Genomic DNA, 57,671 nt, shown 5'->3' with positions numbered 1-57,671 from the left:
CGTGCGGATGCGGTGGTCGGCTCCTGGGACCTCGGCATGCGCAGCCAGCCGGTGTACACGTGGCTGTCCGGCTTCCGGCTCGCGCGGTTCTTCACCGCGGTGCATTGAGCCTTCACTCACGTCACCTCTCCCGCGAGCGGGAGAGGGAGAGCAGCAGCGATGAACCGCGACGAATTCCTCGCCCTCGCGCTGCAAAATCCCGCCAACGCCGCAATCGTCGCCGAGCTCGATCGCCTCGCGCTGCCCGATGCATGGCTGGTCTCGGGATGCCTGGTGCAGACGGTGTGGAATGTCCTCACGGGCCGCGCGATCGATCACGGCATCGCCGATTACGACGCATTCTATTTCGATCCTGATACCTCGTGGGACGCCGAGGACGCCGTGATCCGTGCGCTGCATGCGCGGCTCGGGCATCTCGGCGTCAAGGTCGAGATCCGCAACCAGGCGCGGGTGCATCTGTGGTATCCAGCCAAGCACGGCCTGCCCTATCCGCCGCTTCGAGGTTCGCGCGAAGGCATCGATCGCTTCCTCACGCAGAACACGCAGGTCGGCGTCAGGCGCGTCGCCGACGGCTACGAGGTCTACGCGCCGCACGGCTTTGACGATGTTGCAAAGCTGATCGCGCGGCCCAATCCGGGTCCGAATTTTTCCGCGGCGAATTACAACGCGAAGGCCGCGCGATGGAAGGCGCTGTGGCCGGAGCTCACGGTGATTGCTGCAGAGTGAGATCCCGTAGGGTGGGCAAAGCGAAGCGTGCCCACCATCTCACCTAATGAAAGAGATCGTGGGCGCGGCGCTTCGCGCCTTTGCCCACCCTACGGCACTACGAGATTATCTCGTGTCCCGGACAAGACGCATCGTGAACCGATGCGGCGCAGAGCCGGAACCCATCTTGCTTCGGATTGCGAGGCCGCATGGGCCCCGGTTCAGCGGCGCATCACTTCGTGCCGCGCCGCGCCCGGGGCACGATAACGCGCTACCGCACCACGCCTGAGGTGAACCCCGCCTTGCGGCGCGGCGGCTTGATTTCCTTTTTCAGGAAGCAGCGCGCCTCACGCCCGGTGTAGCCGGGGCGGGCATAGGTGAAGGCGCGGCATTTATTGTCGGCGGTGCACGCGGCCTTGCAGGCCTCCACGCCGTCGCCTTCCTTCAGATCGAAATTGCGTAAGTCGCCGCCGGGGCGGTCGATCGACGTCTCCACGCCCTCGACCCGCGGCTCGATCACGCCGGCACCGCGCACACCGGAGATGCAGCAACTGCCCGGCACCCGCGCCGGCACGGTGTTCTTCAGCCAGCACACCGCCGAACCGCCTTCGACGTCCGGGTAGCTGAAGCTCCACGAGCGGCAGCGGCGGTCGCGCTCGCACAGCAGCGCGCAATCCTCGGGATCGCCTGAGGCGACAGGCGCGCTGAAATAGTCGCCGCCGGGCCGGTCGAATGCAGTCTGGGCGCGCGCCGGCACGCTCGCGAAAGCGAGCGAAAGCAGCGTGACACAAGCCACGACGCAAGCCATGACCTTTGCCATGAAGGCCCGGGACTGGCGGCCCTTCCCCATCGGAACAGCTTTCGAGTTATTGACGACGCTCGGTTTTTTCGGCCGGTCATTTGATCGCCGCAAACCTGTATGGGCGATGAACGGCTGCAACCTGATCGTTGGCCTATGGTCTAGAAAGCGTATTCCGCGTAGGCCGGTTCCACCGAGCCCTTCCAGGGACCGTTGAACTTGTCCAACATTTCTTCGGCCGGCGTCCGGCCGGAATCGATGATGCGGTCGAGCGGCTCCAGATGCCGCGTTTCGTCGCGGCCGAGCTGGTCGATCCGGGCGCGCCGGCGCAGGCCCGCATGTGCCAGAACGAGGCATTCCTTGGCGATCTCGAACAGATAGCGGTTCTTGATCCGCGCCTTGAAGCCGAAGCGCGGCACGTCGTCGCGCAGGGCCTGACGCTCGGGCGCGGTCCAGTGCTTGACGATCTCCCAGGCCGCATCGAGCGCGACGTCGTCATAGAGCAGCCCGACCCAGAACGCCGGCAGCGCCGGCAACCGGCCCCACGGGCCGCCGTCGGAGCCGCGCATCTCAAGATAGCGCTTGAGCCGCACTTCCGGGAAGATCGTGGAGAGATGGTTGGCCCAGTCCGACAGCGTCGGACGCTCGCCCGGAAGGTTGTTGTTGCGGCCCTCGAAGAAGGCGCGGAACGAGGAGCCGGACACGTCGATATAGTCCTCGTCGCGCTTGACGAAATACATGGGCACGTCGAGCGCGTAGTCGACGTAGCGCTCGAAGCCCATGCCGTCCTCGAACGCCCACGGCATCATGCCCGACCGCGCATTGTCGGTGTCGCGCCAGATCTCGGAGCGGAAGGACAAAAAGCCGTTCGGCTTGCCTTCCGTGAACGGCGAATTGGCGAACAGCGCGGTTGCGACCGGCTGCAGCGCCAGCGACACGCGCAGCTTCTTGACCATGTCGGCTTCGGAGGAAAAGTCGAGATTGGTCTGCACCGTGCAGGTCCGGTACATCATGTCGAGGCCGTACTGGCCGACCTTCGGCATGTAGTTGGTCATGATCTTGTAGCGGCCCTTGGGCATCATCGGGATGTCGGCGCGCGACCAGGACGGGGTCATGCCGAGGCCGAGGAAACCGATGCCGAGCGGCGTTGCGATCTCGCGCACCTGCGCCAGATGCGCCATCAGCTCGCTCTGGGTCTGATGCACATTCTCGACCGGCGCGCCGGACAGTTCGAACTGTCCGCCGGGCTCGAGCGAGATCGCCCCGCCCCCGGTGACGTCGTAGAGGCCGATGATGTTGCCCTTCTCCATGATCGGCTCCCAGCCGAGCAGGAGCTTCATGCCTTCGAGCAGCGCGCCGATGCCCCGCGCGCCTTCGTAAGGCACCGGACGGTGGCCTTCGAGGGTGAACGGCGTCTTCTCGTGCTCGGTGCCCATGCGCCACTCGGACGCCGGCTTGCAGCCGGCCTCGAACCACGCCACGAGCTCGTCGCGCGACTGCAGCGGCGTCATATCGATCTGGTCTCGCGCCATATCAAACTCTAATCAAAGGCGCTTCGATCGAATGCGCGCGGGTGACGGGGTTGGTCCGCGAACCCACCGGGCGCACGGACGAGCGGGTGTGCCGCGCGATCATCGCGACGGCGAGGTTTCGTTGACGTTGGCGACGGGCGGCAGCTTCATCTCGCCGCACGAGCAGCCCAGGCGGTCGAGCAGACCGCACAGCTTGACGGCATCGGCATCGGACAGTTTCGAGCCGACATATTTCTCGATCGCGGCGGAATAGGCGCCCCACATCCGCTTCTGCAACTCGCGGCCCGCTTCCGTGATCTCCACGAACTGGCCGCGCTTGTCGATCTTGCATTCGCGCCGCGAGGCGAGGCCCTCGTCGACCAGGCGGTCGATCAGGCGCGAGGTGGAATATTGCGGGATCAGCATTTGCCGTTCGAGTTCCACCGGCCGCAATTCGCCCGAGGGAGCACGCGACAATTCCAGCAGCGCGTCGTACCATGCCAGCGGCGGGAAGCCCGCCTTCTTCAGGTCCTGCTCGACGCAATCGAGCACGCGGCTCTGCACCCGCATCAGGCGGATCCAGGCGGAGGTCGCCTCGGTCGATGGTTTGCGCTTCATGGTCCCGCTCAAGCTCGTCGCCCGTCTCTTACCCCATTTGATGCAGCTGCATCAATCTTGACTATTCCATGCAGACGCATGTAGTCGTTCTTTCGCCCCAACCAAGCGTCAAGAGGAGGAAATTCCATGAAACTCTATTACTCGCCCGGCGCCTGCTCCCTGTCCCCCCACATTGCGCTCCTGGAAGCCGGCCTGCCCTACGAGCTGGTCAAGGTCGATATCCGGGCCAAGAAGCTCGAAAATGGTGAGGATTATCTGAAGCTGAACCCCAAGGGCCAGGTCCCTGCGCTGGGCCTCGACAGCGGTGAGATCGTGACCGAAGGGCCGGTGATTGTCCAGATGATCGCCGATCAGGCATCCAGCAAGGCGCTGGCGCCGGCTCACGGCAGTTCCGAGCGCTACAAGCTGCTGGAGTGGCTCAACTTCCTCACCTCCGAGGTGCACAAGAGCTTTGGCCCGATGTTCGCGCCGGCGCTGAACGACGAGGCCAAGGCCTTCTTCAAGGACCGCGTCATGGGCAAGCTGAAATATATCGACAGCCAGCTCGCCGGCCGCGACTACCTGATGGGCAAGCAGTTCACGGTGGCCGACGGCTATCTGTTCACGATGCTGACCTGGGGCGACCGGATGAAGTTCGATCTCTCGGGGATGCCGAACCTGACGGCCTACAAGGCCCGCGTCGCGGCCCGGCCGCAGGTGCAGGAAGCGCTGCAGAAGGAAGGCCTGGTCCAGGCAAAGTGATCCTTCGTCATTCCGGGGCGCCGCGACGCGGCGAACCCGGAATCTCGCAATTGTTGCATGACCGAGCGAAGCCGATCGAGATTCCGGATCAGTCCGCGTCGCGGACTGTCCGGAATGACGGGCTAGATCAAGCCGCCGCCTTCTTCGGCGCGAAGCGGCCGTAGAAGGTCTCGCCCTTTGCCGCCATCTCCTCGAGCAGCTTGGGCGGGGTGAAGCGCGAGCCGTACTTGGCCTCGAGCTTGTGGCAGAGCTCGACGAACTTCTTCGTGCCCATGAAGTCGATATAGGACAGCGTGCCGCCGGTGAACGGCGCGAAGCCGAAGCCGAGGATCGAGCCGACATCCGCTTCGCGCGGATCGGTGATGACGTGGTCCTCGACCGTGCGCGCGGCTTCCACCGCCTGCACCACCAGGAAGCGCTGCTTCAGCTCCTCGACATCGAGCGTGTCGGGGTCGAGCTGCTTCGGCTGCAAGGCCGAGAGGCCCGGCCACAGGCTCTTCGCGCCCTTGCCCTTCTCGGGATAGTCGTAGAAGCCCTTGCTGTTCTTGCGGCCGAGACGGCCCTGCTTCTCGACCATCTCCACCATCAGCTTCTTCTGATCGGGGTTGATGGCGTTGGGGCCGAGATCGGCCTCGGTCGCCTTCATGATCTTGAGGCCGAGGTCGAGCGCGACTTCGTCCGAGAGCGAGAGCGGGCCGACCGGCATGCCGGCCATCTTGGCGCAGTTCTCGATCATCGCCGGCGGCACGCCTTCGAGGAACATCTCGTTGCCTTCGGCGACGTAGCGGCCGACGCAGCGGTTGGCGAAGAAGCCTCTGGAGTCGTTGACCACGATCGGCGTCTTGCCGATCTGCCGGACGTAGTCGAGCGCGGTCGCAAGCGCGACGTCGCCGGTGTTCTTGCCCTTGATGATCTCGACGAGCATCATCTTCTCGACCGGCGAGAAGAAGTGAATGCCGACGAACTTGCCCTGGTCCTTGAAGCTCTCGGCCAGCGAGGTGATCGGCAGCGTCGAGGTGTTCGAGGCGAAGATCACGTCCGGCTTCATGTGCTCCTGCGCCTTGGCGAAGGTATCGGCCTTGACCTTGCGGTCCTCGAACACGGCCTCGATGACGAGGTCGACGTCCTTCAGCGCCGCATAGTCGGCCGTCGGCGTGATGCGCGCGAGCAGCTTCTCGGCATCATCAGGCTTGGCACGGCCCTTCTTGATCTGCTCCTCGATCACCTTCTGCGCGTGCGCCTTGCCCTTGTCGGCGCTTTCCTGGTCGCGGTCGATCAGGACGACGTCGAGGCCGGCACGGGCCGAGACGTAGCCGACGCTGGCGCCCATGAAGCCGGCGCCGATCACGGCGATCTTCTTCACCTTGGTTGCGGGCACGTCCTTCGGACGGCGCGCACCCTTGTTGAGCTCCTGCATCGACAGGAACAGGCTGCGGATCATCGCCGCCGCCTCCTTCGAGCGCAGCACCGAGGTGAAGTAGCGCGACTCCACGCGCAGCGCCGCGTCGATCGGCAGCTGCAGGCCTTCATAGACACAGCTCATGATCGCCCGCGCGGCCGGGTAGTTGTCGTAGGTCTCGCGGCGATAGATCGCGTTGCCGGCCGGGAACATCATCATGCCGGCCTTGGAGAACACCGGACCACCGGGCAGCTTGAAGCCCTTCTCGTCCCAGGGCGCGACCGCCTTGCCGCCGCCCTTGATCCAGTCCTTCGCGGCCTTGACGAGATCGGCTGCGGGAACGATGGCGTGAATCAAATTCAGCGCCTTGGCCTTCTCGATCGTCACCGGATCGCCCTTGAGCAGGATCGTCATCGCATCCTGCGGCGGCACCAGGCGCGGCACCCGCTGCGTGCCGCCGGCGCCGGGAAACAGGCCGACCTTGACCTCGGGCAGGCCGAGGCGGGTCTTGGGATTCTCCGCGGCGACGCGATAGTGGCAGCACAGCGTGATCTCGAAGCCGCCGCCGAGCGCGAGCCCGTTGATCGCGGCCGCCCACGGCTTGCCGGAGGTTTCGATCGAGCGCAGCACCAGCGAGAAGCGGCGGCTCTGGTCGAACAGCATCTGGTTCGCGGCGGTCTCGCCCTGCTCCCCAAAGACCTTGGCATAGGCCTGGTTCATGCCTTCGAGCATGGAGAGATCCGCGCCGGCGCAGAACGCGTCCTTGGCGGAGGTGATGACGACGCCCTTCACCGCGGCATCCGCCGTGGTCGCCTTGACGATGGCATCGAGCTCGCTGGTCGAGGTCTCGTCGAGCACGTTCATCGAACGGCCCGGGATGTCCCAGGTGACGAGCGCGATGCCGTCTGCGTCGGTCTCAACCTTGAAGTTCTTGTACGACATATGGTTGCTCCTCGGTGCCGCAGCCGATCTCAGGCGCGGCGGTTGACTTGAGATCTCGTAGGGTGGGTTGGCGAAGCGTAACCCACCACGGTCTTTCACTGCGGAGACAGAAGAGGTGGGTTACGCCTTCGGCTAACCCACCCTACGAAGTTACACCCGCTCGATGATGGTCGCGGTGCCCATGCCGCCGCCGATGCACAGCGTGACGAGAGCGGTCGACTTGTTGGTGCGCTCGAGCTCGTCGAGCACGGTGCCGAGGATCATCGCGCCGGTCGCGCCGAGCGGATGGCCGAGCGCGATGGCGCCGCCATTGACGTTGATCTTGGCGTTGTCGATGTCGAAGGCCTGGATGTAGCGCAGCACGACGGAAGCAAAGGCCTCGTTGAGCTCGAACAGGTCGATGTCCGACTTCTTCATGCCCGAGCGCGCGAATAGCTTCTCGGTGACGTCGACCGGACCGGTCAGCATCATCGCCGGCTCGGAGCCGATGTTGGCGAACGCACGGATCTTTGCACGCGGCTTCAGGCCGTATTTGCTGCCGGCCTCCTTGCTGCCGAGCAGCACGGCGCCGGCGCCGTCGACGATGCCGGAGGAGTTGCCGGCGTGGTGCACGTAATTGACGCGCTCGATCTCGGGATGCGACTGCAGCGCGACGCCATCGAAACCGCCCATCTGCGCCATCATCGTGAACGAGGGCTGCAGCTGCGCCAGCGACTGCATCGTCGTCGACGGACGCATATGCTCGTCCTTGGCCAGGATGGTGAGGCCGTTGATGTCCTTCACCGGGACGATCGACTTGTCGAAGCGGCCTTCATCCCAGGACTTCGCCGCACGCTGCTGGCTCTGCACGGCGTAGGCATCGACGTCGTCGCGGGAGAAGCCGTATTTGGTCGCGATCAGATCGGCCGAGACACCCTGCGGCATGAAATAGGCGGGCACTGCCATCGAGGGATCCATCGGCCAGGCGCCGCCGGAGGCGCCGATGCCGACGCGGCTCATGGATTCGGCGCCGCCGCCGATCACCAGCTCATGCTGCCCGCTCATGACCTGCGCGGCCGCAAAGTTCACGGCATCGAGACCGGAGGCGCAGAAGCGGCTGATCTGCACGCCGGGGACGGCTTCGCCGAGACCGGCTTTCAGCGCGGCAAAGCGCGCGATGTCGGAGCCGGCCTCGCCGACGGGATCGACCACGCCGAGGATGACGTCGTCGACGGAATCTTCCGGCAGATTGTTGCGGTCCTTCAGCGCCTTCAGCGGCACGGTGGCGAGCGCCAGCGCCGTGACTTCGTGCAGCGAACCGTCGGCCTTGCCGCGGCCGCGCGGGGTGCGGACGTGATCGTAGATATAGGCATCTGCCATGGGAGCCTCCTGATTGCAGTTATGTTGGTGGCGACCGCGGCGCGGTCGCGATCTCCAGTGACGCGGGAAGCCTCAGAACGCTTCCGCGGGCAATTCCATGATGGTGGCGCAGCCGGCCTGGATGCGCGCGAGATTGGCGGCGGTCTCCGGCAGCATCCGCTCCATGAAGAAGCGGCCGGTGACGAGCTTGGTCGAGAGATAGGGCGTCGCCCCGCTCTCGGCAATCTTGGCGTTGGTCACCTTCGCCATCTTCGCCCACATGTAGCCGAGCGCGACGAAGCCGAACAGATGCAGGTAATCGGTTGCGGCAGCGCCGGCATTGTCCGGCTTCGCCATCGCGTTCTGCATCAGCCAGGTCGTCGCCTGCTGGAGATGGCCGAGCGAGGTCGAGAGCGGGGCGATGAAGGGTTTCAGCGCGTCGTCGCCGCCGTTCTCCTTGGCGAAGGCCATGACCTCGCCGAAGAACGCCATGATGGCGCGGCCGCCGTCGCGCGGCAGCTTGCGGCCGACGAGGTCGAGCGCCTGAATGCCGTTGGCGCCTTCATAGATCATGGCGATGCGCGCATCGCGCACGAACTGCTCCATGCCGTGCTCGGCGATGTAGCCGTGGCCGCCATACATCTGCTGAGCCTGCACCGCGTTGGCGAAGCCGTAGTCGGTGAGGAAGCCCTTCAGCACCGGCGTCATCAGGCCCATGTGGTCGTCGGCGGCCTGGCGGTCCTTCGGGTCTTCGGAGCGATGGGCGACGTCGCTCTTCAGCGCGGTCCACATCACGAAGGCGCGCGCGGCCTCGTTGAAGGCGCGGATCGAGAGCAGCGTGCGGCGCACGTCGGGGTGCACGATGATCGGGTCGGCCTGCTTGTCCGGCGCCTTGGCGCCGGTCAGCGCGCGGCCCTGGATGCGCTCGCGGGCATAAGCGACCGCGTTCTGGTAGGCGACCTCGGACTGCGCAAGGCCCTGCACGGCGACGCCGAGGCGGGCCTCGTTCATCATCACGAACATGCCCTGCATGCCCTTGTTCTCTTCGCCGATCAGCCAACCGGTGGCGTTGTCGTAGTTCATCACGCAGGTCGAATTGCCGTGGATGCCCATCTTGTGCTCGATCGAGCCGCAGACGACGCCGTTGCGGCTGCCGACCGAACCGTCTGCATTCACAAGGAACTTGGGCACCACGAACAGCGACACGCCCTTGATGCCGGCGGGTGCGCCCTCGATGCGGGCGAGCACGAGGTGGATGATGTTGGAGGCGAGGTCATGCTCGCCGGCCGAGATGAAGATCTTGGTGCCCGTGATCTTGAAGCTGCCGTCGGCCTGACGCACGGCCTTGGTGCGGAGCATGCCGAGATCGGTGCCGCAATGCGGCTCGGTCAGGTTCATGGTGCCGGTCCATTCGCCCGCGACCATCTTCGGCACGTAGGTCTTCTTCTGCTCGGGCGAGCCGTGAACGATCAGCGCCGCGGTCGCGCCCATGGTGAGACCGCCATACATCGAGAACGCCATGTTGGCGGAGATCTGGAATTCGTTGACCGCCTGCGAGAGCGTCACCGGCAGGCCCTGACCGCCGAACTCGGTCGGCGCCGACAGACCGAGCCAGCCGCCCTCGGCAACCTGCTTGAAGGCATCCTTGAAACCCTTCGGCGTGGTGACGCTGCCGTCATCGGCGCGCTTGCAGCCTTCGAGGTCGCCGACGCGGTTGAGCGGCTGCAGCACCTCTTCGGCGAGCTTGGCGGCCTCACCCAGGATTGCTTCGCGCACGTCGCTGGATGCGTCGGAGAAGCCGGCGAGGTTGTCGTAGCGATCGATCTGGAAGACGTCGTTGAGCAGGAAGTTCACGTCTTCGACGGGGGCTTTGTAGATCGGCATGGGATTCTCCCGGCAATGGGCCTTGGAACGTGGTGATATCGGCGTGTTTCCTGCGGCGCAGCCTGGCCCGCGAGCTTAGCGGGTTCTGCAACCTCAGGGCAGTGTCATGATTGGGCGGCCAGCTGCTCGGCCATCAGGCGGTGCAGCATGTTGATCGCCTTGAGCGGACGCACCATCACCTTGAAATGCGTGATGCGCCCCTCGGCGTCGAAGCTGATGATGTCGACACCGTTGATCTCGATGCCGTCGATCATGGTCTTGAATTCGAGCACGGCGCCGTTGGCGCTGCGCCATTCGCCGACATAGGTGAAAGCAGGACCACCAAGCACCTGCTCGGCGCTGGAGAGGTATTTGAAGGTGATGTCACGCCCGCGTTGCGGCGTGTGGACGACCGGGCTTTCGAACACGGCGTCAGGATGCAGGAGGTCCCAGAGCGCGGTACGGTCGTGGGACTTCATGTAGGCGTACCAGGAATCGAGGCCGGTCATTCTCAGCTGCCTCCCTTAAGGCCTGGACAAAAAGTGCGAAAACAACCCCATGCACAGTAGCGCGGCAATTGATTTCGCTGGGTTTTTCGGGTCGGATCATCGCCCGACCTTGCTTGTCTCATATGCACATTGACGCATATGCGCCAATGCGCATAAAGTCAAGCGGCATGGGTGAGGTCGAAGAAACAACAAGGAGGCCGGTGGTCATGGCCCTGGGCGACGCAATCCTCGCATGCCTGACGGAACGCCCGATGACGGGCTACGAACTCGCCAAGACGTTCGACTCCTCGATCGGCTTCTTCTGGAAGGCCGACCATCAGCAGATCTACCGCGAGCTCTCCAAGCTGCGCGACCGCGGCCACATCCAGGGCCGCGAGGTCGTGCAATCGGGCAAGCCCAACAAGCTGGTTTATACGCTCACTCCGGAGGGTCGAACAGCACTGCGGCACTGGGCCGCGCGACCAAGCACGCCAGCCTCGACCAAGGACGACCTGCTGGTCCGCCTCCATGCCCTCGACAGCATCGACATCGAGCCATTGCGCACCGATCTGATGGCGCGCCTCGAGCACCATCGCGACCGCCACGCCAATTACGAGCGCATCCTGAAGAAGCGTTTTCCCGACGGCACCGCCGAGGGACGGCTCGATCTCGGCAATCTGCTGCTGCTCCGTCTCGGCGCCCGCCACGAGCAGATGGTGGCCGACTTCTGCGAAGAGACGCTCGCCGCGCTGTCGACGATGAGCGGCAAGGCCACGGTGGTGCCGATCGAGGATGGCAAGCGGGAGAAGGGCTAGAGCGGCGTCAGGATAGAGCCCAGTTCTGGCCACCCGCTCTCCTGTCATCGCCCGGCTTGACCGGGCGATCCAGTATTCCAGAGACTGCGCGGCTAGAACCGAGAAGCCGCGGCGTACTGGATCGCCCGCCTTCGCGGGCGATGACAGCGGCTTTGGGGCGCGCAGAGCGAGCCACAAAGCCAATCACCCAGGTTCCGTCCGCCCAACTTTAAGACACCGGCAACCCGTTCCTTAACCCGTTATTTACCGTAACGGACAAAAGTCGGTTTTCGAGGCAGACGACCCGCGCCAAATTCGATTGTCTTTGCAACCGGCACGCGTGGGAAGGCTGGAGGCGCCGGGTGGGGCGCCGGAGTCGGAACCGGACAGAGTCATGAATTCGCGCGTATCGTGGAGTGTGGACGGCATCGATCCATCCGTCAGGGAGCGGGCCGAAGCTGCTGCGCGTCGCGCGGGCATGTCGCTCAACGACTGGCTGAACTCCACGCTCGGCGAAACTGCCCCGCCAAACTTTCGCGGACCTTACGATCAGCGCCAAGATCAGCGTCAGGATCAACGTCCGCAAGCCATGCCGAATTCTTTGCCGAATCCTTTGCCGAGCCAGGAGAGCCGCGAAGTCGCCGACATCCATCAGCGGCTCGACGCGATCACCCAGCAGATCGAACGGATTTCAAAGCCCGCGCCGCGCCAGGATTCTTCGCGACAGGACGTCTCGCGCGAGCAGGGCGTCGCACGCCAGCTCAACGACGCGATCTCGCGGCTCGATGCGCGGCTGTCGCAGATCTCCCGTCCACAGCAGCCCCAGGCGCAGCAGCCTCAGGCGTCGCGTCCGGCGCCCGCGCCCTCACCCGTAGAAACGCGCCAGCGCCAGGCCGATGCGGTCGAGCGCGCGGCAGCTCAAGTCTATCGCAACGCCCCTCCCCTGAGCCCCGCCTCGTTCGACGTCGCCGTCGCCGAGATCACGGCGCGGCAAAGCGAGCTCGACGGCTTTACACCGAGGCAGATGCCGCCGCGCGCAGCGCCCTCGATTGCACCCGCGGCCGCGCCTTACATGCCCCCGATGGCGCCGCCCGCGCCTGCCTATGCTCCGCCGCCACCGCAGCCGGGGCCCGATTTCTCATCGCTCGAGCGCCATCTGCTCAAGATCACGAGCCAGATCGAATCGCTGCAGCGCCCCGACACGACCGAGCAGGCGATCAACGCCTTCCGCAGCGAACTCGCCGAGATCCGCAATGCCATCACCGAGGCGATGCCGCGGCGCGCGATCGAATCGATCGAGAACGAGATCCGCTCGCTGCATCGGCGGATCGACGAGACCCGCTCCAACGGCACCGACGGCCAGGTGCTGTCGGGCATCGAGCACGCGCTGTCCGACATCAAGCAGGTGCTGCGCACGCTGACGCCGGCCGAGCAGCTCACCGGCTATGACGAGGCGATCCGCAATCTCGGCGCCAAGCTCGACCTGATCCTGCGCGCCAATGACGATCCCTCGACGGTGCGCCAGCTCGAAGACGCGATCTCGGCGCTGCGTGCCATCGTCTCCAACGTCGCCTCCAACGAGGCGCTGGCGCGGCTTTCGGACGACGTGCAGCTGCTGTCGTCGAAGGTCGACCAGGTCACCCGCGCCTCCGGCCCCGGCGACAGCTTCGCGGTGCTGGAGCAGCGCATCGCCGCGCTCACGGCTGCGCTGGAAACCCGCGAGCGCCCGCAGCCGTCCGAGAGCACCGAGCATCTCGAAGCCGCGATCCGCGCGCTGTCGGACCGCTTCGACCGCATGCAGGTCGGCAACGATTCGGCCTCGACCTTCGCGCATCTCGAACAGCGCGTCACCTATCTGCTGGAGCGGATCGAAGCCGCCTCCGACCCGCGCAACGGCAATCTGAGCCGCGTCGAGGACGGACTGCACGACATCCTCAGGCATCTGGAACGGCAGCAGGCGACTTATTCCGCCCTCGCCGAGAGCCGCAATTCGGCGCCGGCCGATTCCGGAATGGTCGATCTGGTCAAGCGCGAGCTGTCCGACATCCGCTTCAGCCAGGCCGAGACCAACCGCAGCACCCAGGACTCGCTCGAAGCCGTTCATAGCGCGCTCGGCCATGTCGTCGATCGCCTGTCCATGATCGAAGGCGATCTGCGCGCCGTGCGCACGGCGCCGCCGGCCCCAGCGCCGCAGCCGATGGCCATGCCCATGGCGGCTCCCGTGGCGGCTCCCATGGCTGCCCCGATGGCGCACGCGCCTGTTGCGCGCGAGCCGCTGCCGCAAGCCCAGCAGCAGCCGAAATACGATCCGAAGCCGGAGCTGCCGAACCCTGCCGCCGCGCAGGCTGCGCAAACCGCCTTCGCCGCCGCGCCGCGCGAATTCCACGCCGCTGCCGCGCCCGCCGCGCCGCCGCCGGTGCCCTCGGCGCCACCGGTGCCGCCGCGCGCGATCAGTGAAATTCTGGAGCCACACACCTCACGCGCGGCGCTCGCGCCCGAATTGCCGCCGGATCACCCGCTCGAGCCGGGCACACGGCCGGGCGGGCGCGTCGCCACGCCGTCGGAGCGCATCGCCGCCTCCGAGAGCGCGATCAGCGAAATTCCCGCCGCGCCAAAAGAGCCGGTGTCGTCGTCGAGCTTCATCGCGGCCGCTCGCCGCGCTGCCCAGGCTGCCGCCGCGCAGCCGGAGAAGCCGGCGCGCGGTGCCAAGGGTGGCGCGAAGGCTGGCGCCGATCGCGCCAAGGACAAGGGCAAGGACGGCGGTTCGACCATCACCTCGAAGATCCGCTCGCTGCTGGTCGGCGCGAGCGTGGTCGTGATCGTGCTCGGCACCTTCAAGATGGCGATGAACCTGCTCGAGGGCAGCCCGCCGCCCGCGCCGCAGGCCATGGACAACACGTTGAGCCAGCCCGCGCCGCAGGCGCCGCCGCCGCCGGTGATCGAGAACAAGCCTGCCACGCCCGAGCAGGTCACGCCGTCGATGACCTCGCCGACGCCGATCGGCCGGCAATCCCAGAACAACGCCGCGCCGGCCGCTCCCGCGCCCGGTCCGGCCAGTTCGGCCTCAGTCGAGATTCCGCCGGCGCCCGCCGCAGCGGCGCCGCCACCGGCCGCAAGCAGCGACATCACCGGCGCACTGTCCGGCACGAGCCGCGCCAAGCTCAGCCTCATCCAGGTGCCGCCGAGCGAAAAGCTGCCCGACGGCATCGGCGGCCCGGGCCTGCGCACCGCCGCGATGAAGGGCGATGCGACCGCGGCCTATGAGATCGGCGTGCGCTTTGCCGAAGGCAAGGGCGTCGCCACGAACTACGACGAAGCCGCGAAATGGTACGACCGCGCCTCGCAGGCCGGCGTGATTCCCGCGACCTTCCGCCTCGGCACGCTCTATGAAAAGGGCCTCGGGGTGAAGAAGGACGCCGACATCGCCCGCCGCTACTACACCCAGGCCGCCGAGCGCGGCAACGCCAAGGCGATGCACAATCTCGCGGTGCTCGATGCCGATGGCGGCGGACGCGGCGCCAACTACAAGAGCGCGGCGCAGTGGTTCCGGAAAGCCGCCGATCGCGGCGTCGCCGACAGCCAGTTCAACCTCGGCATCCTCTATGCCCGCGGCATCGGCGTCGAACAGAATCTCGCCGAATCCTACAAATGGTTCAGCCTGGCGGCCGCCCAGGGTGATGCGGATGCCGCCGGCAAGCGCGACGACGTCGCCAAGCGCCTCGACCCGCAATCGCTCGCTGCCGCCAAGCTCGCGATCCAGACCTTCAGCGCCGAGCCGCAGCCCGACGACGCCGTCAACGTTGCAGCCCCGAACGGCGGCTGGGACAGCGCGCCGCAGGCCAGCGCCAAGCCGACGCCGAAGCCGGTCGCAGCCAAGCGCTCGGCCTCCGCGGCGCATTGATCGCTCCCTCCTCTTGTCGTCGCCCGGCTTGACCGGGCGACCCAGTATTCCAGAGACCGGCGTTAAAGAACTCGCTCTGACGACAACGAGGGCGGCGTCGCACCGGTGTTCCGGAGACGCCGGTTTGATGCGGAAAGGCCGCGGCGTACGGGATGCCCCGGTCAAGCCGGGGCACGACAGCGGAGGACGCGGCAAAGTCCTCGGCGCAGCTGAAGTGGCTGTCCGATCCCTCTCTACCCATTCACCACGCCCCAATTCTAGGGTCCCTCCCCGCTCCAAATTCCGCTATTGAGAGACGCGGCAATCGTTCCGACCGTCCGGCGGGCCTTGCGCAATCGATCCGTCTCGCCGGAGCGTGGTCCCTCGATGCAGCTCTACCTCCCCATCGCCGATCTTCCGGTCAACGTCTTCCTGGTGCTCGCCATGGGCGCCGCGGTCGGCTTCGTCTCGGGCATGTTCGGGATCGGCGGCGGCTTCCTGATGACGCCGCTCTTGATCTTCATCGGCATCACGCCGGCGGTCGCGGTGGCCTCGGTGGCGAGCCACATCGCGGCCTCCTCGTTCTCCGGTGCCCTCTCCTACTGGCGCCGGCGTGCGATCGATCCATCGCTGGCGAGCGTGTTGCTATGCGGCGGCGTGACCGGCACCGCGCTCGGCGTGTGGACCTTCACGCAGCTCCGTGCGCTCGGCCAGCTCGATCTGATGATCGCGCTCTCCTACGTGGTGCTGCTGACCACCGTCGGCAGCCTGATGTTCTCCGAAGGCCTGCGCGCCCTGATGCGGACCCGGCGCGGTGCGGTGCCGCCGCGCCGCACCCACAACTGGATCCACGGCCTGCCGCTGAAGATGCGCTTCAAGCGCTCGAAGATCTACCTCTCGGTCATCCCCGTGGTGGTCGTCGGCATCGTGATCGGCTTCATCGGCGCCATCATGGGCATCGGCGGCGGCTTCATCCTGGTACCGATCATGATCTACCTGCTCAGGGTGCCGACCTCGACGGTGATCGGCACCTCCATGGTCCTCACCCTCGTCACGATGCTGTTCGCGACCATGTTGCACGCGGTGACCAATCACCTCGTCGACGCCGTGCTGGCACTGATCCTGATGGTCGGCGGCGTCACCGGCGCGCAGTTCGGGGCACGTGCCGGCCAGAAGATCCGCGGCGAGCAGCTGCGGCTGCTGCTCGGGCTTCTGATCCTCTCGGTCGGAATCCGCTTTGCGATCGAGCTGGTGATCCGGCCGGCGGATCTCTTCACCATCCGCGACCTCGGAGCGAGCGGATGAGGCGCGCGGCACTCGCACTCCTGTTCGTGCTGCTGCTCGGCCCGGCCGCGCAGGCCGAACGGCTGATCGTGTCGGTCTCCAACCACCGCGTCACGGTGACGCCGAACTATTCCGGCGAGGAGCTGGTGCTGTTCGGCTCCGTCGAGAAGGACGCCACCACGCCCGCCGACCGCAATGCCTATGATCTCGTCGTTACCGTGATGGGCCCGCGCGCCGACATGGTGACGCGGCGGAAGGAACGCACCTTCGGCATCTGGATCAACACCGACTATCGCCAGTTCCTGCAGGTCCCGAGCTATCTGGCGCTGTTCGCCAACCGCCCCTTCGAGGCCATCACCTCGCCCGAGATCGCGCGACGGCAGCAGATCGGGCTCAACAACGTGCTGCTGACCCAGCGCGTCAGCGGCGATTTTGCCGACGTGGTGCCGAACGACGCGTTCCGCTCGGGCTTCATCCGCCTGCGCACCCAGCGCGGGCTCTATCGCGAGGACGGCAGCGCCGTCACGTTCCTGACGCCGACGCTGTTCCGCACCGGCATTCCGCTGCCGGCGGAGGTGCCGATCGGCACGTATGAGGTGGAGATCAAGCTGTTCGCGAACGGCGCCTTCATCGGCAAGACCGAGACCGCGTTCGAGATCGTCAAGGTCGGCTTCGAGCAGTTCGTCGCCACCACCGCACGGCAGAACGGACTGATCTACGGCCTCGTCACCGCCGCGATGGCGCTGATGACGGGCTGGATGGCGTCGATCGTGTTCAGGAAGGATTAGTCGTAGTCATTGCGAGCGCCACTCTCTCGTCATCGCCCGGCTTGACCGGGCGATCCAGTATTCCAGAGGCCTTCGTCGGACAGCTCGCTCTCACAACAACCGCTGCGGCGTACTGGATGCCCCGGTCAAGCCGGGGCATGACAACGGAGGCAGTGGAGACTACGGCGCCTCCACCACCGTCGGCACGCCCGGCTCCAGCAGGCGCAACCGCGTTCCGAAGCCGAGCGCGTCGAACGTCTTGCGCAGATCCTCGCCGTTCTGGCGGAAATGCGCCCAGCCTTCGGTATGCAACGGCACGATCGTCGCATCGGGGAAGGCGCGCGCGGTCTCGATGGTGTCGTTGGTGTCCATGGTGAGATGGAACGGCCCGCGCGTCTGCGCGGCGCCGGCGAAGGGCAGCACCACACCGCATTTGAAGCGGCGCGCGACCTCGGCGACGCCGTCGAACCAGGTGGTGTCGCCGCTGACATAGACCGCGCTGGTGTCCTTGCGGCTCGATGCCACCACGAAGCCGATGACGTCGCCGGACAGCGGCTCGATCCCGGCCGGGCCGTGGCGCGCCGGCGTCGCGGTGATGGTCAGCGTGTTGCCGTCGCCGTCTTTCAGCTGCGCGGTGCTCCACGGCGCAAGCCCTTCGACATGGCCGCCGAGGCGCTTCGCGCCCGCCTCCGTCGTCAGCACGCGCTTGACCTTGTGGAGAAGGTCGCGGCCCGAATTGTCGAGATTGTCCGAATGCTGGTCATGGCTGAGCAGCACGGCATCGACCGGGCCGATCGCATCGGCCTTGAGCGCGGGGCCGATGGTCTTCTCCAGCGTCACATGCGGCAGCTGATAGGCGCCGGGCGCATCGAAGGTCGGATCGGTGAGCAGGCGGAAGCCGTCGATCTCGATCAGCGCCGTCGGGCCGCCGATCAGGGTGATGGAAACGGGCATGAAAGTTCTCCTCTTACGCGACGGGCTTTGCGGGGCGCGTCACCAGATAGATGCCGAGCGCAACCGGAATGATGCCGAGCAGGTCACGCGCCTCGACGTGCTCGCCCAGGACGAGATACGCGAACAGCATGCCGAGCGGCGGCATCAGGAAATGATAGGCGCTGGCGGCGGTGGCGCCGCACACTTTCAGGAGATGGAACCAGAGCCAATACGCCAGGATCGAGCCGCCGAGCACGAGGAAGGCGAAGGCGCCGATCAGGCTCGGCGTGACATCGACGGCGTGGATATCGGCGAAGGTGAGCGCGACCGGCGTCAGCACGAGGCCGGCGGCGAGGTTCTGCACGCCGTTGCCGATCCACAGGCTCCCCTTCGGTGCCAGCAGCTTGAACAGAATGGTGCCGGCGACGATCGAGGCGAGCGAGGCCAGCGTGAACACGATGCCGTGCAGGGAATCGGTGCCGACCGAAAGCCGATGCCAGACGATCAAGGTCACGCCGGCGATACCGAGCAAAAGGCCGCCGGCCTTGCGCCAGGTCATGCCTTCCCCGAGCAGCAGCGCCGCGAGCGCCGCCGTGAAGACCGGATTGGCCGACACGATCAGGCCGCCGAGGCCGGCGGAGACCGATTGCAGGCCGGTGTAGCCGAGGCCGAGATAGAGCGCGTTGTTGGCGATGCCGAGCACCGCGAAAACAGCGGCGTCACGCCAGGACAGCGCCCAGGCCTCGCCGCGAATCAGCGTGGCACCGAGGATCAGGATGCCGGCGAGCGAGAAGCGCGCGGCGAGCAGGATCAGCGGCGGACAATGGGTGACGCCGATCTTGCCGGCGACAAAGGCGTAGCTCCAGAGCAGGCAGAACAGGCCGATGGCCAGCGGCAGCGTGTTGAAGCGGCTGCGCGGCACCGGAATCGAGGGGGCGAGGGACATGCGTGATCTCCTAGGCCCTCGATCTAGGGACGCCGGTTGCCATTTGGAAATTAAATGATTAACTGCCGATAAGTGGATTTTCGAATGGAGGCGGCCATGCTCGATCTCGAGCTGCTGCGCAGCTTCGTCTCGGTGGTCGAGTCGGGCGGCTTCACCCGCGCCGGCGCCCGCGTCCACCGCACGCAATCGACCGTCAGCCAGCAGATCAAGCGGCTGGAGGACGACATCGGCCAGGTGCTGCTGCATCGCGACGGCAAGACCGTTCGCCCGACCGAGGCCGGCGAGCGGCTGCTGTCCTACGCCCGCCGTCTGCTCTCGCTGGCCGAGGAGGCGCGCGACGTGCTGCGCCAGCCCGACGGCGAAGGCGCGATCCGGCTCGGCATCCCCGAGGATTTCGCGGCGTACCGGCTGACAAAACTGCTCGGCGCGTTCGCACGCTCGCATCCCGGCCTGCGGCTCGACGTGCGCGCCGACCAGAGCAAGTATCTGGCGCGCGATCTCGAGCGCGGCGAGCTCGACCTTGCGCTCTTCAAGCGCGAGGCCGGCGCCGGCGGCGCGATCGCGGTATGGCCCGAGCGGGTGCACTGGGTGACCAGCAAGAGCCATCCCATCGATGTCGACGTCGCCTCGGTGCCGTTGATCGGCTTTCCGCTCGGCTGCATCTATCGCGCCGGCGCCATCCATGCGCTGGAAAGCGCGGGCCGTGCCTGGCACACCGCCTACACCTCATCGAGTCTTGCCGGCATCCAGGCCGCGGTCGCCGCCGGCATGGGGCTCAGCATCCTGTCGGAGATGGCGATCCAGTCCGATCACCGCGTGCTGACGGCGAAGGAAGGCTTTGCTCCGATCAACAAGACCGAGGTCGCGTTGATGGCGTCGCTCGATGCGAGCCCGGCAACGCTCCGGCTCGCCGATCGTCTCGCCGAATTCTGCGATACGGTGCAGGCCAAGGCGGCGTGAATCGCCGGCGTTTCCGCCCGCTCAACTCGCCGCGGACATCAGCCTGGTGCCGCACGCATTCGCATAGAACTTGCCGCCGCATTGGCGCTTGATGGCGGCGCAGCGGGAAGCGGGCGAGGCATTCTGCGGAACGGTGAAGCCGCAGCTCAGGCCGTCGGCGCTGCGACCGGGCTTGCCGGCGGCAAACGCGGCACTGGAGGCGCTGATGCAGACGACGAGCAGGGCCGCCGCGGCGATTTCGATCAGCAGTTTCATGGAAATGTTCCTCCACACTGATGGCTGAATCTGTCCGCAATCTAGCACCGAATCCCGGTTTCTCCGTGCTCGTCCGGGTTCCCAAAGCGGCCCGTTCCTTGCATAAATTTACGCCAGCGCAGTGCACGGCCGCACCCGTGGCAGTTCCGGTGCCGAGGCAGGACGCGTAGGGTGAGTGGTGTTCTTTCGACAGGAAGTGACGGCTTTGCAAGATCAATCGTTCCAGCCCAGTTCTGCCGCCCCGACGCCGCCGATCGACGAACTCGCGCTGGCTGAGATCAAGGGCGCGATCCTGGCGAAGCTGCGACTTGCCATCGGCAAGGATGCCGGCATGGCGACCCGGCACGACTGGTACCAGGCCGCGGCGCTGGCGCTGCGCGACCGCATCGTGCATCGCTGGCTCACCGCCGAGAAGCACAGCTACGATGCGGGGCGCAAACGCGTCTATTATCTCTCGCTCGAATTCCTGATCGGCCGCCTGTTCAGCGACGCGCTCAACAACATGGGCCTGTTGAAGATCTTCGAGGTCGCGCTCGGCGATCTCGGCGTCTCGCTGCCGGAGCTGCGCAAATGCGAGCCGGACGCCGCCCTCGGCAATGGCGGCCTCGGCCGGCTTGCCGCCTGCTTCATGGAGAGCATGGCGACGCTGTCGATCCCCGCGATCGGCTACGGCATCCGCTACGATTACGGCCTGTTCCGCCAGATCATCAATCAGGGCTGGCAGCAGGAATATCCGGACGAATGGCTGAGCTTCGGCAATCCCTGGGAATTGCAGCGGCCCGAGGTGATCTACGACGTCAATTTCGGCGGCGCCGTCGAGCATGTCGACGACAAGGGGCGCGACCGCGCGATCTGGCATCCGGCCGAGACGGTGCAGGCGATCGCCTATGACACGCCGATCGTCGGCTGGCGCGGCCAGCACGTCAACGCGCTGCGGCTGTGGTCGGCGCGCTCCCCCGATCCGCTCAAGCTCGACGCCTTCAACCGGGGCGACTATGTCAGCGCCAGCGCCGAGCAGTCGCGCGCGGAGGCGATCTGCAAATTCCTCTATCCCAACGACGAAAGCCCGGCGGGCCGCGAGTTGCGGCTGCGCCAGGAATATTTCTTCGTCTCGGCTTCGCTGCAGGATCTGATCAAGCGGCACCTCGCCTCCGACGGCCAGCTGCGCAGCCTGTCGTCCAAGGTCGCGGTGCAGCTCAACGACACGCATCCGAGCCTTGCCGTCACCGAGCTGATGCGGATCCTCGTGGACCTGCACAATTTCCGCTGGGACGAGGCCTGGAAGATCACGGTCGCCACGCTCTCCTACACCAACCACACGCTGCTGCCCGAGGCGCTGGAGACCTGGCCGGTCGAGCTGTTCGAGCGGCTGCTGCCGCGGCACCTCGAGATCATCTACCGCATCAACGTGCAGCACCTGGCGCTCGCCGAGGCGCGCTGCCCCGGCGACATCGACTTCCGTGCCTCGGTCTCGCTGATCGACGAGAAGAGCGGGCGCCGCGTGCGCATGGGCCAGCTCGCCTTCGTCGGCTCGCACCGCATCAACGGCGTGTCGGGGATGCATTCGGACCTGATGCGCGAGACCGTGTTCCACGATCTCAACCATCTCTATCCCGGCCGCATCACCAACAAGACCAACGGCATCACCTTCCGCCGCTGGCTGATGCTGGCGAACCCGAAGCTGACTGATCTGCTCCGCGAGACCTGCGGCGAGGCCGTGCTCGACGATCCGACCCAGCTGTCGCTGATCGAGGCGCGCGCCAGCGACGTCGAATTCCAGAAGAAGTTCCGGACCGTCAAGCTGCACAACAAGACCGCGCTGGCGCGCCTGATCGGCGAGCGGCTCGGCATCAAGGTCGACCCGACCGCACTGTTCGACGTGCAGATCAAGCGCATCCACGAATACAAGCGCCAGCTGCTCAACGTCATCGAGACGGTCGCGCTGTACCAGGCGATCAAGGACGATCCCAACGGCAATTGGGTGCCGCGGGTGAAGATCTTCGCCGGCAAGGCGGCGGCGAGCTACCGTTACGCCAAGCTGATCATCAAGCTGATCAACGACGTCGCCGAGGTCGTCAACAACGATCCCGCGATCGGCGGCAAGCTCAAGGTCGTGTTCCTGCCCGACTACAATGTCAGCCTCGCCGAGGTGATCATTCCTGCGGCCGACCTGTCCGAGCAGATCTCGACGGCGGGCATGGAAGCCTCCGGCACCGGCAACATGAAGCTGGCGCTCAACGGCGCCATCACCATCGGCACGCTCGACGGCGCCAATATCGAGATCCGCGATCATGTCGGGGCGGAGAACATCGCGATCTTCGGCATGGAGGCCGGCGACGTGATGATCCGCCGCAAGCAGGGGCTCGACGCCTCCGACGTGATCCTGAATTCGCCGAAGCTGCAGCGCGCCATCAACGCGATCGGCGGCGGCGAGTTCTCGCCGGGCGATCCCGGCCGCTTCGAATCGATCGCGCACGCGCTGCGCTATCTCGACCATTACATGGTCAGCGCCGATTTCGATTCCTATTATGAGGCGCAGCGCAGCGTCGATGCGCGCTGGCAGGTGACGCCGGCCTGGACGCGTGCCTCGATCCTCAACGTCGCGCGCATGGCGTGGTTCTCATCCGACCGCACCATCCGCGAATACGCCGAGGAGATCTGGAACGTGCCGGTCAACCCGACCACGCCGCTGCTACCGGATTTGCGCGACGTCGCAGGCTGATTTTCCGCGGCGTGGAAGCGGCTACGCCAGAGGTAATTGCACCAACCGGCGCCGGACGTGATATGACGTCCGTCATTGAAAGCCGGATCAAGCAATGCACGCCAAGCTCCCGCACCCCTTCGACGACGCCACCCGCATCACCGCGGGTGATTCGAGCTGGCAGGGGCACACCAGCGACGATTACTGGGCCTTCGTCGGCCCGTTCGGCGGCGCCACCGCCGCGACCATCCTGCGTGCGCTGATCGAGCATCCGCAACGCGCCGGCGATCCGCTGGCGCTGACCGTCAATTACTGCGCGCCGATCGCCAAGGGCCCGTTCGACCTCGACGTGCGTCTGGTGAAGGCCAACCGCTCCAGCCAGCACTGGAGCGTCGAGCTCAGCCAGGGCGGGGGCGAGGTCGCAACGCTCGCCACCGCGGTGTTCGCCGAGCGCCGGCCGTCCTGGGAGCACCGGGTGGCGAAGGTCCCGGACGCCAAGCCGTTCGAGGAGACGCTGCCGTTTCCGAGGATCCAGGCGTCCTGGGCCAACCAGTACGAATTCCGCTTCGTCGAGGGCGAGATGCGGATCGGCCCGCCGCAGGCAGAGCTCGCCAGCACCTACTCCAAGATCTGGATCAGCGACCGCACGCCGCGCAAGCTCGACATGCTGTCGCTGATGTCGATGTCGGACGCCTTCTTCGGCCGCATCTTCCACGCGCGCCGCGAGCTGGTGCCGTTCGGCACGGTGTCGCTGACGACCTATTTCCACACCGACACCGACGAGCTCGCGCGCGAGGACATCACGCGCGTGCTGGCGACGGCGGATTCGAAGATCATGCACAAGAGCTACGCCGACCAGAACGCCGAGCTGTGGTCGCCGAACGGGCGGCTGCTCGCGACCACGACGCAGATCGCGTATTTCAAGGCGTGAGACTTTGCTCCGCTGTCGTCCCTGCGAACGCAGGGACCCATAACCACAGCAAGGAGGTTGGCGAAGATAATTCGTTATATTCTTCGCCGGTACGCGCTCTGCACTCTCTCGACGGATCACGCGGTATGGGTCCCTTGCGTTCGCAGGGACGACACCGGTTGTGGGCTCGCGCGAGTGGCCACAAGCAAAAAGGGCGGCCGCGAGGCCGCCCTTTCGCATTCAAACGTGGCGAGGATCACTCCGCCGCGAGCTTCACGTCCGGCGCGGCGGCGCGCACGTCGGCGTCGACCTGGGCTTCGAACTTGGCGAAGTTCTTCTGGAACATGCCGACCAGCGCGCGGGCGGTCTTGTCGAACTCGTCCTTGTCCTTCCAGGTGTTGACCGGGTTGAGGATTTCGCTCGGCACGCCCGGCAGCGCGGTCGGGACCGCGAAGCCGAAATATTTGTCGGTGCGGAATTCGACGTTGCGAAGCGAGCCGTCGAGCGCGGCGGTCAGCAGCGCGCGCGTCACCTTGATCGGCATGCGCGAGCCGACACCGTACTTGCCGCCGGTCCAGCCGGTGTTGACCAGCCAGCAATCGACATTGTGCTGGGCGATCAGGTCGCGCAGCATGTTGCCGTAGACGCTGGGGTCGAGCGGCAGGAAGGGCGAGCCGAAGCAGGTCGAGAATTCCGGCTGGGGCTCGTTGCCGAGACCGCGCTCGGTGCCGGCGACCTTGGCGGTGTAGCCGGACAGGAAGTGGTACATCGCCTGCGCCGGCGAGAGCTTGGCGATCGGCGGCAGCACGCCGAAGGCGTCGGCGGCGAGCATCACCACGTTCTTCGGCTGCGGCGCGCGGCCGGTGCGCGAGGCGTTCGGGATGAAGTCGAGCGGATAGGCCGAACGCGTGTTCTCGGTCTTGGAGCCGTCGTCGAAATCGACGATGCGGGTGTCCTCGTCGAGCACGCAGTTCTCGAGCACGGCGCCGAAGCGGGTCGAGGCCGCGAAGATCTCGGGCTCGGCTTCCTGCGACAGCTTGATGCACTTGGCGTAGCAGCCGCCTTCGAAATTGAAGACGCCGTTGGGGCCCCAGCCGTGCTCGTCGTCGCCGATCAGCGTGCGGTTCGGATCGGCCGACAGCGTGGTCTTGCCGGTGCCGGAGAGCCCGAAGAAGATCGCGGTGTCGCCCTTGGCGCCGACATTGGCCGAGCAGTGCATCGGCATCACGCCGCGCTCGGGCAGGTAATAGTTGAGCGTGGTGAAGACCGACTTCTTCATCTCGCCGGCATAGTAAGAGCCGCCGATCAGGACGATCTTGCGGGCGAAGTCGATCGCGACGACGTTCTCCGAGCGGCAGCCGTGGCGCTTGGGATCGGCGCGGAAGCTCGGCATGTCGATGATGGTGAGCTCCGGCACGAAGGTCGACAGCTCGATCGCCTCGGGGCGGATCAGCAGCGTGCGGATGAACAGCGAGTGCCAGGCGAGCTCGGTGAACACGCGCGTCTTGATCCGGTAGGCGGGATCGGCACCGCCGTAGAGATCCTGCGCGAACAGCTTCTTGCCTTCGGCGTGCTTGAGGAAGTCCTGATACAGCGTCTCGAACTGCTCTGCGGTGATCGACTGGTTGCCGGCCCACCACATCTTCTTGTCGGTGGTGGCGTCGCGCACCGTGAACTTGTCCTTCGGGCTGCGCCCGGTGAACTCGCCGGTGTCGGCGCAGAGCGCGCCGTCGGCGGACAGCACCGCCTCGCCCGCAGCGAGCGAATATTGATAGAGCTGCGGCGCACCGAGGTTCCAGTGAACCTGCTTGAGATTCTTTAAGCCGAATTTGTCGGCGCCGAAGGCACCGTTGCGCACGCCCGTCTCTTGCACGAAAAAGTCCTCCTAGAACCCGCGACATCCAGCGCGACCAAGTTTGGCCACCATCGCAGTCACCGTGATTAATGGGCCATTCGGCCTCGGCTGAACGACCTAATACTGATGAACGCTGGCGTTGCCAAGCTGATCCCGCAGGATTTGGTTTATTCAAGGACCGCGCCAAACGTCGCGCAGGTCAGCCTTGAACCGGAGCAACGTGAAAACGCAAATGATCGCGCAACCAAACGCGCGTTTGCGCGTTATGTCAGGTTATTGCGACGCACAATCCGTGCTGCGTCGTGTTATCTCACCTCGCCCTCGCCGATCAGTGCGAACGGCCCCCACATCGCAGGGTAGGCGTTGCGCGGCGACGAGGCGTCGTCGACAAAAGTTAACATCGCGCGGCGCAGGGCTTCGGCACGACCGATCCCCGGTTCGTTCTTGAGCAAGTCGAAAGTCGATGTGGTCAAGCGGGTGGCGGCTTCCGAATCCACCGCCCAATGCGAGACCAGCAGCGCGCGGGCACCTGCGTAGAAGAACGAGCGCGCCAATCCCGACAGCGCCTCGGCGCCGGGCTTGTCGCCGGCGATGGTGTTGCAGGCGGACAGCACCACCCAATCGGCGTTGAGCTTGAGCTGAGCCACCTCGCTCGCGGTCAGAAGACCATCGTCGAGCTCCGACGGCTGATCGGGAATGGAGAGCGCAAGCGAAGGCTCGCCCAGTCCCTTGACGTCGCCGGCCACGAGACCGTGGGTGGCGAAGTAGATGATGCCGTATTGAGCAAGCGCTGCACGCTTCAGCGTCGTTTCGCTGGCATCGCGTCCGAGATGGATGTCGGCATCGGTGGCGCCGACATCCCGCGCCACGGCGTTCAGTTCGTCCGCCGTGTCGGGCAGCTGCGGCAACGCCTGCGCCAGCCGCGCGCGATCGACGCCGGCGCCGCGCCAGAAGTCGGTATAGGCAATCGTGGCGATGCTGCGCGCGGCGACCTTGCCGCTTGCAGCGCGGCGGTCGGCAGGTCCTTCGGCGGCGGGATTGAAGACGGGATCGCCGAAGCCGGTCATCGGCTTTGCGCCTTGGTCCTTGCGGGCAAAGGCACGCAGCGATTTCAGGGAGATCACCGAGGGCAGCACCGCGACGGCCTGACGCCGCAGCAGCCAGGCGGCGTCACGATAGCCTTCGAGCCTGTCCGGAATCGCCGCCTGTGGCTTCTCCGTCACCAGGAGATGAAACGGCAGAGCGGTCAACGCCGCCGACGGCACGACCAGCAAATTGCGCTTATCCCTGGTCAACGCCTCGACCGGGCCGAGCAGCCCGACATAGAGCTCATGGGCGAGCGCAAGATCGAACAGGCCCGATTTGCCGGAGGCATCGCGCGCCTTGCCGACATCCAGCCCCTTGCGGAAGGCGGAGACTTTCCGTGCCATCTCGTCCGCGCCGAGCGGGATCTCCTTCCAGTCGGCACCGTCGCGCGTGATCGCGACGACATAGCTCTGCTTGTCACCGACGGAATAGATCACCATCGCCTCGTCGGCGGACAGCAACGGCTGGATGTCCTTCACCGCCAGCGGCAGCGGGTTGGAGAGCGAGGCGTAATCGGGAAACTCGATCGCCAGCGTCTTCTGCAGACCCGCGCGCTCGTTCGCAATCGTCGCAATCCGCGCGCGGCTGCGCTGCTCGGCTGCGACGTCGCGCTGGGCGGACTGCTTCGACACCGCAGCGATGATCGCCTTGTCGAGCGCTTCAGTCTCGGCTGCGCGATCCTGATCCCGGCGCACCAGTTCGGCGAGCCGGTCGCTCCCGGCGGCAAGTCGCACCGCGAGCTTGTTCACGGCAGAGGCGGCGGAGGATTGCGTGCCGCGCTGGATCGCGGCGAGCGCCTCGTCGAGCGCCCTGTCGCCGGGCAGCAAGGATTGCTGGCGGGCGGAGAACAGCACCGGCATCACCACGCGCAACTGCGCACGGCTCGTCGCAAGCGTCCTTTCCGCGAGCGGCAGCGCGTCCGCCGTCCGCCCGGAGATGGAGAGGAAATAAGCGAGATTGCTGGTCGAGGTCACGACGTCGGGATGATCCGGCCCGAGTGCCCGCTCGCGGATGGCAAGCGCACGGCGATAGAGCGGCTCGGCGTCGGCATAGCGCTGCTGGTGCTCGTAGAGCCCGGCGAGATTGTTGAGCGAGCGCGCGACGTCGGGATGGTCGGGGCCCAGCACCTTTTCGCGGATCGCGAGCGACCGCTTGATCGGCCCTTCGGCCTCCGCGTCGCGGTTGAGGTCGCGATAGAGCTGGCCGAGATTGTTCAACAGGGTCGCGACCGCAGGATGCTCGGGGCCGCCGACCTTCTGATAGATCGCAAGCGCCCGCTGAAACAGCGGCTCGGCCTCGGCGTGACGCAGCTGCTTCACATAGTATGTCGCGAGATTGTTGAGGGACTGACCGACGTCGGGATGCTCGCGCGACAGCGCCTGCTCGCGAACGGCCAGCGCGCGCCTGAACAGCGGCTCGGCTTCGGTGAAGCGGCTCTGCCGCTGATAGAGCGCCGCGAGATTGTTCAGGAGCGGCGCGATCTCGACGCTGCCCTGACCGGTCCCCTTCTCCATCAGCGTGATGGCGCGCTTGTAGAGCGGCTCGGCCTGATCGTCGCGGCCCTGATCGGCGTAGATCTGCGCGAGATTGTTGAGCGCCGCGGCGAGGTCGCGGTTGTTGCTGGTCTTCTCGAGCGAGGCCACCATGGCCTGCGCCAGCGGCAGCGCCTCGGAATATTTGCCGGCGCTGCGGAGCGCATTGATGCGCGCGCTCTGCGCCGAGAGGTCGGCCTTCTGGGCAAAGCCCGGCGCGGCACACGACGTGGTGATCGCGAGCGCCAGACCCGCAGCCAATGCCAAACGACGACGCGCCATGAACCCTCTCGCTGCGAGCCTCAAGATCTACCGTCTTGGGTCGCAGCGATGGGGAGCGGCGTTCAAAGCGTTGCGCCTCAGTCCATCTTGCTGCGGGCCTCGCCAGCCAGGCGCACCAGCATCTTGCGCAGTGAGGTGCCGTCGGTCACCCGCTCCGGGAAATCCAGCCGCAGCACGGTCTGGCCGTCCTGCATGTCGAGACCTTCCGGATCGCAGCCGGTGCAGCGCCAGTCGCCTGCGGGCGCGCCCAGAAGCCTGGTCGCGTAGAGGCCCATGGCATCGCGATGATCGGCATTCATGTGCGCGACGGCTCCCTCCTCCGCCGCCAGCAGATCCTCGGCGCCGGCAAGATCCGTGAGGAACCGCTCGGGCTTGAGATCGACGATCCGGCCGAAGCCGGCGACCAGATGGGTTCCGGTGGGGCGAATCCGGAAGAACGAAAAATCCTTAAAGGAAACAAAGGCCTCTGCCGAAGGATGGGCATTGAGATACCGCCGCTGGAGCAGATCCTTGTCGGCATCGGCCTGCTCCGCCCGGCCCGACAGCATGATCCGGGCCCCTTCCAGCGGATCGCCCGCTGCCCGCTCATCCAGCATCAGGGAGACCCGGCTGTCCGCCAGGATGTTCCTGGTGTGCACGGCGAGGCCGGAGATCAGCAGGATCGGCGAGCCATCGGGATGGCTCGCCAGATTGACCAGGGAACAATAGGGATCGCCGCTCCCGGCCATGAGCGTTGCCAGCGCCCCCTGCCGCGATCGCCGCAGCAGGGATTTGGCGAGCTTTCCGGGGTCGAAATCAGGGGTCGGTTGCATCGGCTTTCTCGGCTCAGGTGGTTGCAAGGGGGGCCTTTTTTCGGGTAAACGAGGGCCCGGTTATGGGTCGACATGCGGCGAATCTGCCGTGTTTCGTGGAACTTGGTCACACTTCAGCCCAGCTTGCATTGCTCGGTGACAAGGTTCGAACGCCGACATCGGCACCCATGTATGCGGCGCATCAGTGGATTGCTCGCCGTTTCAAGCCACGACCCAAACGGAAAGCAGAAAGCAGAGGCTCATGCCCACAATCGCTTTGGTCGACGACGACCGCAACATTCTCACATCCGTCTCGATCGCGCTGGAAGCCGAAGGCTACCGCATCATGACCTACACCGACGGCGCCTCCGCGCTCGACGGCTTCCGCACCACCCAGCCCGATCTCGCCATCCTCGACATCAAGATGCCGCGCATGGACGGCATGGAGACGCTTCGCCGCCTCAGGCAGAAGTCCGACCTGCCGGTGATCTTCCTGACCTCCAAGGACGAGGAGATCGACGAGCTGTTCGGCCTCAAGATGGGCGCCGACGACTTCATCCGCAAACCGTTCTCGCAGCGCCTTCTGGTCGAGCGCGTCAAGGCCGTGCTGCGCCGCTCGGCGCCGAAGGACCCGACCGTCGCGCCGAAGGAGAACGACGCCAAGGCGCTCGACCGCGGCCTTCTGCGCATGGACCCGGAACGGCATACCTGCACCTGGAAGAACGAGCCGGTGACGCTGACCGTCACCGAATTCCTGATCCTGCAGGCGCTGGCGACCCGGCCCGGCGTGGTGAAGAGTCGCAACGCGCTGATGGACGCCGCCTATGACGACCAGGTCTATGTCGACGACCGCACCATCGACAGCCACATCAAGCGGCTGCGCAAGAAGTTCAAGGTGGTCGACAACGAGTTCGAGATGATCGAGACGCTCTACGGCGTCGGCTACCGCTTCAAGGAAGCCTGAGGCGGCTGGCCGCTTCACGAAACACAAGCGCATCGCCGGTTCTGATTCCATCGGAACCGGGATCGCTCCAGGGCGCGATGGGATCATCGCGCTCCAGGTTATGGTTTGGGCATGACCTTTTCGGAAAACCGCTACACACTTTTCCGGATCATGCTCTAGGATGCGGGGACCTTCTCGCAAGCTGTCCTAACGCGGGCGTAAGCATTGCTTGACCGAACGCAGCCTGATCAGAACCCGAGCGCCGAGGATGTCGCATCCGGCGGCGTGCCGGAGCAATTTGCCGGAGACAAGCCGCAGGGCTTCCGACCGCTGAACTGGCTGAAGCGCGCCGGGCAGTTCTTCTTCGCGCTGTCCTTCTCCAGCCTGACCCGTCGCATCGTCTCGCTCAACCTCGCCGGCCTCGTCGCGCTGGTTGCCAGCATCCTCTATCTCTCGCAATTCCGCGCCGGCCTGATCGACGCGCGGGCGCAGAGCCTGCTGGTCCAGGCCGAGATCATCGCCGGCGCGATCGCGGCCTCCGCCACGGTGCAGACCAACGCCATCACCATCGATCCCGACCGGTTGCTCGACCTCAAGCCGGGCGAGACCTATGGCGGCTCGGACGAATATTCGCCGCTGGACTTCCCGATCAATCCGGAGCGCGTCGCGCCGGTGCTGCGCACGCTGATCTCGCCGACCAAGACGCGCGCCCGCATCTACGATCCGAACGGCAGCCTGCTGGTCGACAGCCGCAACCTCGAGAACGTGCTGCGCTACAATCTGCCGCCGCCGGCCGAGAAGCCCGGCATCGTCGAGCGCGGCATGGTCGCGGTGCGCACCTGGCTGAACCGCGGCGACCTGCCGCTCTATCGCGAGCTCGGCCCCGAGAACGGCAACGGCTATGCGGAGGTGGCCGACGCGCTCCAGGGCCAGAAGCGCTCGATGGTGCGGGTCAATGTGCGCGGCGAGGTGATCGTCTCGGTCGCGGTCCCGGTGCTGCGCTCGCGCGCGATCCACGGCGCCCTGATGCTGTCGACGCAAGGCGACGACATCGACCAGATGGTCACGGCCGAGCGCCTCGCCATCCTCAAGGTCGGCGGCGTCGCGGCCGCCGTCATGATCATGCTGTCGCTGCTGCTGGCAAGCACGATCGCAGGTCCCGTGCGCCGGCTCGCCGACAGCGCCGAGCGCGTCCGCCGCCGCATCAAGGCCCGTATCGAGATTCCCGACTTCACCCGCCGCCGCGACGAGATCGGCCATCTCTCCGGCGCGCTGCGCGACATGACGAGCGCGCTCTACAGCCGCATCGAGGCGATCGAGATGTTCGCCGCCGACGTCGCCCACGAGCTGAAGAACCCGCTGACCTCGCTGCGCTCGGCGGTCGAGACGCTGCCGCTTGCGCGCAACGAGACCAGCCGCGCGCGCCTGCTCGAGGTGATCGAGCACGACGTCAAGCGGCTCGACCGCCTCATCTCCGACATCTCCGACGCCAGCCGCCTCGATGCCGAATTGCAGCGCCAGGATGCGATCCCGGTCGATCTGCGCCGTCTGCTGACGACGCTGGTGTCGGTCGCCAACGAAACCAAGCTCGGCCATGACGTCGCGGTCGAGACGCGTTTCGAGGGCCGCAGCCCAACCGACACCTTCGCCGTGAGCGGTCATGATTCGCGGCTCGGACAGGTGGTCTCCAACCTGCTCTCCAACGCGCAGTCCTTCTCCGAACGCGGCAGCAAGGTGCGCCTCACCTGCCGCCGCGTCCGCGGCGAGATCGAGATCGTGGTCGACGACGACGGCCCCGGCATCCGCGACGACGCGCTGGAGCGCATCTTCGAGCGCTTCTACACCGACCGTCCGCATCAGGGCTTTGGCCAGAATTCCGGCCTCGGCCTGTCGATCTCCAAGCAGATCGTCGATGCCCATGGCGGGCGCATCTGGGCCGAGAACCGCGCAGGCCCGCCCGATGACGAAGGCGTTCCGACGGTCACCGGCGCGCGCTTCGTGGTGAGGCTGCCGGCGCTATGACCCAAGGTCGCTTGAACGACGGCAGCTTGGACGCAGGCGGGCCGAGCGTTCACGCCTCCGCGGTCAAGGTCGGCTCTCTGGCGGTGCTGATCCGCGGACCCTCGGGCTCGGGCAAATCGCGCCTTGCCTTTGATTTGATCATGTCGGGCCGCGCCGGGGTGATCGAAAGGGCCGTTCTGGTCGGGGACGACCGTGTCCATCTGGCGACAGTCGGCGGTGAAATTGAGGTTCGTCCCGCGCCGCGCCTGGCCGGCCTGATCGAGATCCGGGGCCTTGGGATTCGCCGCTGCGACTTCGTGGAGCATGCGACCGTCGGTCTCGTGGTCGATCTGGACGCCGCGGATGCGGAGCGCCTGCCGCCGGCCGAATCCCTGAAAACCAGCATTTCTGGTGTCGAAATACCGCGAATCCCCGTTGCCCGCGACTATTCGCCCCTCCCGCTGGTTGTCGCGGCCTTGACCACTACCAAGAGTTCATCTTCCGTTAACCCTTCAGGCGATTGTTTGAAGGGAAATGGTAACCATATGAACCCCACTATCGCGACCGAATAGACCGGCGCAGCTCCCCTCATCCATCCGTCTAGATTCAGGGAGATACGCAACATCCCCTCTTGCGCGGGGGCTCTGGATGGTCAAAGTGGCGCGTTCGTGCGGTGCACCAAGAGCGCCCGCGAGGAGTTTTCCGATGATTGGTCTAGTACTTGTGACCCACGGGCGCCTTGCCGACGAATTCAAGGCAGCGCTTGAACATGTCATGGGCCCACAAAAGCAAATCGAAGCGATCACGATCGGTGCCGAAGACGATTCCGATCTCTGCCGAAGCGACATCATCGAGGCGGTTAACCGCGTCGATTCCGGCGACGGCGTTGCGATCCTCACCGACATGTTCGGCGGCACGCCGTCCAACCTCGCAATATCCTGCATGAGCCGGCCCAAGGTCGAAGTGCTCGCGGGCATCAACCTTCCCATGCTGGTGAAGCTCGCCAAGGTGCGCGAGGAGCGTCCGCTGCCCGACGCGATCGCGATGGCGCAGGAAGCCGGCCGCAAATACGTCACCATCGCCAGCCGCGTGCTCGCCGGCAAATGAGCGACGACGCGCCACAAGCCGGGACAGGCGTGCCCGCGGGCGCGATTTCCAAGGATCTCCTGATCATCAACAAGCGCGGCCTGCACGCCCGCGCCTCCGCGAAATTCGTCCAGGCGGTCGAGCGGTTCGACGCGCAGGTCTGGGTCACGCGCGGCGGCGAGACCGTCGGCGGCACCTCGATCATGGGGCTGATGATGCTGGCCGCAGGACCGGGCACGACGATCACCGTCGCCGCCGCCGGCACCGATGCGGAAGCCGCGTTGGCTGCGATCACCGAGCTCGTTGAAAGCAAGTTCAACGAGGAAGGGATCTGAGCCACACGCTCGATGCCGTAGGGTGGGCAAAGGCGCGGAAGCGCCGTGCCCACGAGCATTCTCCAATCGCAACAAAGCCGTGGGCACGCTACGCTTTGCCCACCCTACGGCACCGTCACTATTTCCCCGGCGGTGCGATGTAGACGTTCCAGCTCATCGACGGACCGGCCTTGCCGTGGGTGAAGCGGCGCGTGGTCATCACCATGCGCTCGGCGTTCGGCGCGATTTCGGACACCCATTTCTCGAATTTGGGCAGCCGTTCGTCGGTCGCATCGAACACGCCGATGAAGCCGTATCGCTTGACGTCCTCGAGCGAGGTCAGCCCGGAGGCCCAGGCCTCGTTCGGCGTGAACGGGCTCGGATGATCGGGGCTGTAGAACACCATCGGCTGGATCGTCTCCATGGTCCCCGCGACCACCGCCCAGCGCGAGGCGAAGCGCGCGTGCCAGGCCTGGGTCAATTCGCGCGCGAGATCCGAGCGCGCGCCATAGGTTGCGGTGTTGCCGGCATTGGCCGCCATCTCGCGCGTGGCGATCCAGGGCGAGGCGGCCAGCGTCGCGGCGCTGAGCACGAGCCAGATCGCGGCGATGTTGAACAGGCTGGCACTCTGCACCCGTAACGCAGGGATCGCGACCAGCGCCAGGGGCACCAGGAAGAACAGCGAGATGCCCCAATCGGTCTTCATGTAGATGCTGAAGAGGAGCGCGCCGAGCGGCGGACCGAGCGCGACGATGATCTGGATCGCCCACACGTTCAGCGCCTGCGAGAGATTGACGCTCGCGTTGGCGCCGCGTCCCCAGGCGCGCGTGACGATGCGCAAGGGAGCGCGCGCGAGCAGCGACAACCAAGGCGGTACCAGCGCCATCGCCAGTCCGGCCAGCGCCACCGGCAATGCGAGCAGCCCGAGATTATGCAGCACGTAGCCGGCGACGAGCTGATGCACCTGGCTCGCGTCCTGGAGACTGTAGGTGTCGCCGGCATAGGTCAGCGGCACGAAATGCGCATCCGCCAGCCAGACGATGTGCGGGATCATCGCCACCACCATCGTCACGATGGCGACCCATGGCGCCGGCGAGGACAGGAATTTCAGCCGCGCGGGATGGATCAGCGCGGCAAGGCCGATGGCGCCGATCATCGTCAGCACCCAATATTTAGTCATCAGCGCCAGCGCGCCGGCGAGCCCGAGCCAGATGCCTGACCGCCAGCTCCGCTTCTCGAACGCGTCGAGATAGGCGAGCACCAGCAGAGGCAAGGTGACGAGCTGCAGCAGATCCGGGTTGTACTTGAAACCCTTGAAATTGAAGATCGGGTAGAGCGCGACCATCACCACGACCAGGAAGGCGCGGCGCGCATCCACGACGCGCAAGGCCACCAGCCAGCAGATCACCATGCCGACGCCGACGGTCGCCATCGCCAGCGCATAGGTCGCCCAGTCCGTGGCCGGGAACGCCATGAACCAGAGGCCGGCGACCCAGCCCGACAGCGGCGGATGCTTGCCGTAGCCCCAGAGGAATTTCTGGCCCCAGCCATAGGCTTCTGCGACGTCCATGTGAACGTCCTGCGCCGCCTTGAGATTGATCAGGATGAAGGTCCAGAGCACCGCATGCAGGATGGCGAGCTGGATCACCAGCCACAATCTCGCCTCGGGGCGGACCGCGCAGGCCACCAGCCAGGCCCGGAATCGGTTGTAGCTCACCCGGGCTTTTACGCGTGTTCGGGCGGACGGGATCGAAGTCGTGGACATGGGCGCTTGCGTAGCGCGTTTTGCGCCTGAGTGAAATCAGCTTGGCGTGAATGAATGCCCGCCCCAGGCGCACGGAAACGATGCGGGATCACCGGCCCAACAGTTCCGGGCGATATTCGAAATGCATCGTGTCGTAGTGATACCATTTGCCGCCCCAGATGAAGCCGTGGCGCTCGAAGATATCGACGATCTCCCGCGGCATCCTGTTCTTGTAGGGAATGGTTTTCCCCCGGCCAGCCCACAGCCAATAGTCGGAATAGTTCAGGTTCAGATCGATCGCGACGGCATAGCCATGCATGCTCATCTTGCCGGTATCCGCGACCGGCCGGCAAGACAGTACGCCGGCAATCGGATAGGCAGCGGTCTTCAGCGACGGCTCGAGCCTGTCGATCTCCGCGGACACCTGCTTGAGCCGGTCGGCCACGCCATTGATCCGCGTCACCTGGACGGCCTTCCCCCACGACCGCGGCAGCCAGGTGATGGTGACGAGATTGCGTTGCACCGCTCCCTTGCGGCAATCGCCATACATCTTCATGAAGAACGGCTCGTTCCGGAATCGTCCAGGATCGGCGTTCACCGCGGGCGGCGCGGACACGCCGACGGGGTAGGGCAAGCGAAGCTGGTCCAGAATCGAGGCATCGCGCAGGCGCTGGTCAAAACTCTTGTCGTCGTTGCCGTCGTCCACCGGCATTGCGGTCCCGTCGCGCCAGAACATCTGCTTGCCGTCGTGACCGGAGAGGAAGTCGGGATAGGCACGCACCAGCCGATCGAGAAGCTCGGTCCTGGTTTGGGCGCCCGCCGGGATCGACGCAGCCACGAGGGCGATGAGGATTTGCGTCGCTCGCAACACCGAGGTCATCGACGCTTGCCGGCCTGATCGAGCAGCGCCACATTCGCCTCCTCGATCGCATTGAGTTTTGGATTCCATGTGCTCGGCGAATACCACGGGAGACGTTCGAAGCGGGCCTTGAGATCCGCCGCTTCGAAATAGCGTCCGCGCCGCGCAAAGATCTCGTTGCGCGCAATCCGCAGCTCGTCGTTCGAAAGCCCGCGCAGGTCTGCGACCGTCAGCAGCCGCCGATCCGAATCGGGAAAGATGAAGCCGCTCGGCGCCGCACTGCCGGATTCATAGCGGTCGATCAGGGCGACATTCGCCGTCTCGACGGCGTTCAATTGCGGATCCCAGGTGCGGGGCACGTACCAGGCGAACCTGCTGAACCGCGCCGTCAGATCGGGCGAGTTGAAATAGCGCCCTCGCCGCGCAAAGATCTCATTGCGCGCGAGACGCAACTCGTCCTTGCTCAGCGTCCTCAGATCGCCATCGGCAAGCAGGCGGCTGTCGGAGTCCGGAAACAGGAAATCCGACTGGGCTCTCGCGAGCGGAGCCGGGGACGGCGGAAGATTCGCAGGAGGCGCGGTGACGGGTGCCGGAACGTTGACCGCCGCAACCTGCCCTGCCGGTGCGCCTGAAAAGTAGAATGATCCATCGATCGGCGAAGAGGAGACCCAGGGCTGCTGGTTGCTGCCAGTGGCCCGCTTGACGAGAAGTCCCACCTGATTGAACGTCTGGAGCACGTCGAGGCCGGGACGCTGCATCGTCTCGACCAGCGCCCGCGTGTAAGGGCTGTGGCCGTCGGACCCGTCGAGCGCGACGTTGCCGGGTTGCGTGGCATAGGAGAGCAGCGTTCCTTCCGGTGCCCGGATCTGCGCCAGGCCGCCGTCGGAGGCGCGCAGGCCGCGTCCGCCGAAAGGGTTGTTCCGGCACGCATCGAGGATGACGATGTTCAGCTTGGTCCCTGCGCCGTCCATCTGCCGAAGCACCAATGCGGCATCAACCATCTGGAAATCGACGTCGGTCTCGCGCGTCGGATTGGCGGTAATCGGCACGAGGTAATTGGTCCCGCGGACCTGGATGCCGTGGCCGGCGTAATAGAACAAGGCGACGTCCGCGCCGATCAACTGATTGCCGAAGCGCTGGACCGCCGCGTCGAAGCTCGCCTTGTCCAGCTCGACCTGGGCGCCGCCGCCGACCAGCGTGAAACCGAGCTTCTGCAACGTATCGGCCACCAGCACCGCGTCGTTTCGGGGATTTTCCAGCCGCGACACACTCTGGTAGGCGGAATTGCCGATGACGAGGGCGACGCGCTTTTCAGCAGCAGCCGGGAAGGCAAGACACGTTGCGAACAAAAAGGCGAAAAAGCGCTTCCAGCACATTGCCTGTTTCCGTGACAGAAAATCCAAAAACTAGCAGAGCCGGCCCCTGAAATCGATGGTGGGAAGGCCCGGATTGGCATGGCGAATCGATGTCCTCCCCTTCCTAGGCCGCCGGCTGCCCAGCCGGATGCGCCTCCCCGGGAAGACCAAGTGAATGGTTGCCGCACGGGGATGTGAGTGGTATCCCGCGCCCATGACGACCGTCCCCATTTCCAACATCCGCAATTTCTCCATCGTCGCCCATATCGACCATGGCAAATCGACGCTGGCCGACCGCCTGATCCAGATGACCGGCGGCCTCTCCGACCGCGAGATGGCGGGCAAGGAGCAGGTGCTCGATTCCATGGACATCGAGCGCGAGCGCGGCATCACCATCAAGGCGCAGACGGTGCGCCTCGCGTACCGCGCCAAGGACGGCAAGGATTACATCTTCAACCTGATGGACACGCCCGGCCATGTCGACTTCGCCTACGAAGTCTCGCGGTCGCTGGCGGCGTGCGAAGGTTCCCTTCTGGTGGTGGACGCCAGCCAGGGCGTCGAGGCGCAGACGCTCGCCAACGTCTACCAGGCGCTCGACAACAATCACGAGATCGTCCCGGTCCTGAACAAGGTCGACCTCCCCGCGGCCGAGCCCGAGAAGGTCAAGCAGCAGATCGAGGACGTCATCGGCATCGACGCGTCCGACGCGGTGATGATCTCGGCCAAGACCGGCCTCGGCGTGCCCGACGTGCTGGAAGCCATCGTCACCCGCCTGCCGCCGCCGAAGGGCGACCGCGATGCGACCTTGAAGGCGCTGCTGGTCGACAGCTGGTACGACGTCTATCTCGGCGTCGTCGTTCTGATCCGCGTCGTCGACGGCGTCATGAAGAAGGGCAGCCGCGTGCGCATGATGGGCACGGGCGCTGCCTATGACGTCGAGCGCGTCGGCTTCTTCACGCCGAAGATGCAGCAGGTCGACGAGCTCGGCCCCGGCGAGATCGGCTTCATCACGGCCGCGATCAAGGAAGTCGCCGACACCCGCGTCGGCGACACCATCACCGACGACCGGAAGCCGGTGACGGAGATGCTGCCGGGCTTCAAGCCGGCCATCCCCGTGGTGTTCTGCGGCCTGTTCCCGGTCGACGCCGACGACTTCGAGACGCTGCGCGCCGCGATGGGCAAGCTGCGCCTCAACGACGCCAGCTTCTCGTTCGAGATGGAGACCTCGGCCGCGCTCGGCTTCGGCTTCCGCTGCGGCTTCCTCGGCCTGTTGCACCTCGAGATCATCCAGGAGCGGCTGTCGCGCGAGTTCGATCTCAACCTGATCGCGACCGCGCCGAGCGTGATCTACAAGATGAAGCTGACCGACGGCACCGAGCTCGAGATCCACAATCCCGTCGACATGCCCGACGTGGTCAAGATCGCCGAGATCCAGGAGCCCTGGATCGAGGCGACGATCATGACGCCCGACGAATATCTCGGCAGCGTGCTGAAGCTTTGCCAGGACCGCCGCGGCGCGCAGAAGGAGCTCACTTACGTCGGCTCCCGCGCGATGGTGAAGTACGATCTGCCGCTGAACGAAGTGGTGTTCGATTTCTACGACCGCCTGAAGTCGGTCTCCAAGGGTTACGCCTCGTTCGACTATCATCTCACCGACTACAAGCCGGCCGATCTCGTCAAGATGCAGATCCTGGTCAACGCCGAGCCGGTCGACGCGCTCTCGATGCTGGTCCACCGCACCCGCGCCGAAGGCCGCGGCCGCGCCATGGTCGAGAAGATGAAGGAGCTGATCCCGCCGCACATGTTCCAGATCCCGATCCAGGCGGCGATCGGCGGCAAGGTGATCGCCCGCGAGACCGTGCGCGCGCTGCGCAAGGACGTCACCGCAAAATGCTACGGCGGCGACATCACGCGTAAACGAAAACTTCTGGAGAAGCAGAAGGAAGGCAAGAAGAAGATGCGGCAGTTCGGCAAGGTCGACATCCCGCAGGAAGCCTTCATTGCCGCACTGAAGGTGGATAGCTGAGGCGCCATCCGGGATTGGCCGGCCCGGTCTCCGGGGCCGGCCAACAAGAATCGCGAAAACAACCCCATGCACAGTAGCCGCCCCCTTGGCGGCATTACCTTTTTAAGGCGGTCACGCAACCCCTTTGCTCCGTCGGGCAAAACAGGGGCATGGTGGCAGCATCGCAAATTGCGTGATGCCGCCATCTGTCGGCACGCCGGTCCCTGACCGATCAGGCCGTCTGCTTCGCCGCAACGTAGCGCGCGAAATTGTCGAGGATCGCCTGCCAGCCGCCTCGCTGCTGCTCGACCGAGTGCGTCGTTTCGCCATCGAATACGACACGGACGACGACGCCGTTCGCGCCGGGCACGAACTCGACCTCGGCCTTGCGATCGCCAAACGCGTATTCGATCCGCTTGTGTTCGACGATCTTCGTGTAAGTGCCGGCGAAATCGAAACCCATGCTGCCGTCCTTGGCTTCCATCCGGGACGAGAAGGCACCGCCTTCCCGCAAATCGACCGTCGCCTTGGTCGTATGCCAGTCGTCGGACGCCGCATTCCACTTCACGATGTCGGCGGGCGTCGTATAGGCCTGCCAGACCTGATCGATCGGGGCTGCGACGCTGGTTTCGACGGTGATCCTCATGGGCATTGCTCCAGTTCAATTTTGGCGATCGGGGCGACGGCCGCACGTGAGGTGCGATCCATGCCCCTTCCGGGAAGTGTCGGCCCAAGGACGGACGAGACCAGTCCGCGCCGACACGGCCCAGCCATCAATATTCGAAAAAATTGCGGTTGGAATAGCTCGGCAGATAAGCCACCATCCCTCCCGCGCACATCAACAAAACCAACAGCGCCAGGGAAACGCATGAGCAAGGCAGCACGCTTCGACTATGGCTGGGTCGTCGTCGCCGCGGGCGCGCTGATGACCTGTGTGGGTTTCGGCACGATGCTCTCTCTGGCCGTGTTCCTGCAACCGATCTCGGAAGCGATGGGCTGGTCGCGTGCGGGGGTGTCGGCGGCGGCGACGCTGGATTTCCTCTGCATGGGAGTGGCCGCGTTCCTGTGGGGCACGCTGTCGGACCGGTTCGGCACCCGCATCGTGGTGCTCGCGGGAAGCGTTCTGCTGGGGCTCGGTCTCGTCACCGCGAGCCAGGCCGCTCACCTGTGGCAGTTCCAGCTTTGCTTCGGTGTCCTGATCGGCATCTCCGCCGGCAGCTTCTACGCGCCGATGATGGCGCTCGCGAGCGCCTGGATCGAGACAAACAGGAGCCTTGCGGTGGCGCTGGTCTCCGCCGGCATGGGCGTCTCGCCGGTGACGATCGCACCGACCGCGAGCTGGCTGATCACGGCCTATGACTGGCGCACCGCGATGCTGGTGATCGGCATTGCCGCTTGGGCGCTGCTGATCCCCGCCTGCTTCCTGGTGCGGCCGGCGCCGGCCGCGGCAGGCGGCACCGCTGCAGACGCAGCGCCGGAGGTCGAGCTGACCGCAGCGCAGGCGCTGCGCACGCCGCAATTCATCGCGCTGGCGGCGGCGCATTTCGCCTGCTGCGCGGCGCATTCCGGCCCGATCTTCCACATGGTGTCCTATGCGATGGTGTGCGGCATCGCCCCGCTGACGGCGGTGACGGTCTACAGCGTCGCCGGCGTCTCCGGCCTCGGCGGCCGCCTGCTGCTGGGCGCGCTCGCCGATCGGGTCGGTGCGAAGCCGGTGCTGGTGGGCGGCCTGTTCGTGCAGGCGATGTGCATCGCGACCTATCTCGCGGTGGCCCAGCTCGGCGAGTTCTACGCGCTCTCTGTGGTGTTCGGCCTCGCCTATGGCGGTGTGATGCCGCTCTACGCGGTGCTGGTCCGCGAGTTCTTCGGCGCGCGCATCATGGGCACCGTGTTCGGCGCGGTCTCGGCCTTTGCCAGCCTCGGCATGGCGCTCGGCCCCTGGGCCGGCGGGCTCGTATTCGACAATTTCCAGCGCTACACGTGGCTGCACGTCGGCTCGTTCGCGATCGGGCTTGCCGCCGTCGCAGTGGCGCTGAGCTTTCCGACCAGACGCAGGCCCTCGCTGGACCTTGGCCGCGCGGCGGCGTGACGACGGAGCAAGCCGGCAGCCGAGCGTCACGGCACGGCCGCGCCGGTGACCGCGGCGGCGGGCGCCGTCTCGCGCGGCGCGCGCCGGCCGTTCAGCAGCACGCCGATGAAGGTGAAGCGCACCAGCAGTTGATAGCTCGCCAGCATCGGCAAAAGCGCCGCGACGAGGAGGATCGCGAACTTCAGCGGCCCGGGCCAGTCGAGCTGCGACAGCGCGACCTGCAGCGCCATCACGATCGGCATGTGGATCAGATAGAGCCAGTAGGAGGCGTCGGCGAGGTAACGCCTGGCCGGGCTGAAGCCGGACATAAACCGGAGCGCGAGGCCGATGAAGGCGAAGGTCGAGATCCAGATCGCCGGCGCATACAGGATGGCGGCGACGAGCCTGAGCGTCTCGGCGCGCACCGGCGGCTTCGGCGCGCCCGGCGCTGAACTCATCACGCCTGACAGCACGAAGCTGGTCAGGATCAACCCGAGCGCCGGCACGAGAGTCCACAGCCAGCGCCGCTCCAGGATCCGCAGCAGATCGATCTGCCGGTGCAGCAGCCAGCCGACACCGAAAGCCGTGCCGAAGCCGATCCAGGCCTGCGCGTTGGTGACGAACGATTGATCCGGCGTCCTCACGCCGACCGCGCCAGCCCATCTCGGGTCGAGGCTGAAGGCGATGCCGATCGGGATCGCCAGAACCAGCGGGGCCAGCGGGCTCTGCATCATCCCCGCGAACAGACGATCCAGCGCCGTTCGCAGAGCACCTGACGAATCGAGCCGAACGACGAGGCTGCGCACCAGGAGCGCGGCGGCATAGAGCTCCAGCAACACGTAGAGAAACCAGAAATGGGCGAGCGGGAAATTCGGCAGCACCGGCCAGTTGCGCATGCCGGCCGTCGGACCGCCATTCGGAAACCGGGCTGCCCAGTTCACGACCAACGCCATGGCCGCGAACACGATGGGCCAGCCGATCACCAGCGGCAGCCCGATGCGCTGCAGCCGGTCGCCGACGAAGCCCCTGATCCCCCGGCGATGAAAGCTCATCCGGGCGAAGAAACCCGCCATCAGGAAGAAGGTCGTCATCCGGAAGACGTGGATGGAAAAGGACAGGAGCCCCACCGCAACGCTTGGATGGGTGTCCTGGATGAACCAGAACCGGGGCGAGACGGCCACAAAGGACAACGCCGCGTGCAGGACGATGCCGAGCAGCAGGGCAAAGGCCCGGACTGCATCGAGGGCGTGCAATCGTTCGGACGCAGAATTGGCGGCGATCGGGGGGGGCATGGTCAGGCTCGCTGATGAGGACTAGCCCCACAGCCTGCCTGATCGCGCCCGCACCTTCTCGCCGAATCCGGAAATCGGCTAACCGATGTCCCGGCGCCGCTGGCCGATTTCCTGATCGCGCGCCGAGCCCGGCGCCGCTTGAGGCTGGGCCAGGGCGTCACGCCGAAACTCGCTCGGGGTCATGCCCGTCTCGGCCTTGAAGGCGCGGTTGAACGGCCCGATCGACTGGAAGCCGGCATCCATGGCGATGGTGAGGACCGGAACCTCGCGCTGCGCCGGATCGGACAAAGCCGCCTTGGCATCCTCGATGCGATAGCGATTGAGGAACGCATTGAAGTTGCGATAGCCGAGGCCCTCATTGATCGCCTGCCTGAGCCGATACTCGGGAACGTCGAACCGCGCGGCGAGCGCCCCGATCGCGAGGCCCTCCTGCCGGTAGATGCGCTCGACAGTCATCAGATGGTCGAGCCGCCGGAGCAGGAGGGGATCGACCACGACTCCGCCGGCGGTGGCGCGATCGGCCCTTCGGGCCTGCGGTCCGATGTCACCGGACGCGATCGCCGCCGTGGCGTCGTTGGCCGTGCCGGCCATCGGAGCGCCAAAAGTCCCCAAGCCGGCCAGCATCGCCACCACGAACAGGCAGAGGGCGGTCGGAATACTCCCGGCCCCGCCGGGCACGATGACCGGGATCGCCGCAAAGCCGGCGCCGGCCACCACGGCGATGAGCCCGACATTGATCGCAAGCATCGCAAGCCGAAGCCGGCGTCGCCGCGCGACCAGATCGACACGCCAGGTCTTGACGGTCTGGACCGCGGCTGCGACCGCCAGCCCCAGGGCGACCAACGACAGGACCCGCCCCCCGGCCCCGGCCAAAGCGGGCCAGCGCGCCCAACCCAGCGTGAGCACGAAGCCGAAGGCGACGATGGCCAGCCAAACCGCACCGTGCCATCGCTTCAGCACGAAATCATCGTCGAACGCCGCACGCGCCCACAACCAGAAGATTGCGGGTTGCGCAGACAGGACCGGCAACACCCACCACCAGAAAGACTTGGGAAAGAACGGCGCGGTCGTGATGGCGTAGAACAAGCCGCCGGCCGACATGGCCATGCCCAACAACGCCTGCTGGTTGGTCGCGCGACGCAGCAGCGCCACGAGGATGATCAGCAGAAACACGCCGCTCGTCGCGCCGCGAAGCCCGAGATCGATCGCCGTGAGCCCCATCGCGGTCACACCTTGCACCATGCGCTTCTCCCCGAAGACGGCTGCCGATCCGGACCAGACCTATGGCGCGTCATCGAGCTCGCGCTCCATGACGATCGTACGTTCATCATCATAGTAGCTGTCGCGCACCGTCCTGAACCCGAGCCGCGCATAGAAGGCCTCGGCGGTGACCGAGGACGAGAGCGTCAAGGCGGGAATGTTTCGCTCGCGCGCCGTGCGCTCGACCTCCGCCATCAGCCGCTTGCCGATGCCGCGGGCCTGAATATCGGGTGCCACGAAGACAGTACGGACGACGCTTCCATCGAGGCCTGCCGTTCCAACGACGCGGCTGTCGATGGTAGCGACGAAGACCGTGCGCGTCCCGATCAGCTGCCTGACGGTTTCAGGGCCAAAGCTGCGCGCGATCCTCTCGATGATCGCGTCCGTGTAGTCCCTTGCATTGGTCTCGCGCAGCGCCCGCAGGATCACCGCGCTGATGCCATCGGCGTCGTCTTCGCGGGCGGGCCGGATCGTGCACTCCATGGATCGCTCGTCTGAAGCCGCTGAAAGCACTGGAAGCTCACGTCTGCGCCGCGCGACCGGTCCGCGGCTTGTCGGGCGACCGGACCCAATGCTACCATTGGTAGCATATTCGCAGCAAGCTGCCCGAGAGGACGCGATGGACAAGCCGATCCGCGGCGACGCAGAGGCGCCGGTCCTGCCGACGCTCGAGCAGGCGTCCTTGAGCGAGATCATCGACGCCCTGGCCGGCGGACGGATCACCGCCACGACGCTGACCGAGCTCTATCTCGCCCGCATCGAGGCCTATGACCGCAACGGACCCGCGCTCAATTCGGTCCGCACGCTCAATCCCGATGCGCGGACGATCGCTGGCGGATGCGACGGCATCAAGCCGTCCGTGGGGCGGCCGCTCGCCGGCGTGCCGATTCTGCTCAAGGACAACATCGCCACCGGCGACAGGCAGCCGACCACGGCGGGCTCGCTGGCGCTGGAAGGGGCGCGCGCCAGGGACGACGCCACGATCGTCAAGCTGTTGCGCGACGCCGGCGCGGTGATCCTCGGCAAGGCGAACCTGACCGAGTTCGCCAACATGCTCGCCGTCGACATGCCATCGGGCTATTCGTCACTGGGCGGTCAGGTGAAGAACCCTTACGCGCCTTTCTTGACCGGCGAACATGGCATCCCGGTCTTGCAGCCCGGTGGATCGAGCTCGGGGTCCGCAGTCGCGGTGGCGGCCGGCCTGTGCGCGGCCTCGATTGGCACCGAGACCTCGGGCTCGCTGCTGTTCCCCGCCAGCATGAACGGCCTCGTCACGGTGAAGCCGACGGTCGGACTGATCAGCCGTGCCGGCATCCTGCCGCTCGCGCACAGCCAGGACACCGCGGGGCCGATGACGCGCACCGTCCGCGACGCGGCGCTGCTGTTGAACGTGCTGGCCGCCAGGGACCCGCTCGACCCCGCAACGCAGAAGCAGCGGCGGCCCGCAGACTACACGGCGGGCCTTGCCGCCGACGCCGTCAAGGGCGCGCGCATCGGCGTGCCGAGCGACCCCAACGATCCCCTCAACGATTGCTTCTACGGCAAGCTGCTGCCTGACAGGGTCAAGGTGATGACCGAGGCAATCGAGGTGCTGGAGGATCTCGGCGCCATCATCGTGCGCGCCAACATGCCGACTTCCGGCTGGATCGGCGGGCCGGGCACGACCATGGCCGTGCTCAACCGAAATCCGCTGAGCGAGCACAAGGGCACCATCGCAAGGCCGCCGGTCGTCTTCCTCTACGAGCTGAAGCACGATCTCAACCTCTATCTGGAGGACTGGGCAACCGAAACGGAGATCAAGACCATCGCCGACATCGTGGCCTTCAACGAAGCCAACGCGGGCAAGGCGCTGCGTTTCGGCCAGGATCATTTCCTCGCCGCCGACATGACCAGGGGCGATCTCAGCGAGCGCGAGTACAAGTCCGCGCGCGCCATGGACCTGCTCTCGGCCAAGACACGCGGCATGGATGCCTACATGAACCAGCACAAGTTGGACGCGGTGCTGTTCCCCGGTGCGACGGGCGCCGCGATTGCAGCCAAGGCAGGCTATCCCAGCGTCATGGTGTGCGGCGGCTTCATCTCGGGAACGTTCGACGGCAAGGACACGCCGGATTATCCGCTCGGCGTCGCCTTCGCAGGGAAAGCCTGGAGCGAGCACAAGCTGCTGCGGCTGGCCCATGCCTTCGAGCAGGCAACTCGCGCGCGCAAGCCGCCGCCGTAGCGCCAATTTTTTCGGTCAAGCGACGCCCCCTCGCTCTCGGCCGCAGCGTGGCCGCCGCAAGGGGGCTTCCGCGCGGCTAGAGCCAGGGCTCCAGCTGAAGGTCGGTCTCGAGCGGAACGTTCGCGCCAGAGGTTGCATCGGTATTCGCAACCGCTTTGCCGTTGCGATCGAACGCACGAACCTTGAGCCGCGATTTCGTCCTGTCGATCTCGATGCGCGCGAAATTGTCGTCCTGGGTGAAGCCCCATGACTTGTAGTGCATGCGCGTCTTGCCGTCCTTGAGCGGAAACGCATCCCATTGCTCGGATTGTCGGGAATCGTGCACATAGCCGTTCGGATCGCCATCGGCGAACGGAAACGGCCAGTAGAATGCCGACGACGTGATCGAGAATGCCTTGAGAGGCAGGATCTTCTTCTTTTGGCCCTGATCGCGCTCGAAGGCGATCTCGGCGACATTCGAGCAGTGAATGTCGCCGGAGAGAAAGACGACATTCTGAATGGATTCGTCGACGATGTGGTCGAGCAGTTCCTTGCGCGTCTGCGGGAATGCCGGCCAGCTGTCGCTGTCGTCGCGATTGCTTCCATTGACGTCGAACAGCAGCGTATCGAGACCTCTCTTCGTCCGGTCGCCGATCCGTTCGTCCATCGCATTCGGAACGAAGACGCTGGATGAGACGATGAATTTCGGGACGTTGTTGCGCTCCCTCTGCATCTGCGAAAGCCAGTCTTTCAGCCTGCGCATTTGCCCGGGATGTTGCTCGTCGATGGTCGGATAGCCGAGCATGTAATTGTCGCGGAGCCCGTGATCCAGCTGGCGGTCGTTGTTGTTCTTGTAGCGCTGCGTGCGCGTGTCGAGAACGAAGAACGGGTAGCCGCCGCAATCGAACTTGTAATACAGCAGGCGCCCCCATGTGCGCGGACTGTGGCTCCATTGGTAGTTCATGTAGGCGGTGACCGCGTAGTTGAACACCATGTGCTTGCCGGGATCGCCTTTCAGCCGGTCCTGGGTCCAGTTGTCCTCGATCTCATGGTCGTCGAGGATCATGTAGGTGCTCGATCGCTGCAGCAGATTGCGCAGGTTCTGCGCTGAATAGGCCGTCGTATAGCGCTCCTGAAATTCGTCATACCGCTCCGCCCGCAGGATCGGAACGAAGCGATTGAGCATGTCGGCATAGATCTGGTCGCCGCACATCATGGTGAAGGAGGCTGCCGGGCCGATCGAACTGTCCTTGAAGTGCAGGGACATCGGTCCGAAGATCTGGTCGGCCTCCTTGATCTTCCAGAGCAGCCCCGGATAGCGGCACGATCCGAGCAGGAAGGCGAGAGAGTCCGCGACCTGCCCCGAAGGCGGGAAGGTGCGAAACGTCGCCTCGCATTTCGACGGATCGAGCCTCAACAGATCGTTCTTGACGATGTTGATGTCCGGCAGGATCGCGATGAGATCCAGGTCTGAGGTCCGGGACGTGTTCGGCGTGGGATCGTCGACCGTGAGCACCCCGACCCGGACGGTGTACGCCGTATTCGGCGTGAGCGGCTTCGCCACCACGTTCTTGTCGAGCGTTACCGCAACAGCAACTTCTTCCACGCTGTCGAGGTCGGTCGCGCTATAGTACCCGAGCTGGACGTCCGAGCCGAGGACGAAGGTGCCCGTGCGGTCAAATTCCCGGTTGAGCCGGAAGTACCAGGCCGCACCGATCTTATAGCCTTCGCCGATCTTGTTGTTCTCCACGATCCCGATCACACCGACGGTGCGCCGATTTTCGTCGAGCTGCGCCCTGTCATCCGCGGGGTCCGCGGCACGGACCCAAATCCTGGCCGTCGTATCAGTGGTGTGACCGACAATCGGTCCCAATCCCGGCTCGCGCAAACTGACCATTGAAAATCTCCCGTCCTGAAAACCGTCAGTAAAATTCAGAACGGACAGCAATGCAACTCAAACGTGTCGCGCCAGGTCAAGCATTCTGCACGTGGGGAGGATTGTCGCAGCGCAGGCGCGGAATTCTTGATCGAGCCCGACGAATGGGCCACCATCTGCCCGCCCGTCGAACAGCAATCAAGAAGGGCACGGGAAGAGGCATGAACAAGGTCAGGGCAATCGACCTCGTCGAGCGAGCGCGGTCTCTCGGTCCCCTGATCGCGCGCGAGGCGGACGAGATCGAGCGGACGCGTCGGCTGACGCCTGTCGTCGTCATCGCCCTGATCGAGAACGGGCTCTATCGCGCGCTGCTGCCACAGAGCCTCGGCGGCGCAGAAGCTCCCATCGAGATCTTCATGCAGATGCTGGAGGAGATTGCCAAAGCCGATGCCTCGACCGCCTGGTGTCTGGGCCAGTGCTCGGTCTGCGCGATGATCGCGGCGTCGCTCGATCACGACACCGCGCAGGAGATCTTCAACACGGCGCCCGGTATCCTCGCCTGGGGCGCGATCGCGCATGAGGCGCGCGCAGTCGATGGCGGCTATCGCGTCACGGCGCGCTGGGATTTTGCCTCGGGCTCGCGGCAGGCGAGCTGGCTGGGCGCGCATGTGCGCATCAACGGTAGCGACGGCACGCCACGGAGAAATGCCGACGGCTCGGCGGAGGTGCGCACCATCCTCTTCCCTGCCTCAAGCGCGACCTTGCACGACGTCTGGCAGGCGATCGGCCTTGCCGGCACCGGCACGGATTCCTACGAAGTCAGCGACCTCTTCATTCCCGAGCGCTTCACGGCCTTTCGCGACGTGCCGTCCGCGCTGCGCGAGACTGGACCGCTCTACAGGATCGGCACCGGCGCAAGCTTCAGCCTGGGCTTTGCCGCGGTCTCGCTCGGCGTCGCGCGCGCCACGCTGGATGCGGCGATCGCCCTCGCACGCGCCAAGCATCCCTCGCTCGCGGCCGGCGCCATGCGCGACAACGGTGCGGTGCAGGGACTGATCGGCCGCACAGAAGGCGATTGGCGCGCGGCGCGCGCTTATCTCTATGCCACCGCGCAGGCGATGTGGCGCGAGCTGTCCGCGACCGGCGAGTTCAGCGCCGCGCATCGCAGCGCGGTCCGGCTGGCCGCGACCTGGACCATCCATCAATCGGCCAAGGTCGTCGACACCGCCTATCACATGGCGGGGGCAACGGCGGTGTTTCGCAAGCACCCGTTCGAGCGCCGCTTCCGCGACATGCACGCCATCGCCCAGCAGATCCAGGCGCGGGACAGCCATTACGAGGATGTGGGGAAGGCGATTCTGGCCGGAAATTGAGCAGCGGCGAGCTGCGCACCACCGTCTACGCCCTGCGGGCACCGATCAGCCGGCCTCGCCAGCCCAGGCCGATCACAAGGGCGATCATCAGAAGGAAGGCCACCGCGGCGGCGGTGTCGACGATGCGGTCGGTTCCGTTGCAGATGTCCTGGTTGAGGCAGGCGCGGGACATCAGGCCGGCCCGGACCAGCACCGCGAGCACGCCGAAATAGAGCAAGACGCCGAGCGCCAGATAGACCACGGTCACGAGCAGACGCCGCAGCCGCGAGGGCATCGCCGGATCATCCTCTCGCCGCTCGGTGATGAACTGGCCGGGCGTCGCCTTGGCGGGATCACGGATCTGGACGGTCGAGTGCGTGAGCAGATCGTGAACCGCCTGGTTGCGGCGCGTGGCGGCCAGGATCACGAACGAATACCAGCCCAAAACGCTCTTGATGGCGAAGCGTGCGAGCGCCTTGGCGAAGCTCAGATTGCCGCCGCGATCGTCGACGACGCGCAGATTGGTCCAGATATGGCCGAGCGTGCCGCCGGCGCGCCAGACCAGCACCGGCTCGTAGAGCAGCAGGATGACGACGACCGCAACACCGAGACTCCGGCTGAGCCCGTCGCTCGCGACATTGCTGGCCACCGCCAGCGCGCCGAACAGCAGCGCCATCGCCAGCATCCAGTCGAGCAGAACGGCCTTGAACCGCCTGGAGAAGCGGGCATAACGCGGGCCAGGCGGTAGTAGCGGAGGCGCATCAGAGGTCATGGGGTCGCATCCGTTCGATCGATCCAATCATGGGACGCTGGCCGCGTGCGACAGGTTCGACCATCCGCCAGCCATCGCATATAACGCGCATGCCTTGGGACGCGAAAGCTTTGCGATCGTCACGGCCGGGCTTGTCCCGGCCTGCTGCACCGCTCACGCCACCAGCGCGTCCTCGTCGCCGTCGATGCCGCGCTGCGCGGCGAGCAGGCTGACGATCTCGGCATGGGGCCGGGCCTTGCTGAACAGAAAGCCCTGGCCCTCGTCGCAGCCCTCGGCGCGCAGGCAGCTCAGCTCGGCTTCGGTCTCGACGCCCTCGGCGGTGATGGTGACCCCGAGGCCCTTGCCGAGGCTGACGATGGAGCGGATGATCGCCTGGGCCTCGCGATTGGCGCCGAGATCGCGCACGAAGGACTGGTCGATCTTGATCTTGTCGAACGGGAAGCTTCTGAGATAGCTGAGGCTGGAATAGCCGGTGCCGAAATCGTCCATGGAGATGCGCACGCCGAGCGCGCGCAGCGCATGCAGCGTCGCCAGCACTTGCGCGCTCTTCTCCAGCAGCAGCGTCTCGGTGATCTCGAGCTCGAGCCGGCGTGGCGGCAAGCCGGAATGCTTCAGCGCGTCTGTCACCATCGAGAGCAGATTACCGCTGCGGAACTGCAGCGGCGACAGATTGACGGCGACCCGGACGTCGTCCGGCCAGGCCGCGGCATCCAGGCACGCCCGGCGCAGCATCAGCCCGCCGAGCGGGTTGATCAGCCCGGTGTCCTCGGCGACCGGGATGAACTCGGCCGGCGAGACCATGCCGCGCTCGGCATGCGGCCAGCGCACCAGCGCCTCGAAGCCGGTGATGCGGCCGCTCGAGAGGTCGATCAGCGGCTGATAATACGGCCGCAGCACGTCGTTGCGGATCGCGTCGCGCAGCTCGACCTCGATCTTGCGGCGACTCTGCGCTTTCGCATCCAGCGCGGCCTCGAAGAAGGCGAAGCTGCCGCGCGCATCCAGTTTTGCCCGCGACAGCGCCATGTCCGCGCTCTTGAGCAGCTTCTCGGACTCATCGCCATCGCCCGGCGCCATCGCAATGCCGATGGAAGCGCCGATCACCACGGAGTGGCCGTCGAGCAGATAGGGATCGGCGATGGCTTCCAGCAGGCGTTTTGCGAGTCCCACCGCATCCTCGGGCCGCGTCAGGCCGCTCTGCAAAATCGCGAACTCGTCGGAGTTGAGCCGCGCCAGCGCATCTTCCTCGCGCAAGGTCGAGCGCAGCCGCTTGGCGACGCCGCGCAAGAGCTTGTCGCCGACCGCGTGTCCCAGCGTGTCGTTGACCGCCTTGAAATTGTCCAGCCCCAAAATCAGCAGCGCGACCTTCTCGGCGCCGCGCCGCGTGTGCAGCAGCATCTCGTCCATCTGCTGGCGCAGCAGGGTGCGGTTCGGCAGGCCGGTCAAGGCGTCATGCTGGGCCATGAAGGCGAGCCGCGCCTCGGCCCGCTTGCGCTCGGTGATGTCCATCAGCGCCAGCAGCACTGCGGGCCGCTCGGCATAGGTCAACTCGCGGGAATAGATCGCAAGGTCGATCAGCGCGCCGTCGGCCTTGACGTGCTTCCAGGTGCGGCCGGCCTGCTCCTCGCTCGAACGGTCGGCGGTCCAGGGCGGCTCGCTGTCGAAGGCCTGCAGGGAGCGGATCTTCAGTCGCTCGAACTCGTCGCGGCTGTAGCCGTAATGCGCGATCGCGGCGTCGTTGACGCCGAGGATGCGCTCGTCGTCCAGCGCGCAGACGATCATGGGAACGGGATTGCCGTCGAACAGCAGGCGGAACGAGGCCTCGCGCTGCTTGAGCTCGGTGATGTCGACGCGGAGGCCGACCACGCCACCGTCGTCGGTGAGCCGCTCGTCGATCAGGATGACGCGGCCGTCCGACAGCCTCTGCTCGTGGCGCGCGCCGGGTTGATAGAGCTTTTGCAGCCGCTCCGCGATCCACTCGTCCTCGTGGCCGGCGGCTTCCGGATAGTCGCCGCGGGCAACGCCGATGCGCAGCGTGTCTTCGAGACGTGCGCCTTCTTCGAACAGATCGGCGGTCTTGCTGTAGATCTCGGCGTACTGCTTGTTCCAGAGGACGTAGCGGCCGTCGGCATCGAGAATCACGATGCCCTGCGGCAGGATGTCGACGGCCTGGCGCAGGCGCTCGTGCGATTTGCGCGCGTCCGCGATCGCAGCTTCCGCCTCCGCGCGGCTGCGCAAGACCTCGTCGCGCTCTGAAAGGGCTCGCGGCACGCGCGCAAAGCGCGGCTTGCACGGCGATTGGCCAGCCCGGGGAAGCACGCCTTTGTTTCGTTTTCTTGCTTTTCGAGACTTCAAACCCAACTTCACTGGTCCCAATCGCGCCCGGCGGCGCAAGTTTTGGGGCAAGTGTCTGAAAAAAAAGTAATCTTGGGTGACCGCGCGCGCCAGGACAGCGCCTCGCGAGCACCGAGAGTCGGGCTCTCGTGCCTGTTTGCGAGGCGCAAGCGGGCCAAGTGGCGCGCCAGACATGCGGCCTCGTCGCAATCGAGGCGAGAGGTGGCGCAAAAACACGCCCTCTCCATGAATCAATTCCGGGCACGCATTCGATTGTATACGGGATCGAAGCGAATCTCTTTCCGCGCACGAATTTTGGTCAATGCAGGATACGGTTATCGCACTGTTAAAAGCCGGGCCGGCCGGCGAAGAGACGCGGGCTTCGGACGACCTCAGGGAACACGGGGACGATCGTGTCGGGAGAGCTTTGCGCTCGGGCAAAGGCTGTAAAGACGGCGTGAGATTGCGGCCGGGCGAAAGCCACATTCTTAACCCTGAGGCGGCGTTGGGCTATAAGGGAATCAGCATGAATCCCCGCCGCTTCGCCCCACTCCTGCTCGTCATGGCGCTTCTGGCCACCGGAGGTGCGCTGGCCCAGGACAAGGGCAGCGTCAACCCGAGGCCGCTGCCGCCGCTCGCCAATCCGAACGACCCCGATGTCGCCGCCAAGGAGCTGTTCGCGCGAAAGCTGCTGCCGTCGAAGGGGCCGGCCCATGTGATCGGCTCCTACACCAGGGGCTGCATCGGCGGCGCGGAGCAGATCCCGGTCAACGGCGATCATTGGCAGTTGATGCGGCTATCGCGCAATCGCAGCTACGGCCACCCCGACATGATCGCGTTGATCAAGCGGCTCGCGGCCAGGGCGCACAGGGACGCGGGATGGCCGGGCATCCTGGTCGGCGACATCGCCCAGCCGCGCGGCGGGCCGGCGCTGTCGGGCCATGCCAGCCACCAGATCGGGCTCGATGCCGACATCTGGCTGACGCCGATGCCGGACCGCCGCCTCTCGCGCGAGGAGCGCGAGGACATGTCGGCGGTGATGATGGTGCGCCAGGACCGGCTCGACGTCGATCCGAAGGTGTTCACGGCGAGCCATGTGCTGGTGCTGCGCGATGCGGCACGGGAGCCGGCGGTGCAGCGCATCTTCGTCAATGCCGCGATCAAGAAGGCGCTGTGCCGCGAGGCCAAGGGCGACCGCGCCTGGCTGTCGAAGATCCGCCCCTGGTGGGGCCACGACTACCACTTCCACATCCGCATGCGCTGCCCGGCAGGCGCCGGCGAATGCGAGGGCCAGCCGTCGCAGGCCGAGGACGAGGGCTGCAAGCCCGCCGATCTCGCCTATTGGTTCTCCGACGCCGTGCTGCATCCCAAGCCGCCGCCGGAGCCGCCAAAGCCGAAGCCGCCGATGACGCTGGCGCAGATGCCAGCGGCGTGCAAAGCGGTGCTGCATGCGGGTGATGCGAAGCCGTAGGGCGCGCTGCCGCCTCACCCACTGCTGTCGTCCCGGGGCGCGAAGCGAGCCCGGGACCCATAGCCACGGGCCGTGGTCATAGCCGCAGATGGTCACTCCGAGTCTTCGCCCAATGCGATCCTGTGGCTATGGATCCCGGGCTCGCGCTGCGCGCGCCCCGGGATGACAGGAGTGATGGGTACGCTGCCGGGATGACGAACTCGTTGGTTGGTTCGCGTCGCGACGATACGCTAGGATCACGCCCGCCGCCGTGCCGTAAGCCCGCGGCATTCCGGGACGCGCATCCCGTCATTCAACAAGCCTGACCGCAAGCCTCGCGCCCTTCGCGTGGCTAACGATGGGATCTCACATGCGCGTCCTCGCCCTCCTCGCTGCGCTCTTGTTCAGCGCGACCTCCGCATCCGCCGCCGACGAGCCCAGCGGCTGCGACAAGTTCAAATGGCCGGTCGAGCGCGAGCGCGCCGTCCTCGCCGCGCCGGACCCCGCCAGGCTCGCATCAGGCAGCGAACAAGCGGCCTTGCCGTCCTCGGCCGTCACGCTCGGACTGGTCGCCCCAAGCGAGGCCAAGCTGCCCTCGCCGCCGGAGCGCGCGCCAAAAGACGGCACCTTTGCCGGCTTCACCAGCGTCAAGTCCGTCACGGCCGGCCTCTACACGATCAGCCTGTCCGCCGGCGCCTGGATCGACGTGGTCCAGGATGGGCATGTCCTCAAGCCCGTGGCCTTCAGCGGTGCGACCGATTGCAGCGGCATCCGCAAGACCGTGAAATACCAGCTGTCCGCGGAGCCTTTCGTGCTGCAGATCAGTGGCGCCAAGGAGGATGCGGTCGCAATCGCGATCCTGCCCGTCCAATAGCGCTGTTTGCCGGACTAACGGCAACCCTTTGACCTGAGGCCGCTGCCCCTGTTATCTTCGCAAGAGCGATATCCCTGCCGGCCGTAAGCCGCAGCCGGGGCTCCGTGGAGCAGCGCTTCCACCCGTCGCGACCGACCCACCAACGCCAGTCCAGCGCGCGCATCCTGCGTGCGCGGATTCGCAGGGAGCGCTCCATGTTACGCATTGCAGGACTTTTCACCGCCTTCGTGATCCTCGCGGGCGCAAGCCTTTCGCCGGCCGCCGCCGAGGACAAGACCATCACCGTATTCGCCGCCGCATCGATGAAGAACGCGCTCGACGAGATCGACGCCGCCTATACCGCCAAGACCGGCGTGAAGTTCAGCGTCAGCTATGCCGCAAGCTCGGTGCTCGCCAAGCAGATCGAGCAGGGCGCGCCGGCCGACGTGTTCGTCTCGGCCGACACCGACTGGATGGACTATGCGATCGCCAAGAAGACCATCAACGAGCCGACGCGCGTGAACCTGCTCGGCAACAGCATCGTGCTGATCGCGCCGAAGGATTCCAAGATCGACAACGTCACCATTGCGCAAGGCTTCGACCTCGCAAAGCTCGTCGGTGACGGCAGGATCGCGACCGGCGACGTCAAGTCGGTGCCGGTCGGGAAATATGCCAAGGCGGCGCTGGAGAAGCTGGGCGCCTGGCAGGCCGCCGAGCCGAAATTCGCGATGGCCGAGAGCGTGCGCGCGGCGCTGACGCTGGTGGCGCGCGGCGAGGCCAATCTCGGCATCGTCTACTCCACCGACGCCAAGGTCGAGCCCGGCGTGAAGATCGTCGGCACCTTCCCGGCGGAGTCGCATCCCGCGATCATCTATCCCGTTGCGGCGACCACGACCGCGAAGGCTGAGACGAACGACTATCTCGCCTTCCTGCGCTCCTCGGCCGCCAAGACCATTCTGGAAAAATACGGCTTCAAGTTCCTGGTCAGCCCGACGACCTGATCTCCCAACCTGTATCTGGACCTGATTTTCATCACTTGATGTTCGACATCTCTCCCGCCGAATGGACGGCGATCCTGCTCTCGCTCAGGGTCGCCGTCGTCGCCACGCTGGTCGCAACGCCGTTCGGCATTGCGCTGGCATGGCTGCTTGCCCGCAGGGATTTCTGGGGCAAGTCGGTGCTGGATGCCGTGGTGCATCTTCCGCTGGTGCTGCCGCCCGTCGTCACCGGCTATCTCCTGCTCCTCACCTTAGGCCGCAAAGGCCTGGTCGGCGGCTTTCTCGCCGACCATCTCGGCATCGTCTTCTCGTTCCGCTGGACCGGCGCCGCGCTCGCCTGCGGCGTGATGGCGTTTCCGCTGCTGGTGCGGCCGATGCGGCTGTCGATCGAGGCGATCGATCGCCGGCTCGAGCAAGCGGCGGAAACGCTGGGCGCAGCGCCCTGGAAAGTGTTCTTCACCGTGACGCTGCCGCTGGCGCTGCCCGGCGTGCTTGCCGGCATGGTGCTGGGCTTTGCCAAGGCCATCGGCGAGTTCGGCGCCACCATCACCTTCGTCTCCAATATCCCCGGCGAGACGCAGACGATCTCGTCGGCGATCTACTCGCTGATCCAGACGCCGGACGGCGACGCCGCGGCCGGACGGCTCGTCATCGTCTCGGTCATCCTGGCGCTGGGCGCGCTGATCGCGGCCGAGTGGTTCGCCCGCCGCGCCACGCAGCGACTGCACGGGAATTGACCATGCTGCGCGTCGACATCGAAAAGCAGCTCGGCGAGTTCTCGCTCCAGGCCTCCTTCAGCAGCGAAGGCCGCGTCATCGGCCTGTTCGGCGCGTCGGGCTCCGGCAAGACGTCGCTGGTCAACATGATCGCCGGGCTGTTGCGGCCCGACCGCGGCAGCATCGTGATCGACGGCGAGACCGTCGACGACACCGCGGCCGGCATCCACGTGCCGACCTGGCGCCGCCGCATCGGCTATGTGTTCCAGGACGCGCGGCTGTTCCCGCATCTCAACGTCGCGCAAAATCTCGACTACGGACGGCGCATGAACGGCTTCGCGCCCGATCCGGCGCAGCACAAGCGCGTCATCGACCTCCTCGACATCGGCGCGCTGCTCGATCGTCGTCCCGGAAAACTCTCCGGCGGCGAGCGTCAGCGCGTTGCGCTCGGTCGCGCGCTGCTGTCACGGCCGCGCCTGCTGCTGCTCGACGAGCCGCTCGGCGCGCTCGACGAGGGCCGCAAGCTCGAGATCCTGCCCTATCTGGTGCGGCTGCGCGACGAGGCCAATGTCCCCATGGTCTATGTCAGCCACGACGCCGCCGAGCTGCGCCAGCTCGCCACGCAGATCGTGATGCTGAAGCAGGGGCGGGTGACGAGTTTCGGCGGAGTGAAGATGCTGGCGTGAGGGTGCTGGCAGCTTGCCTGGGCATATTTCCGCCTCACCATCGCTGTCATGCCCCGGCGTGATGTTTAGCCCGGACAGATCACTGACGGGTGTTCGGAGACATAGCTGACACGTCAACAATGGCTGGATT

The 57,671-nt window shown here is 65.9% G+C and carries 47 protein-coding genes (1 of these 47 running past the window's edge); 24 read left to right on the top strand and 23 right to left on the bottom strand.

Annotation, left to right across the window (positions count from 1 at the left end; all coding sequences use genetic code 11):
- Positions 1–108 carry the 3' end of a signal peptidase I gene (gene lepB, locus CO669_RS00235; protein ID WP_097657222.1) on the top strand. Its footprint begins 669 nt before the window's first position, so the window shows 108 of its 777 coding nt (coding positions 670–777); the start codon falls outside the window, past its left edge; it ends in the stop codon at positions 106–108.
- A 51-nt stretch (positions 109–159) separates the two neighbouring features.
- Positions 160–726 (top strand): nucleotidyltransferase family protein, encoded by a 567-nt coding sequence (locus CO669_RS00230; RefSeq protein ID WP_097657221.1) that lies wholly within the window; start codon positions 160–162, stop codon positions 724–726.
- 250 nt (positions 727–976) lie between these two features.
- On the opposite strand, the gene CO669_RS00225 is transcribed toward CO669_RS00230, so the two are convergent.
- The 3 genes from CO669_RS00225 to CO669_RS00215 all read right to left on the bottom strand — a co-directional run bounded on the left by CO669_RS00225 (position 977) and on the right by CO669_RS00215 (position 3,633).
- Positions 977–1,555: a PAN domain-containing protein gene (locus CO669_RS00225; protein WP_097657220.1), complete on the bottom strand. Its 579-nt coding sequence runs from the start codon at positions 1,553–1,555 to the stop codon at positions 977–979.
- A 110-nt stretch (positions 1,556–1,665) separates the two neighbouring features.
- Complete coding sequence (locus CO669_RS00220) at positions 1,666–3,036, bottom strand: glutamate--cysteine ligase (protein ID WP_097657219.1); 1,371 nt, start codon at positions 3,034–3,036, stop codon at positions 1,666–1,668.
- A gap of 99 nt (positions 3,037–3,135) precedes the next feature.
- A complete protein-coding gene (locus tag CO669_RS00215) occupies positions 3,136–3,633 on the bottom strand; it encodes a MarR family winged helix-turn-helix transcriptional regulator (protein WP_097657218.1) in 498 nt (165 codons plus the stop codon).
- A gap of 126 nt (positions 3,634–3,759) precedes the next feature.
- Between CO669_RS00215 and gstA the strand changes: the two genes are divergently transcribed.
- On the top strand, positions 3,760–4,374 hold the full coding sequence (gstA, locus tag CO669_RS00210; RefSeq protein ID WP_097657217.1) for a glutathione transferase GstA: 615 nt from the start codon (positions 3,760–3,762) through the stop codon (positions 4,372–4,374).
- Between the two features lie 127 nt (positions 4,375–4,501).
- Here gstA and CO669_RS00205 read toward each other — a convergent pair whose 3' ends face one another.
- The 4 genes from CO669_RS00205 to CO669_RS00190 form a co-directional block, all read right to left on the bottom strand.
- Positions 4,502–6,715, bottom strand: coding sequence for an FAD-dependent oxidoreductase (locus CO669_RS00205; RefSeq protein WP_097657216.1), 2,214 nt, complete (start codon positions 6,713–6,715; stop codon positions 4,502–4,504).
- Positions 6,716–6,865: 150 nt separating this feature from the next.
- Complete coding sequence (locus CO669_RS00200; protein WP_097657215.1) at positions 6,866–8,074, bottom strand: acetyl-CoA C-acetyltransferase; 1,209 nt, start codon at positions 8,072–8,074, stop codon at positions 6,866–6,868.
- Positions 8,075–8,146: 72 nt separating this feature from the next.
- Complete coding sequence (locus CO669_RS00195; RefSeq protein ID WP_097657214.1) at positions 8,147–9,937, bottom strand: acyl-CoA dehydrogenase C-terminal domain-containing protein; 1,791 nt, start codon at positions 9,935–9,937, stop codon at positions 8,147–8,149.
- A 104-nt stretch (positions 9,938–10,041) separates the two neighbouring features.
- Entirely contained in the window at positions 10,042–10,425 is a 384-nt protein-coding gene (locus CO669_RS00190; RefSeq protein WP_097657213.1) for a nuclear transport factor 2 family protein, read from the bottom strand.
- 206 nt (positions 10,426–10,631) lie between these two features.
- On the opposite strand from CO669_RS00190, the gene CO669_RS00185 reads away from it, so the two are divergent.
- The 4 genes from CO669_RS00185 to CO669_RS00170 all read left to right on the top strand — a co-directional run bounded on the left by CO669_RS00185 (position 10,632) and on the right by CO669_RS00170 (position 17,150).
- Positions 10,632–11,219, top strand: a complete 588-nt coding sequence (locus CO669_RS00185; protein ID WP_097657212.1) for a PadR family transcriptional regulator — start codon at positions 10,632–10,634, stop codon at positions 11,217–11,219.
- A gap of 373 nt (positions 11,220–11,592) precedes the next feature.
- Complete coding sequence (locus tag CO669_RS00180; protein WP_198963736.1) at positions 11,593–15,099, top strand: tetratricopeptide repeat protein; 3,507 nt, start codon at positions 11,593–11,595, stop codon at positions 15,097–15,099.
- 366 nt (positions 15,100–15,465) lie between these two features.
- Positions 15,466–16,383, top strand: a complete 918-nt coding sequence (locus tag CO669_RS00175; RefSeq protein WP_097657210.1) for a sulfite exporter TauE/SafE family protein — start codon at positions 15,466–15,468, stop codon at positions 16,381–16,383.
- The gene (locus CO669_RS00170) at positions 16,380–17,150 is read left to right on the top strand and encodes a TIGR02186 family protein (protein WP_097657209.1); all 771 of its coding nucleotides are present in this window, start codon (positions 16,380–16,382) and stop codon (positions 17,148–17,150) included. The genes CO669_RS00175 and CO669_RS00170 overlap by 4 nt, the downstream gene beginning before the upstream one ends.
- Before the next feature lie 159 nt (positions 17,151–17,309).
- On the opposite strand, the gene CO669_RS00165 is transcribed toward CO669_RS00170, so the two are convergent.
- Both CO669_RS00165 and CO669_RS00160 read right to left on the bottom strand, forming a co-directional pair.
- Positions 17,310–18,083: an MBL fold metallo-hydrolase gene (locus tag CO669_RS00165; protein ID WP_097657208.1), complete on the bottom strand. Its 774-nt coding sequence runs from the start codon at positions 18,081–18,083 to the stop codon at positions 17,310–17,312.
- A gap of 13 nt (positions 18,084–18,096) precedes the next feature.
- Entirely contained in the window at positions 18,097–19,008 is a 912-nt protein-coding gene (locus CO669_RS00160; protein WP_097657207.1) for a DMT family transporter, read from the bottom strand.
- Between the two features lie 96 nt (positions 19,009–19,104).
- Between CO669_RS00160 and CO669_RS00155 the strand changes: the two genes are divergently transcribed.
- Positions 19,105–19,968 carry a LysR family transcriptional regulator gene (locus tag CO669_RS00155; RefSeq protein WP_097657757.1) on the top strand — a complete coding sequence of 288 codons (864 nt, stop codon included), beginning with the start codon at positions 19,105–19,107 and terminating at the stop codon, positions 19,966–19,968.
- A 21-nt stretch (positions 19,969–19,989) separates the two neighbouring features.
- On the opposite strand, the gene CO669_RS00150 is transcribed toward CO669_RS00155, so the two are convergent.
- The gene (locus CO669_RS00150; protein WP_097657206.1) at positions 19,990–20,223 is read right to left on the bottom strand and encodes a hypothetical protein; all 234 of its coding nucleotides are present in this window, start codon (positions 20,221–20,223) and stop codon (positions 19,990–19,992) included.
- Between the two features lie 205 nt (positions 20,224–20,428).
- Between CO669_RS00150 and CO669_RS00145 the strand changes: the two genes are divergently transcribed.
- Positions 20,429–22,945: a glycogen/starch/alpha-glucan phosphorylase gene (locus tag CO669_RS00145; protein WP_198963735.1), complete on the top strand. Its 2,517-nt coding sequence runs from the start codon at positions 20,429–20,431 to the stop codon at positions 22,943–22,945.
- A gap of 94 nt (positions 22,946–23,039) precedes the next feature.
- Positions 23,040–23,855: an acyl-CoA thioesterase gene (locus tag CO669_RS00140; protein WP_097657204.1), complete on the top strand. Its 816-nt coding sequence runs from the start codon at positions 23,040–23,042 to the stop codon at positions 23,853–23,855.
- A 235-nt stretch (positions 23,856–24,090) separates the two neighbouring features.
- On the opposite strand, the gene CO669_RS00135 is transcribed toward CO669_RS00140, so the two are convergent.
- The 3 genes from CO669_RS00135 to CO669_RS00125 form a co-directional block, all read right to left on the bottom strand.
- A complete protein-coding gene (locus tag CO669_RS00135) occupies positions 24,091–25,707 on the bottom strand; it encodes a phosphoenolpyruvate carboxykinase (RefSeq protein WP_097657203.1) in 1,617 nt (538 codons plus the stop codon).
- A 287-nt stretch (positions 25,708–25,994) separates the two neighbouring features.
- Positions 25,995–28,589 carry a CHAT domain-containing tetratricopeptide repeat protein gene (locus CO669_RS00130; protein ID WP_097657202.1) on the bottom strand — a complete coding sequence of 865 codons (2,595 nt, stop codon included), beginning with the start codon at positions 28,587–28,589 and terminating at the stop codon, positions 25,995–25,997.
- Between the two features lie 77 nt (positions 28,590–28,666).
- The gene (locus tag CO669_RS00125; protein ID WP_097657201.1) at positions 28,667–29,401 is read right to left on the bottom strand and encodes a HugZ family pyridoxamine 5'-phosphate oxidase; all 735 of its coding nucleotides are present in this window, start codon (positions 29,399–29,401) and stop codon (positions 28,667–28,669) included.
- A gap of 241 nt (positions 29,402–29,642) precedes the next feature.
- Between CO669_RS00125 and CO669_RS00120 the strand changes: the two genes are divergently transcribed.
- The 5 genes from CO669_RS00120 (at position 29,643) to CO669_RS00100 (ending at position 33,745) form a co-directional block, all read left to right on the top strand.
- Positions 29,643–30,344: a response regulator transcription factor gene (locus CO669_RS00120; protein ID WP_008542552.1), complete on the top strand. Its 702-nt coding sequence runs from the start codon at positions 29,643–29,645 to the stop codon at positions 30,342–30,344.
- A gap of 204 nt (positions 30,345–30,548) precedes the next feature.
- Positions 30,549–32,345, top strand: coding sequence for a sensor histidine kinase (locus tag CO669_RS00115; protein WP_198963734.1), 1,797 nt, complete (start codon positions 30,549–30,551; stop codon positions 32,343–32,345).
- 26 nt (positions 32,346–32,371) lie between these two features.
- Positions 32,372–32,896 (top strand): HPr kinase/phosphorylase, encoded by a 525-nt coding sequence (locus tag CO669_RS00110; protein WP_097657756.1) that lies wholly within the window; start codon positions 32,372–32,374, stop codon positions 32,894–32,896.
- Positions 32,897–33,029: 133 nt separating this feature from the next.
- A complete protein-coding gene (locus tag CO669_RS00105) occupies positions 33,030–33,431 on the top strand; it encodes a PTS sugar transporter subunit IIA (RefSeq protein WP_007597752.1) in 402 nt (133 codons plus the stop codon).
- Positions 33,428–33,745 (top strand): HPr family phosphocarrier protein, encoded by a 318-nt coding sequence (locus tag CO669_RS00100; RefSeq protein WP_097657200.1) that lies wholly within the window; start codon positions 33,428–33,430, stop codon positions 33,743–33,745. Before CO669_RS00105 ends, CO669_RS00100 begins: the two co-directional genes overlap by 4 nt.
- A 118-nt stretch (positions 33,746–33,863) precedes the next feature.
- Here CO669_RS00100 and CO669_RS00095 read toward each other — a convergent pair whose 3' ends face one another.
- The 3 genes from CO669_RS00095 to CO669_RS00085 all read right to left on the bottom strand — a co-directional run bounded on the left by CO669_RS00095 (position 33,864) and on the right by CO669_RS00085 (position 37,703).
- Positions 33,864–35,489, bottom strand: coding sequence for a glycosyltransferase family 39 protein (locus CO669_RS00095; RefSeq protein WP_097657199.1), 1,626 nt, complete (start codon positions 35,487–35,489; stop codon positions 33,864–33,866).
- Positions 35,490–35,577: 88 nt separating this feature from the next.
- Positions 35,578–36,348, bottom strand: coding sequence for a M15 family metallopeptidase (locus tag CO669_RS00090; protein WP_097657198.1), 771 nt, complete (start codon positions 36,346–36,348; stop codon positions 35,578–35,580).
- A complete protein-coding gene (locus CO669_RS00085) occupies positions 36,345–37,703 on the bottom strand; it encodes a caspase family protein (protein WP_097657197.1) in 1,359 nt (452 codons plus the stop codon). The genes CO669_RS00090 and CO669_RS00085 overlap by 4 nt, the downstream gene beginning before the upstream one ends.
- 193 nt (positions 37,704–37,896) lie before the next feature.
- On the opposite strand from CO669_RS00085, the gene lepA reads away from it, so the two are divergent.
- The gene (lepA, locus tag CO669_RS00080) at positions 37,897–39,708 is read left to right on the top strand and encodes a translation elongation factor 4 (RefSeq protein ID WP_097657196.1); all 1,812 of its coding nucleotides are present in this window, start codon (positions 37,897–37,899) and stop codon (positions 39,706–39,708) included.
- Between the two features lie 211 nt (positions 39,709–39,919).
- On the opposite strand, the gene CO669_RS00075 is transcribed toward lepA, so the two are convergent.
- Positions 39,920–40,333 carry an SRPBCC family protein gene (locus CO669_RS00075; protein WP_097657195.1) on the bottom strand — a complete coding sequence of 138 codons (414 nt, stop codon included), beginning with the start codon at positions 40,331–40,333 and terminating at the stop codon, positions 39,920–39,922.
- Positions 40,334–40,555: 222 nt separating this feature from the next.
- Here CO669_RS00075 and CO669_RS00070 point away from each other — a divergent pair, with 222 nt between their 5' ends.
- A complete protein-coding gene (locus CO669_RS00070; RefSeq protein ID WP_097657194.1) occupies positions 40,556–41,776 on the top strand; it encodes an MFS transporter in 1,221 nt (406 codons plus the stop codon).
- Between the two features lie 26 nt (positions 41,777–41,802).
- On the opposite strand, the gene CO669_RS00065 is transcribed toward CO669_RS00070, so the two are convergent.
- The 3 genes from CO669_RS00065 to CO669_RS00055 form a co-directional block, all read right to left on the bottom strand.
- Complete coding sequence (locus tag CO669_RS00065) at positions 41,803–43,047, bottom strand: acyltransferase family protein (RefSeq protein ID WP_097657193.1); 1,245 nt, start codon at positions 43,045–43,047, stop codon at positions 41,803–41,805.
- A 78-nt stretch (positions 43,048–43,125) separates the two neighbouring features.
- Positions 43,126–44,289, bottom strand: coding sequence for a helix-turn-helix domain-containing protein (locus CO669_RS00060; protein WP_245444120.1), 1,164 nt, complete (start codon positions 44,287–44,289; stop codon positions 43,126–43,128).
- Positions 44,290–44,328: 39 nt separating this feature from the next.
- Positions 44,329–44,790, bottom strand: a complete 462-nt coding sequence (locus tag CO669_RS00055) for a GNAT family N-acetyltransferase (protein WP_097657192.1) — start codon at positions 44,788–44,790, stop codon at positions 44,329–44,331.
- Between the two features lie 136 nt (positions 44,791–44,926).
- Between CO669_RS00055 and CO669_RS00050 the strand changes: the two genes are divergently transcribed.
- A complete protein-coding gene (locus tag CO669_RS00050) occupies positions 44,927–46,528 on the top strand; it encodes an amidase family protein (RefSeq protein WP_245444118.1) in 1,602 nt (533 codons plus the stop codon).
- A 76-nt stretch (positions 46,529–46,604) separates the two neighbouring features.
- Here CO669_RS00050 and CO669_RS00045 read toward each other — a convergent pair whose 3' ends face one another.
- Entirely contained in the window at positions 46,605–48,404 is a 1,800-nt protein-coding gene (locus CO669_RS00045) for an alkaline phosphatase D family protein (RefSeq protein WP_097657191.1), read from the bottom strand.
- Positions 48,405–48,604: 200 nt separating this feature from the next.
- On the opposite strand from CO669_RS00045, the gene CO669_RS00040 reads away from it, so the two are divergent.
- Entirely contained in the window at positions 48,605–49,756 is a 1,152-nt protein-coding gene (locus CO669_RS00040; RefSeq protein ID WP_097657190.1) for an acyl-CoA dehydrogenase family protein, read from the top strand.
- A 25-nt stretch (positions 49,757–49,781) separates the two neighbouring features.
- Here CO669_RS00040 and CO669_RS00035 read toward each other — a convergent pair whose 3' ends face one another.
- Together CO669_RS00035 and CO669_RS00030 are read right to left on the bottom strand one after the other, a co-directional pair.
- The gene (locus tag CO669_RS00035; RefSeq protein WP_097657189.1) at positions 49,782–50,507 is read right to left on the bottom strand and encodes an RDD family protein; all 726 of its coding nucleotides are present in this window, start codon (positions 50,505–50,507) and stop codon (positions 49,782–49,784) included.
- Between the two features lie 153 nt (positions 50,508–50,660).
- Positions 50,661–52,823, bottom strand: coding sequence for a putative bifunctional diguanylate cyclase/phosphodiesterase (locus CO669_RS00030; RefSeq protein ID WP_097657188.1), 2,163 nt, complete (start codon positions 52,821–52,823; stop codon positions 50,661–50,663).
- A 541-nt stretch (positions 52,824–53,364) separates the two neighbouring features.
- On the opposite strand from CO669_RS00030, the gene mepA reads away from it, so the two are divergent.
- The 5 genes from mepA to modC all read left to right on the top strand — a co-directional run bounded on the left by mepA (position 53,365) and on the right by modC (position 57,541).
- Positions 53,365–54,309, top strand: coding sequence for a penicillin-insensitive murein endopeptidase (mepA, locus tag CO669_RS00025; RefSeq protein WP_097657752.1), 945 nt, complete (start codon positions 53,365–53,367; stop codon positions 54,307–54,309).
- A 349-nt stretch (positions 54,310–54,658) separates the two neighbouring features.
- Positions 54,659–55,162 (top strand): hypothetical protein, encoded by a 504-nt coding sequence (locus CO669_RS00020; RefSeq protein ID WP_198963733.1) that lies wholly within the window; start codon positions 54,659–54,661, stop codon positions 55,160–55,162.
- A gap of 194 nt (positions 55,163–55,356) precedes the next feature.
- Positions 55,357–56,142 carry a molybdate ABC transporter substrate-binding protein gene (modA, locus tag CO669_RS00015; protein WP_097657186.1) on the top strand — a complete coding sequence of 262 codons (786 nt, stop codon included), beginning with the start codon at positions 55,357–55,359 and terminating at the stop codon, positions 56,140–56,142.
- A 38-nt stretch (positions 56,143–56,180) separates the two neighbouring features.
- Positions 56,181–56,876 (top strand): molybdate ABC transporter permease subunit, encoded by a 696-nt coding sequence (gene modB / locus CO669_RS00010; RefSeq protein ID WP_097657185.1) that lies wholly within the window; start codon positions 56,181–56,183, stop codon positions 56,874–56,876.
- A 2-nt stretch (positions 56,877–56,878) separates the two neighbouring features.
- A complete protein-coding gene (gene modC, locus CO669_RS00005) occupies positions 56,879–57,541 on the top strand; it encodes a molybdenum ABC transporter ATP-binding protein (RefSeq protein ID WP_097657184.1) in 663 nt (220 codons plus the stop codon).
- Positions 57,542–57,671: the final 130 nt, after the last annotated feature.

The organism is Bradyrhizobium sp. Y36 (genome assembly GCF_002531575.1).
In the GTDB taxonomy this organism is placed as follows: domain Bacteria; phylum Pseudomonadota; class Alphaproteobacteria; order Rhizobiales; family Xanthobacteraceae; genus Bradyrhizobium.
This window is presented reverse-complemented; position numbering and strand designations above follow the sequence as displayed.

Coding starts and splice junctions, on each gene's coding strand:
- CO669_RS00170 (WP_097657209.1), top strand. CDS start 16,380: ATGAGGCGCGCGGCACTCGCACTCCTGTTCGTGCTGCTGCTCGGCCCG.
- CO669_RS00035 (WP_097657189.1), bottom strand. CDS start 50,507: ATGACCTCTGATGCGCCTCCGCTACTACCGCCTGGCCCGCGTTATGCC.
- modC (WP_097657184.1), top strand. CDS start 56,879: ATGCTGCGCGTCGACATCGAAAAGCAGCTCGGCGAGTTCTCGCTCCAG.
- CO669_RS00200 (WP_097657215.1), bottom strand. CDS start 8,074: ATGGCAGATGCCTATATCTACGATCACGTCCGCACCCCGCGCGGCCGC.
- CO669_RS00085 (WP_097657197.1), bottom strand. CDS start 37,703: ATGTGCTGGAAGCGCTTTTTCGCCTTTTTGTTCGCAACGTGTCTTGCC.
- CO669_RS00195 (WP_097657214.1), bottom strand. CDS start 9,937: ATGCCGATCTACAAAGCCCCCGTCGAAGACGTGAACTTCCTGCTCAAC.
- CO669_RS00120 (WP_008542552.1), top strand. CDS start 29,643: ATGCCCACAATCGCTTTGGTCGACGACGACCGCAACATTCTCACATCC.
- CO669_RS00205 (WP_097657216.1), bottom strand. CDS start 6,715: ATGTCGTACAAGAACTTCAAGGTTGAGACCGACGCAGACGGCATCGCG.
- CO669_RS00055 (WP_097657192.1), bottom strand. CDS start 44,790: ATGGAGTGCACGATCCGGCCCGCCCGCGAAGACGACGCCGATGGCATC.
- CO669_RS00090 (WP_097657198.1), bottom strand. CDS start 36,348: ATGACCTCGGTGTTGCGAGCGACGCAAATCCTCATCGCCCTCGTGGCT.
- CO669_RS00095 (WP_097657199.1), bottom strand. CDS start 35,489: ATGTCCACGACTTCGATCCCGTCCGCCCGAACACGCGTAAAAGCCCGG.
- CO669_RS00070 (WP_097657194.1), top strand. CDS start 40,556: ATGAGCAAGGCAGCACGCTTCGACTATGGCTGGGTCGTCGTCGCCGCG.
- CO669_RS00215 (WP_097657218.1), bottom strand. CDS start 3,633: ATGAAGCGCAAACCATCGACCGAGGCGACCTCCGCCTGGATCCGCCTG.
- CO669_RS00185 (WP_097657212.1), top strand. CDS start 10,632: ATGGCCCTGGGCGACGCAATCCTCGCATGCCTGACGGAACGCCCGATG.
- mepA (WP_097657752.1), top strand. CDS start 53,365: ATGAATCCCCGCCGCTTCGCCCCACTCCTGCTCGTCATGGCGCTTCTG.
- modA (WP_097657186.1), top strand. CDS start 55,357: ATGTTACGCATTGCAGGACTTTTCACCGCCTTCGTGATCCTCGCGGGC.
- CO669_RS00225 (WP_097657220.1), bottom strand. CDS start 1,555: ATGGGGAAGGGCCGCCAGTCCCGGGCCTTCATGGCAAAGGTCATGGCT.
- CO669_RS00125 (WP_097657201.1), bottom strand. CDS start 29,401: ATGCAACCGACCCCTGATTTCGACCCCGGAAAGCTCGCCAAATCCCTG.
- CO669_RS00020 (WP_198963733.1), top strand. CDS start 54,659: ATGCGCGTCCTCGCCCTCCTCGCTGCGCTCTTGTTCAGCGCGACCTCC.
- CO669_RS00140 (WP_097657204.1), top strand. CDS start 23,040: ATGCACGCCAAGCTCCCGCACCCCTTCGACGACGCCACCCGCATCACC.
- CO669_RS00230 (WP_097657221.1), top strand. CDS start 160: ATGAACCGCGACGAATTCCTCGCCCTCGCGCTGCAAAATCCCGCCAAC.
- CO669_RS00220 (WP_097657219.1), bottom strand. CDS start 3,036: ATGGCGCGAGACCAGATCGATATGACGCCGCTGCAGTCGCGCGACGAG.
- CO669_RS00105 (WP_007597752.1), top strand. CDS start 33,030: ATGATTGGTCTAGTACTTGTGACCCACGGGCGCCTTGCCGACGAATTC.
- CO669_RS00075 (WP_097657195.1), bottom strand. CDS start 40,333: ATGAGGATCACCGTCGAAACCAGCGTCGCAGCCCCGATCGATCAGGTC.
- CO669_RS00190 (WP_097657213.1), bottom strand. CDS start 10,425: ATGACCGGCCTCGATTCCTGGTACGCCTACATGAAGTCCCACGACCGT.
- gstA (WP_097657217.1), top strand. CDS start 3,760: ATGAAACTCTATTACTCGCCCGGCGCCTGCTCCCTGTCCCCCCACATT.
- CO669_RS00150 (WP_097657206.1), bottom strand. CDS start 20,223: ATGAAACTGCTGATCGAAATCGCCGCGGCGGCCCTGCTCGTCGTCTGC.
- CO669_RS00060 (WP_245444120.1), bottom strand. CDS start 44,289: ATGGTGCAAGGTGTGACCGCGATGGGGCTCACGGCGATCGATCTCGGG.
- CO669_RS00130 (WP_097657202.1), bottom strand. CDS start 28,589: ATGGCGCGTCGTCGTTTGGCATTGGCTGCGGGTCTGGCGCTCGCGATC.
- CO669_RS00165 (WP_097657208.1), bottom strand. CDS start 18,083: ATGCCCGTTTCCATCACCCTGATCGGCGGCCCGACGGCGCTGATCGAG.
- lepA (WP_097657196.1), top strand. CDS start 37,897: ATGACGACCGTCCCCATTTCCAACATCCGCAATTTCTCCATCGTCGCC.
- CO669_RS00065 (WP_097657193.1), bottom strand. CDS start 43,047: ATGCCCCCCCCGATCGCCGCCAATTCTGCGTCCGAACGATTGCACGCC.
- CO669_RS00040 (WP_097657190.1), top strand. CDS start 48,605: ATGAACAAGGTCAGGGCAATCGACCTCGTCGAGCGAGCGCGGTCTCTC.
- modB (WP_097657185.1), top strand. CDS start 56,181: ATGTTCGACATCTCTCCCGCCGAATGGACGGCGATCCTGCTCTCGCTC.
- CO669_RS00180 (WP_198963736.1), top strand. CDS start 11,593: ATGAATTCGCGCGTATCGTGGAGTGTGGACGGCATCGATCCATCCGTC.
- CO669_RS00175 (WP_097657210.1), top strand. CDS start 15,466: ATGCAGCTCTACCTCCCCATCGCCGATCTTCCGGTCAACGTCTTCCTG.
- CO669_RS00050 (WP_245444118.1), top strand. CDS start 44,927: ATGGACAAGCCGATCCGCGGCGACGCAGAGGCGCCGGTCCTGCCGACG.
- CO669_RS00155 (WP_097657757.1), top strand. CDS start 19,105: ATGCTCGATCTCGAGCTGCTGCGCAGCTTCGTCTCGGTGGTCGAGTCG.
- CO669_RS00100 (WP_097657200.1), top strand. CDS start 33,428: ATGAGCGACGACGCGCCACAAGCCGGGACAGGCGTGCCCGCGGGCGCG.
- CO669_RS00160 (WP_097657207.1), bottom strand. CDS start 19,008: ATGTCCCTCGCCCCCTCGATTCCGGTGCCGCGCAGCCGCTTCAACACG.
- CO669_RS00045 (WP_097657191.1), bottom strand. CDS start 48,404: ATGGTCAGTTTGCGCGAGCCGGGATTGGGACCGATTGTCGGTCACACC.